50 protein-coding genes (1 of these 50 running past the window's edge) are annotated in these 57671 nt (G+C 62.3%); 35 read left to right on the plus strand and 15 right to left on the minus strand.

The window, feature by feature from the left end; all coding sequences use genetic code 11:
- The first annotated feature begins 185 nt into the window (after positions 1-185).
- The 6 genes from rpmH to dnaN all read left to right on the plus strand — a co-directional run bounded on the left by rpmH (position 186) and on the right by dnaN (position 5962).
- Complete coding sequence (gene rpmH, locus AC5E6W_RS15275) at positions 186-341, plus strand: 50S ribosomal protein L34 (RefSeq protein ID WP_491753176.1); 156 nt, start codon at positions 186-188, stop codon at positions 339-341.
- 99 nt (positions 342-440) lie between these two features.
- Positions 441-923 carry a ribonuclease P protein component gene (gene rnpA / locus AC5E6W_RS15280; protein WP_491753177.1) on the plus strand — a complete coding sequence of 161 codons (483 nt, stop codon included), beginning with the start codon at positions 441-443 and terminating at the stop codon, positions 921-923.
- A 106-nt stretch (positions 924-1029) separates the two neighbouring features.
- Positions 1030-1308 (plus strand): membrane protein insertion efficiency factor YidD, encoded by a 279-nt coding sequence (gene yidD / locus AC5E6W_RS15285; protein WP_491753178.1) that lies wholly within the window; start codon positions 1030-1032, stop codon positions 1306-1308.
- 84 nt (positions 1309-1392) lie between these two features.
- Entirely contained in the window at positions 1393-3162 is a 1770-nt protein-coding gene (gene yidC, locus AC5E6W_RS15290; protein ID WP_491753179.1) for a membrane protein insertase YidC, read from the plus strand.
- Between the two features lie 242 nt (positions 3163-3404).
- Complete coding sequence (locus AC5E6W_RS15295) at positions 3405-4019, plus strand: Jag family protein (protein WP_491753180.1); 615 nt, start codon at positions 3405-3407, stop codon at positions 4017-4019.
- Positions 4020-4798: 779 nt separating this feature from the next.
- Complete coding sequence (gene dnaN, locus AC5E6W_RS15300) at positions 4799-5962, plus strand: DNA polymerase III subunit beta (RefSeq protein ID WP_491753181.1); 1164 nt, start codon at positions 4799-4801, stop codon at positions 5960-5962.
- Between the two features lie 97 nt (positions 5963-6059).
- Here the strand turns inward: dnaN and AC5E6W_RS15305 are convergent, their stop codons facing one another.
- Both AC5E6W_RS15305 and AC5E6W_RS15310 read right to left on the minus strand, forming a co-directional pair.
- Positions 6060-6872 carry a TIGR03435 family protein gene (locus tag AC5E6W_RS15305; RefSeq protein WP_491753182.1) on the minus strand — a complete coding sequence of 271 codons (813 nt, stop codon included), beginning with the start codon at positions 6870-6872 and terminating at the stop codon, positions 6060-6062.
- A 166-nt stretch (positions 6873-7038) separates the two neighbouring features.
- The gene (locus tag AC5E6W_RS15310; RefSeq protein ID WP_491753183.1) at positions 7039-7785 is read right to left on the minus strand and encodes a hypothetical protein; all 747 of its coding nucleotides are present in this window, start codon (positions 7783-7785) and stop codon (positions 7039-7041) included.
- A gap of 249 nt (positions 7786-8034) precedes the next feature.
- Between AC5E6W_RS15310 and ruvX the strand changes: the two genes are divergently transcribed.
- On the plus strand, positions 8035-8505 hold the full coding sequence (gene ruvX / locus AC5E6W_RS15315) for a Holliday junction resolvase RuvX (RefSeq protein ID WP_491753184.1): 471 nt from the start codon (positions 8035-8037) through the stop codon (positions 8503-8505).
- Positions 8506-8573: 68 nt separating this feature from the next.
- Positions 8574-9056, plus strand: coding sequence for a GreA/GreB family elongation factor (locus AC5E6W_RS15320; protein ID WP_491753185.1), 483 nt, complete (start codon positions 8574-8576; stop codon positions 9054-9056).
- Between the two features lie 133 nt (positions 9057-9189).
- Here the strand turns inward: AC5E6W_RS15320 and AC5E6W_RS15325 are convergent, their stop codons facing one another.
- Positions 9190-10617 (minus strand): MFS transporter, encoded by a 1428-nt coding sequence (locus AC5E6W_RS15325; protein ID WP_491753186.1) that lies wholly within the window; start codon positions 10615-10617, stop codon positions 9190-9192.
- A gap of 58 nt (positions 10618-10675) precedes the next feature.
- On the opposite strand from AC5E6W_RS15325, the gene AC5E6W_RS15330 reads away from it, so the two are divergent.
- The 3 genes from AC5E6W_RS15330 to AC5E6W_RS15340 all read left to right on the plus strand — a co-directional run bounded on the left by AC5E6W_RS15330 (position 10676) and on the right by AC5E6W_RS15340 (position 12841).
- Positions 10676-11257 (plus strand): hypothetical protein, encoded by a 582-nt coding sequence (locus AC5E6W_RS15330; protein WP_491753187.1) that lies wholly within the window; start codon positions 10676-10678, stop codon positions 11255-11257.
- 26 nt (positions 11258-11283) lie between these two features.
- Positions 11284-11919, plus strand: coding sequence for a CDP-alcohol phosphatidyltransferase family protein (locus tag AC5E6W_RS15335; protein ID WP_491753188.1), 636 nt, complete (start codon positions 11284-11286; stop codon positions 11917-11919).
- A gap of 130 nt (positions 11920-12049) precedes the next feature.
- On the plus strand, positions 12050-12841 hold the full coding sequence (locus AC5E6W_RS15340; RefSeq protein ID WP_491753189.1) for an endonuclease III domain-containing protein: 792 nt from the start codon (positions 12050-12052) through the stop codon (positions 12839-12841).
- Here AC5E6W_RS15340 and AC5E6W_RS15345 read toward each other — a convergent pair.
- Entirely contained in the window at positions 12838-13569 is a 732-nt protein-coding gene (locus AC5E6W_RS15345; RefSeq protein ID WP_491753190.1) for an HAD family hydrolase, read from the minus strand. The two genes, AC5E6W_RS15340 and AC5E6W_RS15345, sit on opposite strands and share 4 nt — an antisense overlap.
- Before the next feature lie 60 nt (positions 13570-13629).
- On the opposite strand from AC5E6W_RS15345, the gene AC5E6W_RS15350 reads away from it, so the two are divergent.
- A complete protein-coding gene (locus AC5E6W_RS15350; RefSeq protein ID WP_491753191.1) occupies positions 13630-14559 on the plus strand; it encodes a D-hexose-6-phosphate mutarotase in 930 nt (309 codons plus the stop codon).
- Positions 14556-15119 (plus strand): Maf family protein, encoded by a 564-nt coding sequence (locus tag AC5E6W_RS15355; RefSeq protein WP_491753192.1) that lies wholly within the window; start codon positions 14556-14558, stop codon positions 15117-15119. Before AC5E6W_RS15350 ends, AC5E6W_RS15355 begins: the two co-directional genes overlap by 4 nt.
- Here the strand turns inward: AC5E6W_RS15355 and AC5E6W_RS15360 are convergent.
- A complete protein-coding gene (locus AC5E6W_RS15360) occupies positions 15116-16285 on the minus strand; it encodes a M20 family metallopeptidase (protein ID WP_491753193.1) in 1170 nt (389 codons plus the stop codon). The genes AC5E6W_RS15355 and AC5E6W_RS15360 overlap by 4 nt on opposite strands.
- A 189-nt stretch (positions 16286-16474) precedes the next feature.
- On the opposite strand from AC5E6W_RS15360, the gene lpxC reads away from it, so the two are divergent.
- Both lpxC and folK read left to right on the plus strand, forming a co-directional pair.
- Positions 16475-17407, plus strand: a complete 933-nt coding sequence (lpxC, locus tag AC5E6W_RS15365; protein WP_491753194.1) for a UDP-3-O-acyl-N-acetylglucosamine deacetylase — start codon at positions 16475-16477, stop codon at positions 17405-17407.
- Positions 17400-17888 (plus strand): 2-amino-4-hydroxy-6-hydroxymethyldihydropteridine diphosphokinase, encoded by a 489-nt coding sequence (folK, locus tag AC5E6W_RS15370; protein WP_491753195.1) that lies wholly within the window; start codon positions 17400-17402, stop codon positions 17886-17888. Before lpxC ends, folK begins: the two co-directional genes overlap by 8 nt.
- A gap of 59 nt (positions 17889-17947) precedes the next feature.
- Here the strand turns inward: folK and AC5E6W_RS15375 are convergent, their stop codons facing one another.
- From AC5E6W_RS15375 to clpB, 5 genes are all read right to left on the minus strand, one after another.
- Positions 17948-18337 carry a hypothetical protein gene (locus tag AC5E6W_RS15375; RefSeq protein ID WP_491753196.1) on the minus strand — a complete coding sequence of 130 codons (390 nt, stop codon included), beginning with the start codon at positions 18335-18337 and terminating at the stop codon, positions 17948-17950.
- A complete protein-coding gene (locus AC5E6W_RS15380) occupies positions 18337-20034 on the minus strand; it encodes an NAD(P)/FAD-dependent oxidoreductase (protein ID WP_491753197.1) in 1698 nt (565 codons plus the stop codon). The genes AC5E6W_RS15375 and AC5E6W_RS15380 overlap by 1 nt, the downstream gene beginning before the upstream one ends.
- A 149-nt stretch (positions 20035-20183) precedes the next feature.
- Positions 20184-21365: an acyltransferase family protein gene (locus AC5E6W_RS15385; protein WP_491753198.1), complete on the minus strand. Its 1182-nt coding sequence runs from the start codon at positions 21363-21365 to the stop codon at positions 20184-20186.
- A gap of 75 nt (positions 21366-21440) precedes the next feature.
- Positions 21441-22655, minus strand: a complete 1215-nt coding sequence (locus tag AC5E6W_RS15390) for an acyltransferase family protein (RefSeq protein WP_491753199.1) — start codon at positions 22653-22655, stop codon at positions 21441-21443.
- Positions 22656-22797: 142 nt separating this feature from the next.
- Positions 22798-25431: an ATP-dependent chaperone ClpB gene (gene clpB / locus AC5E6W_RS15395; RefSeq protein ID WP_491753200.1), complete on the minus strand. Its 2634-nt coding sequence runs from the start codon at positions 25429-25431 to the stop codon at positions 22798-22800.
- Positions 25432-25789: 358 nt separating this feature from the next.
- Between clpB and AC5E6W_RS15400 the strand changes: the two genes are divergently transcribed.
- Both AC5E6W_RS15400 and ggt read left to right on the plus strand, forming a co-directional pair.
- Entirely contained in the window at positions 25790-29500 is a 3711-nt protein-coding gene (locus AC5E6W_RS15400) for a TonB-dependent receptor (protein ID WP_491753201.1), read from the plus strand.
- A 205-nt stretch (positions 29501-29705) separates the two neighbouring features.
- The gene (ggt, locus tag AC5E6W_RS15405) at positions 29706-31445 is read left to right on the plus strand and encodes a gamma-glutamyltransferase (RefSeq protein ID WP_491753202.1); all 1740 of its coding nucleotides are present in this window, start codon (positions 29706-29708) and stop codon (positions 31443-31445) included.
- Positions 31446-31603: 158 nt separating this feature from the next.
- Here ggt and AC5E6W_RS15410 read toward each other — a convergent pair whose 3' ends face one another.
- The gene (locus AC5E6W_RS15410) at positions 31604-32353 is read right to left on the minus strand and encodes an SGNH/GDSL hydrolase family protein (protein WP_491753203.1); all 750 of its coding nucleotides are present in this window, start codon (positions 32351-32353) and stop codon (positions 31604-31606) included.
- A gap of 118 nt (positions 32354-32471) precedes the next feature.
- On the opposite strand from AC5E6W_RS15410, the gene AC5E6W_RS15415 reads away from it, so the two are divergent.
- Both AC5E6W_RS15415 and asnS read left to right on the plus strand, forming a co-directional pair.
- Entirely contained in the window at positions 32472-33359 is an 888-nt protein-coding gene (locus AC5E6W_RS15415; protein WP_491753204.1) for a sugar phosphate isomerase/epimerase family protein, read from the plus strand.
- 12 nt (positions 33360-33371) lie between these two features.
- Complete coding sequence (asnS, locus tag AC5E6W_RS15420; protein ID WP_491753205.1) at positions 33372-34754, plus strand: asparagine--tRNA ligase; 1383 nt, start codon at positions 33372-33374, stop codon at positions 34752-34754.
- A gap of 138 nt (positions 34755-34892) precedes the next feature.
- Here asnS and AC5E6W_RS15425 read toward each other — a convergent pair whose 3' ends face one another.
- Both AC5E6W_RS15425 and AC5E6W_RS15430 read right to left on the minus strand, forming a co-directional pair.
- On the minus strand, positions 34893-35423 hold the full coding sequence (locus AC5E6W_RS15425) for a DinB family protein (protein ID WP_491753206.1): 531 nt from the start codon (positions 35421-35423) through the stop codon (positions 34893-34895).
- A gap of 224 nt (positions 35424-35647) precedes the next feature.
- On the minus strand, positions 35648-36682 hold the full coding sequence (locus AC5E6W_RS15430; RefSeq protein WP_491753207.1) for an Atu2307/SP_0267 family LLM class monooxygenase: 1035 nt from the start codon (positions 36680-36682) through the stop codon (positions 35648-35650).
- Between the two features lie 99 nt (positions 36683-36781).
- On the opposite strand from AC5E6W_RS15430, the gene AC5E6W_RS15435 reads away from it, so the two are divergent.
- From AC5E6W_RS15435 to AC5E6W_RS15470, 8 genes are all read left to right on the plus strand, one after another.
- Positions 36782-37531: an MgtC/SapB family protein gene (locus AC5E6W_RS15435; RefSeq protein ID WP_491753208.1), complete on the plus strand. Its 750-nt coding sequence runs from the start codon at positions 36782-36784 to the stop codon at positions 37529-37531.
- Positions 37532-37630: 99 nt separating this feature from the next.
- Positions 37631-38731 (plus strand): redox-regulated ATPase YchF, encoded by a 1101-nt coding sequence (ychF, locus tag AC5E6W_RS15440; protein ID WP_491753209.1) that lies wholly within the window; start codon positions 37631-37633, stop codon positions 38729-38731.
- 266 nt (positions 38732-38997) lie between these two features.
- Positions 38998-40146 carry a D-alanine--D-alanine ligase family protein gene (locus AC5E6W_RS15445; protein WP_491753210.1) on the plus strand — a complete coding sequence of 383 codons (1149 nt, stop codon included), beginning with the start codon at positions 38998-39000 and terminating at the stop codon, positions 40144-40146.
- 101 nt (positions 40147-40247) lie between these two features.
- Positions 40248-41474 (plus strand): threonine ammonia-lyase, encoded by a 1227-nt coding sequence (gene ilvA, locus AC5E6W_RS15450; RefSeq protein WP_491753211.1) that lies wholly within the window; start codon positions 40248-40250, stop codon positions 41472-41474.
- A gap of 180 nt (positions 41475-41654) precedes the next feature.
- Entirely contained in the window at positions 41655-42644 is a 990-nt protein-coding gene (gene mltG, locus AC5E6W_RS15455; RefSeq protein ID WP_491753212.1) for an endolytic transglycosylase MltG, read from the plus strand.
- Positions 42645-43358: 714 nt separating this feature from the next.
- Entirely contained in the window at positions 43359-44003 is a 645-nt protein-coding gene (locus AC5E6W_RS15460; RefSeq protein ID WP_491753213.1) for a hypothetical protein, read from the plus strand.
- Positions 44004-44238: 235 nt separating this feature from the next.
- A complete protein-coding gene (locus AC5E6W_RS15465; protein ID WP_491753214.1) occupies positions 44239-44430 on the plus strand; it encodes a hypothetical protein in 192 nt (63 codons plus the stop codon).
- Positions 44431-44608: 178 nt separating this feature from the next.
- Positions 44609-45415: a hypothetical protein gene (locus AC5E6W_RS15470; RefSeq protein ID WP_491753215.1), complete on the plus strand. Its 807-nt coding sequence runs from the start codon at positions 44609-44611 to the stop codon at positions 45413-45415.
- Between the two features lie 164 nt (positions 45416-45579).
- Here AC5E6W_RS15470 and AC5E6W_RS15475 read toward each other — a convergent pair whose 3' ends face one another.
- Together AC5E6W_RS15475 and AC5E6W_RS15480 are read right to left on the minus strand one after the other, a co-directional pair.
- Complete coding sequence (locus AC5E6W_RS15475) at positions 45580-46620, minus strand: Gfo/Idh/MocA family protein (protein ID WP_491753216.1); 1041 nt, start codon at positions 46618-46620, stop codon at positions 45580-45582.
- Positions 46621-46622: 2 nt separating this feature from the next.
- Positions 46623-46847 (minus strand): hypothetical protein, encoded by a 225-nt coding sequence (locus AC5E6W_RS15480; RefSeq protein ID WP_491753217.1) that lies wholly within the window; start codon positions 46845-46847, stop codon positions 46623-46625.
- A gap of 229 nt (positions 46848-47076) precedes the next feature.
- Between AC5E6W_RS15480 and AC5E6W_RS15485 the strand changes: the two genes are divergently transcribed.
- From AC5E6W_RS15485 to AC5E6W_RS15520, 8 genes are all read left to right on the plus strand, one after another.
- The gene (locus AC5E6W_RS15485) at positions 47077-47265 is read left to right on the plus strand and encodes a hypothetical protein (RefSeq protein ID WP_491753218.1); all 189 of its coding nucleotides are present in this window, start codon (positions 47077-47079) and stop codon (positions 47263-47265) included.
- Between the two features lie 150 nt (positions 47266-47415).
- Positions 47416-51153 carry a hypothetical protein gene (locus AC5E6W_RS15490; protein ID WP_491753219.1) on the plus strand — a complete coding sequence of 1246 codons (3738 nt, stop codon included), beginning with the start codon at positions 47416-47418 and terminating at the stop codon, positions 51151-51153.
- Positions 51154-51496: 343 nt separating this feature from the next.
- On the plus strand, positions 51497-52783 hold the full coding sequence (locus AC5E6W_RS15495; protein WP_491753220.1) for a terminase large subunit: 1287 nt from the start codon (positions 51497-51499) through the stop codon (positions 52781-52783).
- An 88-nt stretch (positions 52784-52871) separates the two neighbouring features.
- Complete coding sequence (locus tag AC5E6W_RS15500; RefSeq protein WP_491753221.1) at positions 52872-53738, plus strand: HipA family kinase; 867 nt, start codon at positions 52872-52874, stop codon at positions 53736-53738.
- 22 nt (positions 53739-53760) lie between these two features.
- Positions 53761-54750, plus strand: coding sequence for a phytanoyl-CoA dioxygenase family protein (locus tag AC5E6W_RS15505; RefSeq protein WP_491753222.1), 990 nt, complete (start codon positions 53761-53763; stop codon positions 54748-54750).
- A 61-nt stretch (positions 54751-54811) separates the two neighbouring features.
- Positions 54812-55621: a DUF3037 domain-containing protein gene (locus AC5E6W_RS15510; RefSeq protein WP_491753223.1), complete on the plus strand. Its 810-nt coding sequence runs from the start codon at positions 54812-54814 to the stop codon at positions 55619-55621.
- 99 nt (positions 55622-55720) lie between these two features.
- A complete protein-coding gene (locus tag AC5E6W_RS15515) occupies positions 55721-57046 on the plus strand; it encodes a phage portal protein (RefSeq protein ID WP_491753224.1) in 1326 nt (441 codons plus the stop codon).
- Positions 57047-57140: 94 nt separating this feature from the next.
- On the plus strand, positions 57141-57671 hold the 5' portion of the coding sequence (locus AC5E6W_RS15520; protein WP_491753225.1) for a hypothetical protein. Its footprint extends 60 nt past the window's final position; only the first 531 of its 591 coding nucleotides appear in the window; it begins with the start codon at positions 57141-57143; the stop codon falls past the right edge of the window.

Below are 57671 nucleotides of genomic sequence, written 5' to 3' on the forward strand. Positions count from 1 at the left end.
GTTGCCTCGGGGCCATTTTTTGTGGCGTACGCTGGCGACCGGTGCAGGTAGAGCGCACCACTCATCTTTAGAATTTTAGATTTTCCGATCCGCTATCTGCTTCCGGGGGCTGCTCTCTCTTTTGCTGAGAGACAGTGCTGCACGGCGAGACACTGGCGGACGATGCACGCAAGAGGATTCCGACAATGCCGAAGCGCACCTTCCAACCCAACCGCCGCCGCCGTAGCAAGGTTCATGGCTTTCTGAGCCGCATGGCCACCAAGGGCGGAGCCAAGGTCCTGAGCCGCCGCCGCGCCAAGGGCCGTCACAAGATTGCCGTCTCGGCCGGTTTCCGCGACTAGTTCGCGGCTAACTCCTACTGGTTTTCCCAACGCGCGCTCATGGACTCCGGTCCTGAGCGCCGTTTCGTGTTGGCGTTACAACAAGGTGCGAGAGACGAGATGCGAGAGACGAACCTTCCGGGCAGCGAAGACGGGCGGCGGCGGCGGCAAGGTCTGCCGGTGATCGCACCTGGCAGCGCTGCAGCTCGTATCTCCCGCATGGATCATCGCCTTCGCCAGCACGCCGATTACCAGCGGGTCTACAAGACTGCGCGGAAGCAGTTCGGCAAGCAGATCGCGTACTTCCACGTGCTGCGCGGAGCTGCGTTGCCGGGCCGCGAAGTTCCTGGCGGCCCACGGGTGGGCCTGACGGTGCCAAAGGCGCTGGGCAAGGCCGTGGATCGCAACCGCATCAAGCGCAGGTTGCGCGAGTGTGTGCACGCGGCGCTACCGCTGCTCAAGGCGGATGTCGACGTGGTGCTGCATCCGCGGCGCAGTGTGCTGACGGCTGAGTTTGCGGGCCTGGAGCGCGAGGTGGCTACGATCTTCCGGTCGGTGCAGGCGGCTTGTGAGCGCATGGCGAAGCAAGCTACCGCGTCGTGAGAAGACGATCCCGCGCACCGACGAACGGCAAGAAAAGAGACAGGCCGGCTACGGATAAAGCAGGCGCTTCGGCTTCGTCTTTGCTCAGGGTCAGGAGGACAACTCCTTGAAGAGGGAATCGAATCCCGAAGCCTCTGCGGACGCCACGAAAGATACGAGCCTGCGCGCACGTTCTGCTCATATCTTCTTTTTTCTCTATAAGAAGCTGATCTCTCCGGCACTGCACGCAGGCGGGATCTCGCAATGCAAGTACCTGCCCACCTGCAGTGAATATGCCTATGCAGCGGTGGTGAAACACGGCTGGATTCGCGGCGGCTGGCTGGCGCTTCGCAGGGTAGCCCGTTGTCATCCTTGGGCCACCGGCGGGTTTGACCCCGTTCCGTAACATTCTGCGAACGGGCCGCTCTCATACAATGGGAGGAAGTGCGCCTGCGCCTTTGGGCGCGGCTGAAGCGAGACAGGAACCCCTTTGCCCGAGTACACGAATCCAAACCAGACCGGTGGTGGCCAGGACAGCCGCCTGTTCACGGTCATGATCCTGGTCATGTTCGCCGCCATCTTCGGCTATCAGTGGTGGCAGCTAAAGCACAACCCGCAGCCGGCGGAGAAGCCGCAAGCGACCCAGAGCGCACCGCCGCCAAGCAGCGCTGCAGCAGCCAGCCAGGCGATCACGGGCCCGACCACGACGCCCGAGGTGAAAGCCGCCGGCGAGAGCTCGACGACCGTCGAGAACGAGCTGTACAAGATCACCTTCAGCAATCGCGGCGCTCAGGTGACGTCGTGGATTCTGAAGAAGTACAAGGACGCGGAGGGACAGCCGCTGGACCTGGTGCATGACCAGGCGGCCAAGCTCTACGGCTACCCGATGTCGCTGTACACGTACGACACTGCGCTGACGCAGAGTTTGGCCCAGGCGCTGTATGTACCTTCGGCCACGGGTACGTTGGAAGCCCCGGCGACGTTGAGCTTCGCGTACTCGGCGGGCAACGTCACGGTGAAGAAGACCTTCTCTTTCGGGTCCGACTATGTGATCCATGCGGACACGGAATTGACGCGCAACGGTGCTCCGGTGCGTGCGCTGCTGGCTTGGCCCGCGGGCCTTGGCGATATGGAAGGCTCAGCCTCGTACGCGAGCTCCCAGATCGACACGGCCAATGGACGCAACGACGACCACGTGGCCTTCAAGAAGGTCATCGGCGGGGCGACAATCAACGGACCGTTCGATTACGCGGGCACCAGCGATCAGTACTTCGCGGCCATCTTTATGCCGGATCAGCCGGCAGACGCGACCATCGCGACCTTCCACGAGATGGTCGACGTCTCCAAGTTCGACAAGGGCTCGCGGCTGCGTAAATTCGTGACCAACGACAAGCCGATGGAGCTGCCCATGCTGGGCGCGGCTGTGGGCGATCTCTCCGGCCACAACCAGGTGCGGGTCTTCGTTGGGCCCAAGGCGATGACAGTGCTGGACAGCGTGAAGACGGCCGGAGGCACGACGCTGAAGTCGGTGCTGGACTTCGGGTTCTTCGGGCCGATCGGCAAGTACCTCTTTGTGGCGCTGCACTTCGTCCAGGAGCACGTGGTTTCGAATTGGGGATGGGCGATCATCCTGTTCACCCTGTTCATCAACATCGTGCTGCTGCCGCTGCGTGTTCAAAGCATGCGGTCGGCGCTGAAGATGCAGCGCATTCAGCCGGAGCTGGACAAGATCAAGGCGAAGTACAAGAACCCGGGGCCAACCGATCCGAAGGCTGCGGAGATGAACGCCGAGATCATGGATTACCAGAAGTCGCAGGGCGTGAGCATGTTCGGTGGATGCGTCCCTTCGCTGATCCAGCTGCCGCTGCTGTTCGCGTTCTTCACGATGATGACGCGCGTGGTGGAACTGCGGCAGGCGCATTGGTTCTGGCTGCATGATCTCTCGGCAGCGGATCCGTATCACATCCTTCCGATCTTCATGGTGCTGACGTCGTTCCTGGTGCAGTTCTATACGCCGTCGCCTGGCGTAGACCCCCAGCAGCAGAGGATGATGGCGTTCATGATGCCGGCGTTCTCGGGCTGGATGACGTGGAACTATGCGTCGGGCCTGGCGCTGTACTGGAACACGGGGAACCTCGTGATGATCCTGATGCAGGTGGGGATCAATTACTCCTCCATCGGCAAGGAGATGAAGAAGCTGGCGGCGGATCGAGCGGCACGGAAATCCGTGGGGCCGAAGACGATTCAAGGGAAGCGCTGAGGGGCGCATCCCGGTTTACTGGGGTGATTCCTCTCTGGATGGCACGATTGATATATGACGCCAGTCACCGCGTTGTATCGGAGGCTATGTGAGAACGTTGTCTGGTATGTTCCTGCAGTGTTTGACGCACTAGAAGAGACGCTTTTAAAGTAGAGACCGCGTCGGCCCTCGGTTCTCGACAATCGCTAATCCCATGAAAACGGGGCTGGCCCGCTGCGGTGGGCTGAACGGGAGTTGGAACGATGGAAGATCTCGCGCAGGCGGCAGAGCAGGTCGCCTCGTTTATGCGAACGCTGACGACGGTGGGTGGCCTGCGGTTGAAGTACCGCATCACCGCGGGCGCAGGCGCTGCCGACCCGGATGGAATCGAGCGGCGCGACCTGTACGTGGAGTGCAAGGGCCCCGACGCGGAGCTACTGCTGGAGAACGACGGCGAGCTGTTGCGGTCGCTCGAGCACGTCGCGGCAAAGATCCTGCGGCTGGAGCCTGAGGACCATGATCGTGTGTCCTTCGACACCAACGGTTACAAGGCCCGGCGGGCGAAGGGCCTGCGTGATGCGGCGGATCGCGCGATTGACTATGTGGACGACAACGACAAGCCATTCCGCTTCCCGGCGATGAACAGCCGCGAGCGGCGCATCCTGCACCTGTTCCTGAAAGAGAGCGGCCTGCAGACGGCGAGCGCGGGCGAAGGTCCGGACCGCGCGGTGGTGCTGTATCCCGAGGGCTACAAGATCCCCCAGGAGCGTCCGAGCTTCGGCGAACGGCGTGGAGGCGGCTTCAACCGCGGTGGAGGCCGTGGTGGCCCACAGCGGGGCGGCCGCGGTGGTAGTGGTGGCGGCCGGGGAAGATACTAGAGTTCAGGAAAGCGAAGACAAGGCCCACACCTCGCATGAGATGTGGGCCTTGAGCTTTTTGCGGGGATTTGAGCTAGCCGATGAGCCGCTCGAAATGACTCGGGACGGGTTTTCCAGCGGGGCAAGGGAAGGCTGTCGAAAACCCTGGGCGTGTGACGGCCCGCTAAATACGGCGCTGGGACACGATCCGCACACAAGGGTGCATGGGGTTGGGGGCCTTGTCCTCAGCGGGATGTGCAAGACCGGGAAAAGTTGGGGCGATTCCGTCGAGGTGTGTCCTGCTACCCGAGCTGTTCGTGTTTTCGCGGAGGAGTTTTCTAAAGCGGGGGCAAACGCGAGAGTGCGTAGTTCCTGTATGGGAGCGGCTTATCCACTCTTCCACGGCGAACGACTGTTACTACTCTTTCCTACTCTTCTTCTCATTAGGTTTTAGACGTACCTCTTCGCAGCAGCGCCGTGTCAGTCGACCCCTACAAGATCCTGCCGCGTATGGAGCTCGATGCGGCGGCGGGACGCCATACTCACAAGCCTTGAGAGCCTTCGGAATCGGTGTTCATGCGGTATCGGGCACGATGGTCAGAGATAAGCCCGAATATTCACAGGTGCTCCCCACTCGCGCTGCGCCTTTTCTTTGCCTAGAATCAACACAACTCTGGCCTGCGCGCGGATGCAATTCTGCAGAGCGCGAGCGGTGTGCCTGAGGGTTTGCCGCCGCAGACGAGAGGGGAGCCGCCGTGTCCGCTACCATTGCACCGCCCGAAGATGGGAGAATCGATTCCGTGTCCAGCTCACTCGTTCCTGAACCAGTCCCGACCGGCAATTTGGAGATCACGGTATCTCGCGCGGAGCTGTTGCGCGAGCTCACCGCCGCACAGTCGGTCGTGGAGCGTAAGACTACGATCCCGATCCTGTCGAACTTTCTGTTTGAAGCCGACGGCGAGACGTTGAAGATCACCGCGACGGACCTCGACCAATCGCTGCGCACCAGCTGCCCGGCGAAGGTCAAGAAGGCCGGAGCGTGCACGATCCCTGCGCGCAAGCTGTATGACTACATCAAGCTGCTGCCCGAGGGTGAGATCAGCATCAAGCTGATGGATAACCACTGGGTGCAGATCCGCGCGGGCCGCTCGAACACGAAGATGGTGGGCATGGCGCGCGCGAACTTCCCGCAGGTGCCGGAGATCCCAGCCGGCGGCCTGTTCAAGATCTCCGCGCCGGCGCTGCGCAATATGATCTCGAAGACAATCTTCGCGATCTCGAGCGAGGAGTCGCGCTACACGCTGAATGGCGCGCTGCTGGTGCTGAAGGCCGAGTCGATGGCGATGGTGGCCACCGATGGTCATCGACTGGCGCACATCGAGAAGCATGGAGAGACGCTCGAGGGCGTGAGCGGCGAGAAGCGCACGCTGATCCCGCGCAAGGCGCTGGCGGAGTTGCAGAGCCTGCTCTCGAACACCGATGCGGAGTTTATCGACTTTGCGGATGACGAACAGACTCTGTTCTTCCGCGTAGGGGGACGTGTGCTGACGAGCCGCAAGCTTACGGGGCAGTTCCCGAACTACGAGGCTGTTCTCCCGCGCGACAACACCAAGTTCGTCATCGTGCGCAGCGAAGATCTGATGGGTTCCATCCAGCGCGTGGCGCAGTTCGCGGACGAGCGCTCGGGTGCGATCAAGATGCGGCTGGAGCAAAACGAGCTGAAGCTGAGCGCGCAGTCGACCGACTCGGGCGAGTCCGAGGACATCATCGAGACGCCCTACAACTACGACCCGCTGGTGGTGGGCTTCAACTCGAGCTACCTGGTGGACTTCCTGAAGGCGACCGGAGTGACGGGCGAGGTGCGACTGGAGTTCAAGGATGCGCAATCGGCGGGCCAGATGCGGCCGGAAGATGGCAATGAGGATGTGAAGTACCGCTACATCCTGATGCCTATGCGGATCTGAGCATTGCATGCAGCAGCACGCGCTTCGCGCAAAGGCAAAGGATTAGAAGCAAAACGCCCGCTCGAGAGAGCGGGCGTTTTGCTTTGTGCGATGTTCTCTAGTTATCCGAAGCTTTTTCCACGTGGTCGACGACCATGTAAGTGACTGGCCCCTTCTGTGGGGTGAGCTTGAGTCCCAGCTGCTCGCGGAGCGCGGTGAAGAGAGTTGGACGCTCGAGGAAACCCGGTGGCAAGGAATCCTTGTCGACGCCGGGAGGAAGATCCGGAAGGAAGACGAGCTTGAAATCGTAGTTTCCGGTGAGCCCGGTCATGTTCACGACCGGACGCTCGTCGTTCTGCAGGAACTGGCCGAGCTGCCAGCAAAGATAGTTCATCGGAACGCGGGTGCCGGTGAAGCCGTCGATATTGCCCTGAAGGGGGATCTGAAAGTTCTCCGAGCTTAGGTTCGGCTTCATCTTGAGGCCAGAGCTATCGATGGTCAGCGCATAAATGTTGCCTTCCTTCTTCTCGGTGTGAAACTTGAGACCGAAGCGGTCGGCGAGAAGGTCCTGGAACATCGCGTGCAGGTCGTCGAGGGAGTAGGCCTTGTCGGCTTTGGCGTCGATGTCGAAGCGCTCGTCGCTGACCCACGCAGGAGCCCCTGTGATCTGACGCTCTGGGATCTTGTACATGAGCGCGATCATGGTCTTCAGGTTGATGCAGCGCGCCTGGTACCCGAAGCCACCGGGGGTGCCTTTGACGAAGCACGGTTGTCGAGGCTGGGGCGGTCCGGACGGACGGATGGACACGACGTCGAAGCTGAGGTGAGGGGAGCCGGGAGGAGCCATGGCGAGCTCCTGCGCGGGTAAGGAGGTTCCGGCAAGCGCAAGAAAAGCGACCTGCGTTGCGACGAGGGAGAGAAGGAGTCTCATGCGGGTCCTTGGAAGAGGAGTGGCCGTGCATGATTCTGGAACTTCCGCTGAGACGATTCGAACGTTGTTGGGTGAGCGCCGCCACGCCTAGTTTCCCTGCGGGCCGGTGGCGAGCCGCTGAGAGAGAGCGAGGCTAGCGGGTCTTGTCCTGGCGCGAGGGACGGGCTCAGAGCCGAGCCACGGCGTGAGCGAAGGCGATCCAAGGAGGAGTCATTCCGAGGGGAATGCGAACAAAGAGAGCCAAGGCCAGAACGAGGAGACCGAGGGCCGTGGTGCGATGCACGCGGCGGAGCGAGATGAGATCGTAGCCGACGAGCAGCAGGACAAAACTCAGCTCAACGACGGTGAGCAGCGGTGGATGGGCCTGGATGACGGCGACGGGCCAGCGGCTGACGGCCGCGCCCATCAGGCATATGGTGGCGAGCAGGATGAGGCGTTTATGTGCGGCGGGTTGACGGCGGCTCCGCCAGGAGGCATAGACGAAGCCGCCGAAGAGCAGCATGTCCGTAACGGGGATGATGAAGAACGTCTCGGGCGGCAGTCCGAGGGGGCCGATGTGACGGTGAAGCTGGCTCAACCCCGCCAGCCAACCGAGGACGACCATGAACGCGGCGAGAGCAAAGCCATAGGGACCCAGAATGCGATGCAGCCGCACGTTGCCCGCGGCGACGAGCACGGTCTGCGCGAGGAAGAAGATTATCCAAAGCGAAAAGACCGCGCCGTGGATATGGATGAGTCTGTTGGGTAGCGGTGCGGCGACCATCCCGGCCAGAAAGTAGGTGCGCGCGAAGCCCCACAGCACGGTGGCCAGCATGAGCGCGGTCATCAAGAGGAAGAAGGCGCGTTCGAGGGCGGGATTGGGCCGGTTCGGCTGACGGACAACTGGCACGGAGGAGACGACGGATGCGCTCATGGGATTCCTCGGGCGTGGAGATCGCGATAGGCGACACTCCTGCAGCAACGACAGGTGGGGCGAGCAGTTCTGCAGGGAAGCGAAATCAGTATGCCTCAGAACAGGGCGGATGGCGAGAGGGTTTTCGGAGGCACGATCCTCAGGACTGGAGCCCGCCGCACCTGACTCCACGGGCGATGCAGCGCGGCCTACACTGGGGAGATGGCAGAGCCAAACACCCTCGCACCGCGCAGTAGTGAGCCAAGAACGTTGGCGATCGATCCGGGGCAGCGGCGGATTGGGATTGCGATCAGCAGCGAGGTGGGCCTGGGAGCTCTGCCGCTGTTTACCCTGACGCGGACGAATGAGCGAGCGGACCTGAAGGCGATTCTGCGGTTTGTGCGGCAGCACAAGGTGGAGCAGGTGGTGGTGGGGCATCCGCTGAACATGGATGGGTCCGTCGGTCCACAGGCGGCGAAGGCGGAGCGCTTTGCGAAGGCGCTGCGGGAGGCTCTCGGGAATTCGGGGATTGCCGTGCATCTGCTGGATGAGCGGCTAACCACCCATGAGGCTCACGAGCGGCTGAACGAGTTCGAGCGCAGGGTGCAGGGGCGGAACTCGCGGGTGTCGCGGGACGAGTTCATCGACCAGGTGGCGGCGGCGGTCCTGCTGGAGAGCTTCCTATCGCGCGGGCAAGTGGTGCTGCTGCCCGGACCACCAGATCCACCCGAGTCCGTATAATGAATGTTCAATTGAAATAGCTCACGTTTGCCCACATCGCGCGCGAGCGGACCGGTGACCCATACCCTATGCCAGAAAATATCAAGAAGGCGCTTGAAGAGCAGATCAAGCAGCTCGAGTACGAACTGACGACGGAGCTGCCGGCGGAGATCAAGCGGGCCGTGGCGCTGGGTGACCTCAGCGAAAATGCGGAGTATCACTCGGCGAAGCAGCGCCAGGAGTTCGTGAACGCGCGCCTGGGTCAGCTGAAGAAGCGTATGGGCGAGCTGGCGATGGTGAACCTCGAGAACATTCCGCGGAACAAGGTGGGCTTCGGCTCAACCGTGGTGGTGTACGAGGAAGCCAAGGACGCCGAGACGACCTACAAGCTGGTGACCAGCGAAGAAGCCGACGTGACGAAGGGGCTGATCTCGACGAACTCGCCGATCGGCCGCGGGCTGCTGGGTAAGGAAGTCGGCGACGAGGCCACGGTGGTAACGCCGACCGGCAAACGGATGATGGAGATCAAGAAGCTCTGGACGGTGCATGATGTGGTGCCGGAGGGGATTTAGCGCGGGGCGTTCGTCCGGCTTCGCCGGGGTAGCGAGCTTCGCTTGGTAGCGGTCTCGCTGAGACCGGTAGGGGAAAGAGATTCAGAGCAGCGGGAGCCCTCGGGCTCCCGTTTTCCTTGCTCGTTAGGCGGGTCTAGACCGTCTCGGTGTCGAGTTCCAGGTTGAGGCGGTGGCCGCTGGCGGCGGCTCCGGCGTCGTGGGCGAGGAAAAGGCTATTGATCACGGGGCCAAGCGACAAGATGGCGGCGACGAGGATGGCCCAGTGGAAGTCGCGCAGGGCGGGCTGTGCGATGGAGTCTCCGTGGGCTCTGGCCACGAGGCGGACGCTGATGGCGCCGAGCGGTACGCCGAGACCCGTGGACAGCTGCTGGATGGTGCTGAGGAAGCTGTTGGCGCGATTCATGTGCGCGGACGGGATCTCGGAGTAGGCCAGCGTGTTGATGCAGGTGAACTCGAGCGAGCGGCAGCCGCCGTGGAGGAAGAGCATGCCCAGGAGCAAGGGCACGGGAGTGGTCGGTGTGAGCAGCGCGATGGTGGCGAGGGTTCCGGCGGCGAGCAGGCCGTTGACAATCATGGTGCTGCGGAAGCCCCAGCGCTCGAGCACGCGGACAACGAAGAACTTCATGCTGAGATCGCCGGCAAAAAGGGCAAGCAAGTAGCCTCCCGACCGGAAGGCGCTGAGCCCGAAGGCGAGCTGGAACATGAGTGGCAACAGGAACGGTAGCACGGAGACTGCACAGCGATAGGCACTGGCTCCATAGATACCCTGGGCGTAGCTGGGCCGCTTCATGGAGGCGAGGTCGATGAGCGAGACCTGCGGCCGGCGGTGGGCGATGAGCACGGCGGCGACGCCCGAGAGCAGGCTGAGCGCGAGGACTGTGTAGGCGAGCCGCGCGGAGTCGTTGCCGGCGCCGAGGGATTCCATGGCGTAGACGAGGCCGGTGGAAGCAGCTCCGCCGAGCAGGAAGGTGTACCAGTCGAAGGGACGGACCCCGTGCTCGCGGGTGTTGTCGATCCAGAGGAGCGCCAGGACGAGGGCGAGCAGGCCCAGCGGCAGGTTGAGGTAGAAAATCCAGCGCCAGTTGGTGAAGGTGGTGATGAAGCCGCCTACGGGAGGGCCGAGCACCAGAGCGATGAGGCCCGGCCACTGCATGTAGGTCATCGTCTTGGTGAGCTCTTCCTTGGGCGTGACGCGGAGGACGACCAGGCGGCCGACGGGGACCATCATGGCGCCGCCGATGCCCTGGAGAACGCGCATCATCACGAACATCGGCAGCGAATTCGAGAGGCCGCAGAGCAGCGACGCGATGGTGAAGATGCCGATGGCTGAGGCGAAGGTGGTGCGTGGTCCGAGGCGGTCTGAGAACCAGCCGCTGATGGGGATGAAGATGGCCAGGGTGAGCAGGTAGGCCGTGATGCCGATGTTCATGTGCACAGCGGTTACGTGGAAGCTGTGCGACATCTGCGGGAGTGCCGTGGCGATGACGGTGCCGTCGAGGAGCTCCATGAAGAACGTCCCGGCGACGAGAAACGTCAGCCGGGAGTGGAGCTTCTTCGCCATCAGCCTATTTTATCGGCCCCAGCTGGAACTTCGCGTCGCGTAGGACGTAGTCTTCGGCATGCGATATCTCGTTGTGCTGCTGATGTTGTCTTTGGCCGGGCCATGTGGCCGAAGCTCCCTAGCCCAGACGACGGCAGTGATTGAAAGGTCTCCTGTGCTGGAGCAAGCGCTCGCGGGCCGGTGGGTGGGAGTGCTGGAGTATCGGGATTACTCCGAGCCTGCAGGGTCGACGAAGCGGGTGCAGCTGCCAACGTGGCTGCAGATTCAGTCTGGAACGGAGGGGATGACGTTCGTCTACACCTACGACGACGGGCCGAACAAAGTGCTGGAAGAGCGCGATACTGTGGTCTTCGACCTGGGGACGAAGACGTACCACGCGATGGAGAACGGCCATCCGTGGGAGAGCTACGCAGTGGCCGGGCTGGAGGCGCTGAAGGATGGGCGCGGTGAGCTGGTACTTACAGGTCCCGGGCAGGAGAACAACAAGCCGGCGGAGATGCGAACGACCTGGACGATTCGCCGGAACCTGCTGACGATTCTGGAGGAGACGCGGCCGGCGGGATCGTCAGCCTCCTTCGCCTTTCGCCATCGGTATGTGTTTACAAGGGCCGAAGCTCCCCCTTTGACGGGCCAGCGGTAAAAGGCGCGCTACACTAATCAGGTCACATGACCTGGACCAGCGCATTCGGCAAGGGCAGCGGCTGGCTGCTGCAGAAGATCGTCAACGGGCTAGCCCTGTCGAGGATCTCGCCGAACACACTCACTTTCGTCGGTCTCATCATCAACGTCGTGGCCGCGTTCTTCTTCGGCTACGCGCGTGAGGAGAACTACGTCCGCATGTTCTTCTATGCGGGCCTGGTGATTATTGGGGCGGGTTTGTTCGACATGGTGGACGGCCGTGTGGCGCGGCAGACGAACCAGGTTTCGGTCTTCGGAGCGTTCTTCGATTCGGTGCTTGACCGGTACTCGGACGTGGCGCTGTTCTTTGGGCTGCTGGTGTTCTATGCGCGCGGGAACCGCTACTTCTACGTGTTCCTGGTGGCGTTCGTGATGACGGCGAGCCTGATGGTGAGCTACACGCGGGCGCGGGCCGAAGCGCTGATCGGGAGCTGCAAGGTCGGCTTCATGGAGCGGCCGGAGCGCATCGTGCTGATCATCCTGGGAGCCCTGGGCGAGCGCTGGGGAGTGATGGCGCCGGCGCTGTGGGTGCTGGCTGCGCTATCGACGCTGACGGTGATCCACCGCATGCGATACACCTACACGGAAACAGAGCGGCGTAAGGCTGAGCTGGCTGCGCTGTAGATAGCGACGCCGCCGTTGGCCGGGCTTCGCCCGGATAGCGCTTCGCGTTGGCGGCTTCGCCGTTAGGCTTTGGCGCTGCTGCCGCCAGATTCTGTGCGGATTCCAGCACGGCTGAAGCATCATAGAGAGCATGGCTGCGGCGGACAAAGCACTGTTTCCGGCCTCCGATCTGGAGGAGACGGGTCGCCGTGCGCTGACTCCGGAGCAGGCGGACAAGCTGCCGCATATTCATCGGCTGCTGCTGGGCTACTATGGCCAGCCCAAGCCGCGGGAGCCGTGGGATCCGGTGACGCAGCTGATCTACTCCATGATGGCGTCGCGCACGAAGACCGAGGCCTCTCTCGCGGCATTGCGAGAGTTGCAGCGTGCGCTGCACGCGGGGCCGGGCAACTGGGAGCCGGTGCGGGATGCCAGCGTGAGCGAGATCGAGCGCGCGATTGCTCTGGTGACCTTTCCAGAGCAGAAGGCGGAGCGGATCAAGCTGCTGCTGAACCAGATCAGCGCGCGTGTGGGCGAGCTGACGCTGGAGTTTCTGCACAAGTACCGTACGGACAAGATTCGCGGCTGGCTGGAGCAGTTTGAGGGCGTGGGACCGCAGGTCTCGGCGGCGGTGGTGAACTTCTCGACGCTGCGGCGCAGGGCGCTGGTGATTGATGCCAATCATCTGCGTGTAGTGCAGCGTTTGTGCGTGGTGCCGCGCGGAAATGCGGAGCTGACGGAAGAGCGGTTGATGCGGCTGGTTCCGGAGACGTGGGACGCGGAGATGCTCGACGAGGACCACATGCTGGTGAAGCTGCATGCGCAGACGCTGTGCACGTTCAACGACCCGAAATGCGAGCAGTGTCCGCTGCTGAAGATCTGCCCGAGTGGGCAGAGAAACATGGCGGAACTGCATCTGACAGCACCGCCTTCGACGGGCTAGTCACGCTTGCGCGCGGATAGCGCTTCGCATTTGCGGCTGTGCCGTTCGTTGTGCAATCGCAGGCCTTCGCTCACGAGTGCGCTCTCGTCAAAGTGATCGAGAAGGTCGCTGATGCTCTCATAGGCTTCTATGCATCCGGCGTCCATGAGCTCTTCCTTGCTCCAGCCGCCAGTGGTGACGCCGATGGTGCGGACGCCGGCCTTGCCCGCGGCTTCGGCGTCGTATGGCGTGTCTCCGAGTGCGATGCACTTAGCCGCGGGAAGCTTGAGGCGGCGAAGTGCGGTGGAGAAGATGTCCGCGTGCGGCTTGCTGCGGTTGACGTCATCGGACGAGATTTCGTCGTCGACGAGGTCTTCGATCTGGGCGATACGTTTGTAGTCCGCAAGCTCTTGTTTCTCGGCGGAGCTCGCGAGTGCGAACCGGATGCCTAAGCTGCGGACGCGCTCTGCGAAGTCGCGCACGCGGGGAAGAGGTTTCACGAGAGGGAGATAGTCGCGCTCGAAGAGGAACTTGCGATAGGCCTTCAGCGGCTGCTCGACGTGCTCGCGCTTCCACCAGGGGACGAAGACGGGAATGAGCTCGTCGCCGCCCTTTCCGATCTGCCGCCGGATGTCTTCGACCTCGAGCCCTAGGCCGATCTCGTCGAAGGCCTTCTGCCAGACCTCGGCGTGGAGCCAGTTGCTTTCGATCAGGGTCCCGTCGATATCGCAGAGCAGCGCTTTCACCATTGAGCAATTCCTCGTTTTCAGTCGGATGCGGTTGAAGCCGGAGACCGCTACACTTGAGGCGTGATCGATCAACTGAACGAACGGTTTGCGATTCCCGGGGCATTGTCGTTTGAAGTGACAGAGGCCGGGTTGGTGCTGGCGAAAGTGACGACGCCAGCTTGCACAGGAGAGTTGTACCTACAGGGAGCGCACCTGGCCCTTTGGCAGCCAGCGGGGACCGAGCCCGTGCTGTTCCTCAGCGAGCAGTCGAAGTTCGAGAAGGGCGTAGCGATCCGGGGAGGCATTCCGGTGATCTTTCCGTGGTTCGGCGCGCGGACGGCAACGCCGGAGTTGCCGCGGACGGATGGGCCTTCGCATGGCTTCGCGCGCATCACCGACTGGGAGGTGAGTTTCGCCGCGGCGATGGGCGAAGAGGTTCACCTCTCGCTGACGCTGGTGCCGGATCGCGTTTCGAATCATTTCGGCTATGAACATTTCCGCGTGGCCATGCAGTTCACGCTGGGCCGCACGCTGATGGTGAAGATGACGGTGGCCAATGAGTCCACCGCATCCACCGCGCCGCTCCACTTCGAGGAGGCGCTGCATACATATCTCCACGTTGGCGACGCGACGAAGGCTACGGTGCGAGGTCTGCAGGGCACGGAGTTTCTCGATAAGCCGGATGGGTTCAAGCGCAAGACGCAAGTCGAGGAGCCGCTGCACTTCGAGCGCGAGACGGACCGCGTGTATCTCAACACCGAGGCGACGGTGTGCGTCGACGACCCGGTGCTGAAGCGGATGCTGGTGGTGGAGAAGTCGGGCTCGCACACGACGGTGGTGTGGAACCCGTGGTCGGAGTTGAGCCATAAGCTCGCCGACATGAGCGATGAAGGCTGGCGCGAGATGGTGTGTGTGGAGACGGCCAATGTGTCGGAGAATGCGGTGGTGCTCGAACCACGATCGCTGCAGACCATGGAGATGCGCATCCGCGTGGAGCCGCTGGCTTCGTGAACGAGCGGCTGATTCTGGCTTCGGGGTCGCCGCGGCGGCGGGAGCTTCTGGCGCAGGCGGGATACGTATTCACGGTGCAGGCCGCGGACATCGATGAGTCGATTCGCGAGGGCGAAGCTCCGCAGGAGTACGTGCGGCGGCTGGCGCTGGAGAAGGCTTCCGCTGTGGCTACGCACGAGCCGGGCGCGGTGGTGATTGGCTCTGACACGACGGTGGTGCTGGACGGCGAGATCCTGGGCAAGCCTGCGGATGTGGCCGAGGCTCGGGCGATGCTGCGGCGGCTGTCGGGCCGTGTGCACCAGGTGCATACGGGCATCGCGGCGGTGTGTGGCGAGCGCTTGGAGTCGCGCGTGGAGACCACGGATGTGACGTTTTCCGCGATTTGCGCGGAAGATCTGGAACGGTATCTCGCGACGGGCGATTCGCTGGATAAGGCGGGAGCGTATGGCATCCAGGGGTACGCGGCGCGTTGGATTCCGCGGATCGATGGGTGCTACTTCAACGTGATGGGGCTGCCAGTGGCGGCTACAGTGGCGTTGTTGGAGCAGCTACGCCGTTAGTCTCGCTGGCGCGTGGATAGCGGCTGGGTAGCGATCATTGCGGCCAGTAGCTTTGTGCGCTCCTCCAGGTGCGAGAGCACAATGTGCTCGTGGTTGGCGTGGGCTCCGGCGCCGATGGCTCCCATGCCGTCGAGGGTCGGCACGCCGAGTGCGGCGGTGAAGTTGCCATCGGAGCCGCCTCCGGTGGCAGCTTCATCCAGCGTGAAGCCGAGCTCGGCGGCGAGTTGGCGGGCTCGTCTGTAGAGGGCGATGGTGCCGGCCTTGCGCTCCATGGGCGGGCGATTGATACCGCCGGTGATCGTGAGCTTGCAGAGCTTATCGGCGGGCTTGAGGGCGCGGATGAGGCGATCGATGCGGACCGCGTCGCGCATCGTGACGACCCGGACGTCGACCTCGGTGGTGCACTCGGCGGCGACGACGTTGCTCTTGGTGCCGCCGCGAATGACGCCGACGTTGACGGTGAGGCCGCGGGCGGGGTCGCTGAGAGCGGTGATCTTCGCGATCAGGCGAGCCATCTCGTGGATGGCGGAGTGGCCTTTCTCTGGCTCGACACCGGCGTGGGCGCTCACGCCTTCGATGCGGAGATCATAGTGGCCCACTCCCTTGCGGGCGGTCTTGTAGGCGAGGCCCTGGGCGGGTTCGAGGACGAAGACGGCGGAGCTGGCGAGCGCGAGCTCCTCTGTGATGGGCCGCGAGATGGGGCTGCCAATCTCCTCTTCGGAGACTAGGAGAAGCGTGACCGGGCGGAGCTGGCCGGAGCGGGTGAGTGCGGCGATGGCCTCAAAGGCCATGGAGACGCCGGCCTTCATGTCGACGGTTCCGGGGCCATACAGCTTGCCGTCCGCTTCGCGCAAGGGCATCTTCGCGAGCGTGCCGTGGGGCCAGACGGTGTCGAGATGGCCGAGGAGCATCACGGGCTTCACACCGCGGCGGTGGCCGAAGCGGAGTTCCAGTACGTTACCGTAGCGTTTCTGGCGATGGACCTTGATCGCTCCACCGAGCTCCGAGGCCATATCTGCGGCGAGAATCATGCAGCGATCAACGGCAGCCTTGTCGTCGGAGGGGGATTCGATCTCGACCAGACGCCGCAGGCGGGAGTGGAGACTGGGGAGATCGATCGAAAGAATCGAAAGATTGGCAGCACGACTGTTAGTGATCCTGGTCACCCAAAGAGTTTACGTGAGGGGCAGAAAGCGGGAACCCTCGTGGGGGATAAGTCAGCAGACATCAGCAGCTTGCGCGCTGCCTCCTGGGATATCAGAATGTCGCTAGAGTAGGAGCCGATCTACGCGATGTGGTAAATCTGCCACACTCTTCCCCACGAATGTGGGTATACGCTGAATCTGTTTTTCTGGATGGTACGACTGGCGACGGAACTCCAATACGAGCAGACGATCGAGGCGCCGGTGGAGTTCGCGGGCGTGGGGTTGCATTCCGGCGCTCAGGTGGGGATGAAGCTGATCCCCGCGCCGGCTGGCTCGGGCGTGGTGTTTCGGCGATCCGATCTGGATGGGTTTGAGATTCCGGCGAATGGCCGTAATGTCGCGAAGGTGAGCTATGCGACGTCGCTGATGCGGCAGGGCGTGCTGATCTCGACGACCGAACACCTACTATCGGCGCTGATTGGCCTCGGTGTCGACAACCTGATCATCGAGATCGACAACCTCGAGGTGCCTATCCTGGATGGCAGTGCGCGGCCCTATGTGGAAGGCATCCTGCGGGTTGGCCTGAAGCGCCAACGGCGCAAGCGGGAGTACATCCGCATCCTCAAAGAGGTCGAAGTGCGCGACGGCTCAAAGTTTATCGGGGTGTATCCCGGGGACGGCTACTCGATTGATTACTCGATCGATTTTCCGGCGCCGATCGGACGGGACAACCTGCGCTGCGATCTTGAGGCTGGCGATTATGCGCATTGGATCGCGCCGGCGCGGACGTTTGGCTTCAAGGAAGACGAGCCGATGCTGCGCAACATGGGGCTGATCCGCGGCGTGTCGGAGGAGAGCGCGATCATCCTGACGCGCGAGGCGGTGGTGAATGGGCCGCTGCGTTTTCCGGACGAGTTTGTGCGGCACAAGGTGCTGGACCTGATTGGCGACCTGGCGCTGGCCGGGCGGCAGATCTGGGGCCGCGTGGTAGCGGAGCGCGCCGGGCACGCGATGCATACGGCTCTGGTACAGAGGCTGTTGCGGGATCGCTCAGCATGGGAGCTGGCGCATCGCCCGATGCCCGAGAAGAGTGTGGAGCTCGAGGCCTCGGCCTCGCCGGCACTGACGTTGTCCCATGCCTGAGCAACGAGTGATTGCGGCTATCGCGTTGGGCTCGAACCTTCCCTCCAGCTACGGAAATCCTGAAGACAATGTGTTTGAGGCTGTGCGCCGGCTCGGTGAGCTGGGTACGGTGGTTCGCGTGTCGGGGCTGCGCGTGACGGAGCCGGTGGGGTATCTCGATCAGCCGCAGTTTGTGAACGCAGCGGCGCTGCTGGACTCCTCGTTGGAGCCGCTGGAGCTTCTGCGGGCGTTGATGCGGATCGAGCACGAGATGGGGCGTGACCGTGCCGGGACGCCGCCGAAGGGGCCGCGGGTGATCGACCTGGACCTGGTGCTGTACGGTTCCGTGGTGATGAATGAGCCTGAGCTGACGCTGCCGCATCCTGCGATGCAGGAGCGTAGATTCGTCCTGGAGCCGCTCGCGGAGATCGCGCCGGAGATGGTGCATCCTTTGCTGCTGCGGACGGTCGCCAAGATGCTGGAGTCCTTGTCAGAGCGGTAGAGGTGCGAGGTCTTCAGGGATCGAAGTGCGAGGAGACGAGCGATGCGGCGTGATCCGGCTCAGTAGAGCGTGATCACCGTGTCCGACGCGGCATCTTTCTTGGCGCTGTGGTAGCGGACGAACTGGCGGCTCATCTCGTCGACGGTGATGTTCCAGCCGCCGGAGAGCGAGGCCTGATCGGCGTCGGTAAGGCAGGCTACGAGGTGCAGGCAATGGAGCTCACTCGGGAGGCCGATGTTATTGCCGTGCTGGATGAGCAGGACGTACATCGGTGCGTGGTCGTTCTCGATGAGCACGTCGTTCGCGTAGTTGATGTAGACCTGGGCGCCGTCTTCCTTGACGCCGTTGTGGGTGACGCTGGCGAGCGGGTCGCGCATGAAGAGGCGCATCCGGGCAAAGAGAGCGAAGGCCACGAATCCGACGATGAGGCAGAGGATCAGCTTCTTCATCACTTCTTCTCCTCGTGGTACTCCTGCTCGGTGTTGATGGACCAGAGTGAGGCTTTATCGACGTGACCGGCGGCTAGGCCGTCGACGACGGCCATGGCGGTAAGCATCGAGTGGTCCTGGTTGTTGTACTTATGCATGCCGTTGCGGCCAACCAGGAAGAGATTGTCAAAGCTATCGGTGAAACTGCGGAGTTCGTCGAAGCGCTCGTAGGTGCCGAAGTATGCGGGGTAGGTCTTGGGCACGCGGACGACGTGGGCGTCGAGGACCTCCGATGTGCGCAGGATACCGATTTTCTGGAGCTCCGCGGCGGCAAACTTTTTCAGCTCGTCGTCGGGCATGGACCAGAGCGGATCGCTCTCGTAGCAGAAGTATTCGAGGCCGATCCAGACCTTGGTGGGATCGGAGACCATGTAGGGGCTCCAGTTGTTGAAGATCTGGAGGCGGCCGATTTGTACGTCGGGCTCTTGGATGTAGATCCAGGTGTCCTTGATGAGGGAACCATCGGACTCCTTGACGTCGAGCTTGTTCGCGAGCACACCGACGGTGATGAAGTCGCGATACTGCAGGCCTTCCGAGACCTCGCGGACGTTCTCCGGTACGGGCGTTCGCATGGCTCGGACGAGGTCGCGCATGGGCATGGTGGAGAGGAAGTAGTCGGCTGAGAAACGGCGGCGCTCGCCGGTGTCGCTTAGGCCTTCGACGGCGATGATGCGCTGACCTTCGACCTCGATGGCATCGACGGTCCAGCCCATGTGGATCTGGCCACCCTTGGCGACGATCTGATCGGCGACGTGCTCCCAGAGCTGGCCGGGGCCGAACTTGGGATAGAGAAAGCGCTCGATGAGGGAGGTGTCGGTGCCCTTCTGGGCGAGGTCCCCCGTCGCGCTGCCCGTCGACTTGGGCTTGGCGCTGAAGGCCTTTTTGACGAAGTGCTTGAGTGCTGTGGTGAGGGAGAGTCCCTTGATGCGCTGCGCTCCCCACTCGGCGGAGATTTGATCGCAGGGCACGCCCCAGACCTTCTCGGTGTAGCTCTTGAAGAAGGTGAGGTAGAGCTCCTTGCCGAAGCGGTTGATGAGGAAGTCTTCGAGGGACTTTTCGTTCTTGATGGGGAAGAGACGCGACGAGATGTAGCTGACGCCGATGCGCGTCATGCGCGTGGGCCCGAGGTTTTCGATGGTGTTCTTCGACAGGTTGATGGGGTAGTCGAAGAAGCGGCGCAGGTAGTAGATACGGCTCTTGCGCGGACGAACGAGCATGACGAGGTCGTCGGAAGGCTGCGCCGTGTCGAGCGGAGCGACGACCGGGACGACGTGGGCCATGGGCTCAGCTTCTTCGTCCTGTCGCGTGGTGTGTGGCCGCAGCGGGCCCATGCCACGCAGAGGCGGTTCGTTGGGTACGTCCGCGGGAACCGGAACGACGCGCTGTTTGCCCTGGTAGCTGATGGCGACCTGCTCGGAGTCGGTGTGCTCGGGTGGCATCAGCTCCATCCACCACTGCATGACGCGGTCGGACTTGGAGAAGAAGCGATGGCCCCCAATGTCCATGCGGTTGCCTTTGTAGCGGATGGTGCGGGAGATGCCGCCGATCTCGTGCGAGGCTTCGAGGATGATGGGCTGAATGTCTGTGCGGCGGAGGAGCTCAAGTGCGGCAGTGAGGCCGGCAGGTCCGGCTCCGATGATGAGGGCAGTTCCAGGCATGTTCTTCCGAATCTTCGACGAGTCTTCCGCGTGCATGTTTCACCGGAAGACGATGGCGCGTGGGCCGGCGGCGAGTCCTCCACAGGGTACCGCACGGCAAGCGTACCTCGCCGAGGGCGTGCAGCGGCCGGGAGTCGAAGAGATACGAGCTATACCGGAGCGGAGGGCGATGGGAAGTATCGCTTCAGCGAGAGGATGGGCCGCTCGAAGAAGCGGAAGCTGAGAGCTGCGAAGCCCATGGTGAGCAAGATGGCCGCGAGGATCCCGAGGAAGCAGACGAGTGGATTGGGATACAGGCCGAAGATGGGCACCACGGTATGAGTGATGAAGGTGGCAAAGAACGTGTAGATGACGAGGTGGTACACATACATGCCGTAGCTATACGTTCCCGCGGTCGTGAGGGGAGGCAGGGTGAGAATGCGATGCAGCCAGGGCGGGCGGTGCTGCGCAGCGGCGATGAGGCCGGCGGACATGAGCGCGAAGCCGGAGACGCCCGAGGTCCAGATGTGAAGGGCTGAGCCAGCCAGTTCGTCTGGATGGAGCACGACGACGTAGCCATAGAGCAGGGCTCCGGCGGCGAAGAGTCCTGCGGCCCAGGCCAAGGGCACTCGCCTGCCGGAGATGTGCTGATAGAGCGCGATGGCTGCCCCCAGGAAGAGACCATCCAGCCGCGAGAAGGGCCACTGCAGCACGCCAATGACGATGCCATGGCGCTGGATGAGGAAATAGCGTTCGACCCAGCCGAGCAGGAAGCCTGCGATGCAGAGGCCAAGAAGAAGGCGTGCTCTGAAAAAACGGATGATGGTGGGCCAGACCATGTAGAACTGCTCTTCTACGGCGAGGCTCCAGTAGACCCCCATGATGCCGGTCATGCCGGTCCAGTCGAGCCAGAAGATGGGCCAGTTCTGCAGGTAGAAGAAGTAGGAGGCGATCTCCAGCGGGCGATGAGGAAGAACGCGCCCCAGCTTATGGAAGACCAGTCCGAGGCAGAGTTGAAAGACGAGGAAGGCGTAGTAGATGGGAAAGATGCGCAGGGCGCGGCGGGCGTAGAAGGAGCGGAAGTAGGTAGGGCGCTCTCGCGAGCGGAGAAGGATGCCGGTGATGAGGAAGCCTGAGAGGGTGAAGAAGAGATCGACGCCTCCCCACAAGGGGAGAAGGGCGCGCATGGTCAAAAGACCCCATGTGGTGTCCAGCGAGACGAGACGAAGGAAGTTGACGCCGTGCGAGATGAGAACGCCATAGATGGCGATTCCGCGAACACCGTCGAGCTCGGGCAGGTGGCGGCTTTCGCCGGGGATCTGTGCGGATTCGGGTGGGGCGGAAACAGTCATCGTCGAGTTGCTCCAGAGATGCGGTTGGATGCGGCTTGCGCGTCCGATGTTACTGTTCCGTGGTGTGCACGCCCGTCAGGACTTGGATGACGCCAGGGAGGGCGGCCGGGTGATCTTGCCTCGCACGGTCCAGCGTTCCTTGAGTTCGAGGAAGGGGCTCTCGTAGAAGCGGAAGCTGAGCCAGGCCACGAGGATAGTCAAGCCCAAGCCAAGGGCGGTGATGTTGAAGGAGCGGTGGACGGGCGGAAGCGTTTCGAGCCACGCGGATAGCTCATAGTGCCAGATGTCATGGAAGACATAGGCTCCGTAACTGATCCTGCCAAGCCAGCGCAAGGGTCGAAGCCGAAGCACACGGAAGACAGGGGTCGTGTGATCGAGGGCCGCGAGCAGCAGCATCCCGGCGAGGAGATCGACAGCTGTGAGGCCCCAGGTAAAACGCCAAGGTGGGTCGGCATAACGGGGGAGGAAGATGCGCGCCGCAGGAATAAATGCCGCACAGAGAGCACCGGCCAGCACGCATGTAAGCAGGGCGCGGCGAGCGAAGAGCAACAGCAGCTCGCGGTGACTGCCACGAATGAGCATTGCGAGCAAACCGCCGAGAAGCAGCGAGTCCACGCGGAACAGGGGGAAACAGTAGAGAAGATAGTCATTCAGCATCCACGCAGGGGCAAGATGCGAGGCTGCCAGGCGCATGGCCAGGCAGAGAGGAAGGGATGCGGCGCATAGCACCGCGATCCTGCGGCGGCTCTTGAGCGCAAAGACCATCCACGGCCAGAGAAGATAGAACTGTTCCTCGACGCAGAGAGACCAGAAATGGCCGAGGTAGAGACGGACGGTATGACCATGCCAGGAGCCGGTGGGCTGGAAGTCTACGAGCCACTCCCAGGGCGTGCCGCTTACTTGAGGGTGCAGGTAGCGGAGGAAATTGCCGACATAGAGGGGCCACGAGATCCATCCCCAGGTGAGCTGCCAGTGAAACACAGGGATGGAAAGGAGAATCGCGAACATGACACCGTAGTACAGCGGGAAGATACGCAGCGTTCGGCGCACGTAGAAGTTCCGGATACGGTGAGCATCGTGGCGGGAGTCGTATAGGATGCCGGTGATGAGAAAGCCCGACAGAACAAAAAAGAGGTCTACTCCGGTCCAGCCCCAAGGAATCCCGCGATAGTGTTCCAGCACGACGAGCACAAGAGCGATGGCGCGGAGGCCGTCGAGGGCAGGGTAGAAGGCTCGATTCTCGGGTCGGGTGTGCTCGGTGTTCCCTGTGACAGGTAAAGTGGCTTCCAAGCTTCGTCTCCGTGCACATAGTCTAGCTGGCGTGGATGGGCATGCATGTCTTCTTCGTTCGTTCTGGCAGCGTGCAAGACAGAAAGGCCGGAGCATGCGCTCCGGCCTTTGACGTGATGCCCTTGTATCCCTTCGTGTCGACTTAGCGGTTTACTGGGGCAAACGTGAGCTTCCCATCCTGGGCATCGATCTTCACCGTGTCGCCGTGCTGGACCGAGCCATCAAGGATTCGCATGGCCAGGGGATCCTGGACAAGGCGCTGGATCGCTCGCTTCAGAGGCCGTGCGCCATAGGCTCGATCGTAGCCAGCTTTGAAGATGGCTTTGCGGGCGGCCTCGGTGAGTTCCAGCGTGATGTGCCGAGGCTCGAGCAGCTTGCGGAGGTCATCGAGGCGCAGGTCGACGATGTGCTCGAGTTGCGACTCCCCGAGAGGGTGGAAGACGACCACGTCGTCGACGCGGTTGAGGAACTCGGGACGGAAGTGCTTGCGCAGCTCGTCCATCACGCGCTCCTTGGCGTCGTTGAAACCTTGCTCTCCCTGGGCCCATGCGGTGGACAGGTTCGACGCACCGATGTTGCTGGTCATGATGAGCACGGTGTTCTTGAAGTCGACCGTGCGGCCCTTGGAGTCGGTGAGGCGGCCGTCGTCGAGCACCTGGAGCAGAACGTTGAAGACATCCGGATGGGCCTTCTCGATCTCGTCGAAGAGGACCACGGCATAGGGCCGGCGACGGATGGCCTCGGTGAGCTGGCCGCCTTCGTCGAAGCCGACGTATCCCGGAGGCGCTCCGATGAGGCGAGCAACGGCGTGCTTCTCCATGTACTCGGACATGTCGATGCGAACCATGGCCTGCTCGTCGTCGAAGAGGAACTCCGCGAGCGCACGGGCGGTTTCGGTCTTGCCAACGCCGGTGGGTCCGAGGAAGATGAAGCTGCCGATGGGGCGTTTGGGGTCGCTGAGGCCCGCGCGGCTGCGGCGGATCGCATTGGCGACGACGGTGAGCGCTTCCTCCTGGCCGACGACCCGCTCGCGTAGGCGGTCTTCCATCTGCGTCAGCTTCTGGACTTCGCCTTCGAGCATCTTGGCGACGGGTACACCGGTCCACTTGGAGACGATCCTGGCGATGTCTTCCTCGTCGACCTCTTCTTTGAGGAGGCGATTGCCGGTGTCCTTGTTCAGAGACTTCTCGGCGGCGACGAGACCGTCCTGGGTAGACGTCAAGCCCTGGAGCTGGCGCTCGAGGTTGGGGATCTCTCCGTACTGGAGTTCCGCGGCCCGCTGGAGGTCTCCCTTGCGGGTGGCTTGCTCGGCTTCGAAGCGCAAGGCTTCAAGCTTTTCCTTCAGTGAGGCGATCTCTCCGATCGCTCCTTTCTCCTTTTGCCAGCGGGCGCGAAGGCCTGCGGCACGCTCGCGCACTTCGGCGAGCTCGCGGTCGACCTCGGTGAGGCGGGCCTGGGAGTTTGGGTCATTCTCGCGCGTGAGTGCGTTCTTCTCGATTTCGAGCGAGGTGGCACGGCGTTCGAGGTCGTCGATCTCGACGGGAACCGAGCCGATCTGGATCGCCAGGGCGGCAGCGGCCTCGTCGACGAGGTCGATGGCCTTGTCGGGCAGGAATCGGTCGGAGATGTAGCGATGCGAGAGTTCGGCTGCGGCGACGATCGCGGAGTCCTTGATGCGGACCTTGTGGTGCGTCTCGTAGCGCTCGCGGAGGCCACGGAGGATCGCGATGGTGTCCTCGACGTTGGGCTCGCCGACGTAGACGATCTGGAAGCGGCGTTCGAGCGCGGCATCCTTCTCGATGTACTTGCGGTACTCGTTGAGGGTTGTTGCGCCGATGGCGCGGAGCTCCCCGCGCGCGAGGGCGGGCTTGAGCATATTGCTGGCGTCGATGGCTCCTTCGGCCGCACCTGCGCCGACGAGGGTGTGGAGCTCATCGATGAAGAGGATGACCTGTCCGTTGGACTCCTCGATCTCCTTCAGTACCGCCTTGAGACGGTCTTCGAACTCGCCGCGGAACTTGGCGCCGGCCAGCATGCTGCCGAGGTCGAGCGAGATGACGCGCTTGTCGCGCAGGATCTCCGGGACGTCGCCTTGAAAGATGCGGCGTGCGAGGCCTTCGACGATGGCGGTCTTGCCCACGCCCGGTTCGCCGATGAGGACGGGGTTGTTCTTGGTGCGGCGCGATAGGACCTGGATCACGCGGCGGATCTCCTCGTCGCGGCCGATGACGGGGTCGAGCTTGCCGCGGCGGGCGAGTTCGGTGAGGTCTTTGGCGTACTTGGCCAGAGCCTGGAACTTGCCCTCGGGGTTCTGATCGGTGACGCGCTGGGAGCCGCGGACGGCCTGCAGGGCCTTGAGGATAGCAGCGTGGTCCGCCCCCTGGGTGGCCAGAGCGTCGCGAACTAAATCGCCCTTCTGCTGAGCCAGAGCAAGAAGCAGATGTTCGGTGGAGACGTAGTCGTCCTTGAAGTTGTCGGCTTCTTTGAAGGCCTGATCGAGGACTTTGGTAAGTGCGGTGCCGAGGCCGGGCTGCTGGGCAGCGCCCTGGACCTTGGGCAGGCGGTCGAGCGCCTGATGAATCTGCGTGGTGAGCTGCTGGACGGGGACGCCCACCTTCTCAAGGACGGGGAGGACGACCCCCTCATTGTCCCCGAGCAGAGCAGACATCAGGTGCAGCGGCAGAACCTCAGGGTTGCCATTCCCAGCGGCCAGCCCCTGGGCGGCCTGGAGGGCCTCCTGAGACTTAACGGTGAGCTTATCCCATTTGATTGCCATAGTTTGACCTTCCTCTTGCTTGCCGACACATAGGTTCGAAAGCGGAGCATTACGTCCTATTGGACGAAGCTCTCGGCCCAGCGGATGCAAATAGTGAGTAGAAGACGCTCATATTTTATTAGCTTCAAAACTGCCAATGCCACATTTGGCACGGGCGTTTTCGTGGCACGAACTTCTTTTGCAGCGGAGCGTTTTTCGGCTGGCCGATACCGTTTATAGTGACCAGATCACAACAGAAATTTACTGCGGGCTCACCTGTCCCTAACAGAAGGATCTCGCATTTTCCAACTGCTGCCTGACCTTTAGGAGGTTCGATGCGGTTGTTTGGCGCAAGTATGTTTTGGCTGGTGTAGGGCTAGTGGCGGCTGGTGCGGCACTGGCGCAGAATGCAACCACTTCGTTGCGGGGAGTCGTAACGGACTCCTCCGGAGCCGCAATTCCGGGGGCGACGATCAAACTGGTGGACCCGGCAATCGGGTACTCCACAGTCATCAAGGCGGATGGCCGGGGCGAGTACTCGTTCCAGCAGCTGACGCCGGGCAATTACACGGTCACGTTTGATGCGCAGGGCTTTTCCGAATACGCGGTGAAGACGACGCTGCAGGTCTCGTTACCTGCGACGGTGAACGCGAAGATGCAGGTTGGAGCGGCAGGCGTGGTGGTGGAAGTACAAGCCACAGCCGCCGGTGTCAACGTGACCGACGCGACGATGGGCAACGTGATCAACAACGAAGAGGTGATGCAGCTTCCATCGGAAGCACGCAGCCCCGAATCGCTGATGGCTCTCCAGCCGGGCGTGCTGTACATCGGCAACACTACTTCGGGTGAAAGCCGCAACGGTGTGGTGAGTGGAGCTCGCGCGGACCAGACGAACATCACTCTGGATGGCGTGGATAACAATGACCAGGTCTATCCGGCGGCGTTTACGGGCGTGCTGCGCACTCCGCTGGACTCAGTGGAAGAGTTTCGTGTGACCACATCGAACGCGAATGCGGATCAGGGGCGGAGTTCAGGCGGACAGGTGAACCTAGAGACGCGCTCCGGCACGAACACGTTGCATGGATCGGTATATGACTACAACCGCACCAGCATTGGCGAGGCCAACGACTGGTTCGCGAAGTCCGCGCAGATCACCGAAGGCGAAGCAAACCGGCCTGCGAACCTGATCTACAACGTGTACGGCGCCCGACTCGGGGGCGCGCTCATCAAGGACAAGCTGTTTCTGTTTGGCAACTATGAGGGATTCCGGCAGAAGAGCCCCACGACGGTAACGAGAACCGTGCCTACGGCGAGCTTCCGCGCCGGCTACGTGACCTATGTCGACGACTCGGGCGGCGTTACGGTGCTGGCTCCCAGCGACGTGGCCGCGATGGACCCGAACTGCTCGGCCAACGGCACTTGCCCCCAGGGCCCTGGTGACGATCCGTCGGTGCTATCGCTGTTCAACAACAGCTACCCCCTGCCGAACGGATTTCTAACGGGGGACGGCTACAATTCGGGATCCTATACCTTCTCGACGTCGACGCCGACGGTCGACAACGTGTATGTTTCACGCATCGATTTCAACCCCTCCGACAAGCATCGCTTTTACGTTCGTGCCAGCATGCAGAACGACAGCGAATTCCTCGCGCCCTACTATCTTGGACAACCCCCCAATAGCCACAACACCGATGACTCGAAGGGGATCCTGGCGAGCTACACGTGGTCGATTTCGCAGAACAAGGTAAACAATCTTCGGTATGGCTTCGTGCGGCAAAGCTATGCCTCGCTTGGCGTTTCGACGCAGTCGTTTACGGACCTCCGCGGCCTCGATCTGCCCCAAGGGTCGACCCGCAACAGCAGCACGGTCGTGCCGCTGACCAATGTCATTGACGACTTCACGTGGACGAAGGGACGCCACACCATCCAGGTGGGCGGCAACTTCCGGCACTACACCTTCGAGAACAACACGACGTCGTTTTCCTATAACTCGGCGGAGGCGAATGTGTTCTGGATGCTGGACAGTGGTTTCGCCGGCACTGGAGGCACCTTCGATCCTGCGGCCTTCGGTTATCCGAACGTCAGCTCGGACTTCACGACGAACTATGACTTTGCGATCTCGCAGATCGCGGGTCTGACAAACGACGAGACAGACCATTACAACTACCATCTCTCGGCGGACGGCAAAACGGGAACGTTGCTCGCACAGGGCGCCCCGGTCGCCCTGAGCTTCCGTTCCAACGAGGCCGAATGGTACGTCCAGGATGCCTTCAAGCCAATTCCGAACATGACGATCACACTGGGTGTGCGACACACCATCCAGCAGACGCCGTATGAGATCTATGGGCAGCAGGTGCAACCGACGATCGACATGCATCAGTGGTTCGTGACACGTGGCCAGCAGGCGGCGATCGGCAACAGCGTGCAGCCGGAAATCTCGTTTGCCCCGTCGGGGCAAGCTCGGGGTGGCAAGCCGTTATACCCGATGGCTTGGAATAACTTCGCGCCTCGCTTCGCGATTGCATACTCTCCCGGCGGCAGCGATAACTCCCTGATGCATGCGATCTTTGGCGGCGCGGGCAAGAGCTCGATCCGTGCTGGCTTCGGCATGTACTACGACCACTTCGGCCAGGGTCTGATTGCAAACTATACCCGCAGCGGCGGTGCCTTTGGCCTGCTGAGCTCGCTGAGCAATCCCGCCAGCGTTCTCACGGCCGACACAACGCCACGATTCACGGGGCTGCACAACCTACCCGGTCTGATTCCGGCATCAAGCAGCACCGTTTCTTACCCGCTGCTTCCATCGGATGATCCGAATACGACCGGGTTCGCGATTACAAATGGCATCGACGACCATATTAAGTCGCCGTATTCGTACGCGATGAACTTGTCGATCCAGCGTGAGCTGCCAGGTGGCTTCCAGTTTGAAGCGGCTTACGTGGGACGCCTTGGACGGCACATTCTGCAAGCGATGGATCTGGCGCAGCCTCTGAACTTGGTGGATCCGAAGAGTCACATGGATTACTACACGGCCGGGACGATTCTCTCGAAGCAGGTGGACGCTGGTGCGACGACAGTCGCGGCGATTCCATACTTTGAGGATCTGTTCCCAGACGCCGCGGGGCTGGATACCGCTGGTGACGGAGCGGTCGGGAACTCTGCGACGCAGAATATTTACAACGACCTGTGGCAGTACGTGCGCGGGAATGAGACTGCGGCGTTGGACGACATGGACATCTTCTGCTATCCGGGCTGCGGTGGTCAGGTCGGTCGCTACTGGCCGCTACAGTACTCGTCGCTGTACGCCACGACGTCTAATGGTACCAGTAGCTATAACGCGGGACAGTTCATCCTGAAGCACCCAATGAAACATGGGGTGCAGTTCGATGTGAGCTATACGCTGTCGAAGTCTCTCGACCTCGGTTCGGATTCCGAGTCGAATGCGATCAACACCAACTACACGTTCGGGTTCCTGCTGGATGCCTGGCATCCACGCAAGAATTACGCGATATCGGATTTCGATACGCGTCATCTCGTGACAGCCGACTGGGTGCTGGGGTTGCCCTATGGGCATGGCCGCGCCTTCGGAGGAAGTTCGGGCAAGCTGATGAATGCAGTTCTGGGAGGCTGGAACCTGAACGGAATATTCCGCGCGTCGAGTGGCCTGCCGTTTTCCATCTATGACGGTGACGGATGGGCGACGAACTGGGAGTGGGAGAGCTTTGAGGTGCAGACCGGGCCAATCAAGATGCGGAAGCACGTGGACTCAAACGGCAGCCCCCAGATCTTCGACGATCCTATTGCGGCACGCGCGGCTATGCGGGATCCGTACCCGGGAGAGGCTGGCGAGCGGAACAGGTTCCTTGGCGATGGCTATATGAACCTGGATTCCGGCTTGCACAAGGTGGTCAATGTGACTGACCGCTACAACCTGGAGCTGGCGTGGGAGGTCTTCAATGTGACCAACGGCGTCCGCTTCGATTCTCACTCGCTCGACACGGGCTCGGCGGATGGAAACCAGCTGGGCGTCTATAGCAAGACGCTTACCTCCGCCCGGCGTATGCAACTCTCAGCACGGTTCTCGTTCTAAACGTTCGCGAATCTGAAGGCAATGGGCGTGGTCGCTGAGGCCACGCCCGTTTTCTTTGTGACAGAGGAAGCCGCAGTAGCTGGCGTTGTAGGCTAAGGACACCGATCAGCAGGGGGATTACCACATGGCTTTTGGGCGCTGGCAGCTGGGCGTTTCGATGTTGGCTTTGGTCTCGTTCGCGGGGGATTCGTGCTGGAGCCAGGCCGTGCCTTTGCAGTCTGAGGAGCCGGTGCTGGCGAAGCATGCGATGGTGACTACGGTTCACCATGACGCGACCGACGCGGGCCTCGAGGTCCTGCATGAGGGGGGCAATGCCGTGGACGCGGCCGTGGCGGTGGGGTTTGCGCTGGCGGTGGTGTTTCCCGAGGCGGGCAACATTGGTGGTGGAGGGTTCATGTTGATCCGGCCGGGATCGACCAAACTGGGTGGAGGAAAGCCGACGTTCCTGGACTATCGCGAGAAGGCGCCGGCGGCGGCGACGGCGGACATGTATTTGGACGCGCAGGGGAATGTGATCAAGGGGCTGTCGACGACAGGGCCGAAGGCGGCGGGTGTTCCGGGGTCGGTCGCCGGTCTGACCTATGCGGAGAAGAAGTATGGGCGGCTGGGGCTGAAGAAGGTGATGGCTCCGGCGATTCGTCTGGCTCGCGAAGGGTATGTGCTGAGCGAGCCGGAGACGGCATACATGAAGAGCTCGCGGAACGTGCCGCAGTTTGCGGAGTCCAAGAGGATCTTCCAGCGGAACGGTGATTTCTACAAAGCAGGCGAGCGGTTTATACAGCCGGAGCTGGCAAAGACGCTGGAGCGCATCGCGGAGAACCCGGAGGATTTCTACAAGGGAGCGATGGCGGCGCAGATTGCGGCCTTTGAGACGAAGACGGGCGGGCTGATTACAGCCAAAGACCTGGCGAGCTATGAGGTGAAGGAGCGCGCGCCGCTCGTAGGGCAGTACCACGGGCTGGAAGTGCTAACTTCGCCTCCGCCGAGCTCGGGTGGCATTGTGCTGCTGGAGACGCTGAACATTCTGGGTGGATACGATCTTCCACGTCTTGGGCCGAATGGTGCGGCGACGGGGGACCGATCGCCTGATCAGGTGCACTTCATCACGGAGGCGTTCCGGCGGTCGTACATGGACCGTGCGGACTTCCTGGGCGACCCGGACTACAACCCGGCTATGCCGCTGAAGGAGATGGCGAACCCGGCCTATGCGGCGGCGTGGCGGAAGACGATCGATCCAACGAAGGCGACGCCGAGCGCGGACTTGAAGCGTCCAGCGGGGTTCATGCCGGAGCCTCCTCCGATGACCGAGGTGCATGAGGGCAACGAGACCACGCACTTCAGCGTGGTGGACGCGGAGGGCAACGCGGTGGCGAGCACGTACACGCTGAACTTCTTCTTCGGCAACGGCATGACGGTCGAGGGGCTGGGATTTGTGCTCAACGACGAGATGGATGACTTCGCGAGCAAGGTCGGCATGCCGAACGGCTTCGGGTTGATCCAGGGGCCTGCGAATGCGATTGCTCCGGGCAAGCGGCCGTTGAGCTCGATGACGCCGACGATGGTGAGCGAGTTGCCGAAGGGTGGCAAGCCGGGCAAGCTGCGGCTGGTGCTGGGGTCACCGGGTGGGTCGACGATTATTACGACGGTGGCGAACGACATCATCAGCGTGGTGGACAACGGTATGAACGTGCAGGCTGCGGCAGATGCGCCGCGGTTTCATCACCAGTGGATGCCGGATCAGCTGCAGGTGGAGAAGCTGTTTCCGCTGGATGTGGTGAAGGCGATGGAAGAGCGCGGCTATTCGGTGAAGCAGGCGGGGGCAGCAGATGCGCACACTGCGGGTGTCTGGGGTGATAGCGAGCTGATCTCGGTGGACCCGAAGACGGGTATGCTCGCGGGAGCGAATGACTACCGGTATGCGTTTGGGAAGGCTGCGGGGTACTGAGAGGGACAAGAGCAATTTCTGTCGAGCTATGAGCGAAACAGGTATGCGGTTCGAGGAAAAGCATGTCCCTCGTTCGTCCCCGGCATCTTGCTCAGGAGGACAACTGGACACGACGAAGCCCCGGTTCATAGCCGGGGCTTTTCGTTTCGTGCGCGAGGTTAGGGTTTCTGCTTTTCTGCTTTGGCGATTGCGGCTTCGGCGAGCGGAGCCATGATGGCGTAGCCCTGATCGGTGGGATGGACGCCGTCTGAGCTGGTTCCCGGTTTCATGCCGCCTTGACCATCGTTGAGAGCGGTGTAGTAGTCAAGGTACGTGCAGTGATTGGTGGCGCAGTACTGTTGCATCCAGTCGTTAAGCGCGCGGATCTTGGGGACAGGATTGCGGCCGGGACGCCAGCGGTAGTCGGCTGCGGGGAGTACGGACGAGAAGATGACGCGGATGTGGTTAGCGTGGGCGAGTTCGGCCATGGAGATGAGGTTGTCGGCGATCTGCTGCTGGGTGACATCTCCGGTATTGCCGGCGATATCGTTGGTGCCCGCGAGGATGACGACGGCGTCGGGGTGCAGGTCGATGACGTCCTGGCGGAAGCGGATGAGCATCTGGGCGGTCGTTTGTCCGCTGATGCCACGGCCGATATAGGGCTTGCGGGGGAAGAAGGTATGGTGGCCTCCGGCCCAGGCGTCGGTGATGGAATCGCCGTAAAAGACGATGCGGCCCTTTTCCGTGGGAGGGAGAGCGGAATTGGCGGCGGCGTAGCGGTCGAGTTGCGCAAAGTTGGTGGCGAGTTGGTTCATGTGGGCCAGCTCGGCGGGTGTTGGGGACTGCGCGTAGAGGCTTAATGCGAGGCCGCAGGCAGCGATCGGGGCGGCGATCGTGAGGGCACGGAGGAGAGTGTGGCGATTCGACATGCGCGGCGACTCCGAGTTGAGGTGCGTGGCCATTCTACTTGCGAGCACCTTTTGTTCAGATCCCAAAGATCTGGTCGTGGAGAACCTGTGCGGGCTGGCTGGGTACACTTGAGAAGTGATGCGACACGGAATCTCGACCCATGTTTTCTTTCCGCAGCGGCTGACCTCAGCCCTACTGGACACGCTGCGTTCCGCGGGCGCGGCGGTGATCGAGGTATTTGCGGCCCGGCACCACTTCGATTACACGGATCGCAATGCGGTGCGGGATCTGGCCAGCTGGTTCCGGTCGAACAACGTGACCCCGACGATGCACATGCCGATCTTTTCTTCGGACGATGGCGCGAACTGGACGCGGCACACTGCTCCGACGATCAATCTGATCTCAACGCAGAAGTCCGTGCGGATCGACTCGATGGATGAGGTGAAGCGTGCGTTGGAGGCTGCCGAGCAGGTTCCGTTCCAGAGCTGCGTGCTGCACCTGGGGCTGAAAGACGATGTGTGGGAGACGCGCGCGATCGACGACGCGATGACAGCGATAGAACACCTGAAGGCGTTCGCGGGTCCCCTGGGGATCAAGTTGTTGCTCGAAAACCTCACCAACGATGTGGCGACTCCGGCACACCTGGCAGAGATCGTGCGGGTCGGGCATTTCTCGACGATGGGATTCTGCCTGGACCTGGGACATGCGCAGATGACGGAGCTGGGTGACGAGGCCCGGGCCGAGGGCGCGCAGAGCATGATCGAGGAGGCATTTGAGGCCTTTGGCGACAAGCTTGTCGAACTGCATCTGCACGACAACCACGGCCAGTTCTCCGGTAAGGGGGATGAGCACCTGTGGCCGGGAGCGGGAGAGATCGACTGGGGTCTCGTGGCGCGGAAGATCGCGGCGGTGAAGACGGCTCCAGTGGGGATGCTGGAGATTGCCTATGACATGGGAGAGGCGTCGGTGGTGACGGCGGATCGCGCGAAGGATGCGTGGACGCTGGCTGGTGGCCCCGGCGAGTAGACTTAATGCTGTATGTCGAGCGAAATTACACCTCCCGTTCTTGAAGCTGCGAGCGCCCACGAAGCGCCAATTACAACCATTGCCACGATTGGTCAGCACGAAGGGCAGCGTGTGACGCTGCTGGGCTGGCTGTACAACCTGCGCAGCTCGGGCAAGCTGCTGTTTCCAACATTCCGGGATGGGTCGGGGACGATCCAGGGCATTGTGCCGAAGGCAGCGGTGCCTGAGGCAGTGTTCGAGACACTGAAGGGGCTGACGCTCGAGTCGAGCGTGGTGGTGATTGGCAAGGTGCGTGCGGACTCGCGGGCTCCGTCGGGTTATGAGCTGGACGTTGAAGACGTGACGGTGACGCAGCGTATTGCGGATGACACGCCGTATCCGATCCAGTTGAAGGAAGCGGGGGTCGAGTTCCTGATGGAGCATCGGCACCTGTGGGTGCGGACGCCGCGGCAGTCGGCGATTCTGCGGGTGCGGGCGACGATCATGCGCGCGGCGGCGGAGTACTTCGACACGAACGGGTACACGCGGACCGATCCGCCGATCCTGACGCCGAATGCTTGTGAGGGAACGAGCGAGCTGTTCGAGATGGATTACTTCGACGACGAGAAGGCCTACCTGACACAGAGCGGGCAGTTGTACATCGAGGCGACGGCGCTGGCGCTGGGCAAGGTGTACTCGTTTGGGCCGACGTTCCGGGCGGAGAAGTCGAAGACGCGGCGGCATCTGACGGAGTTCTGGATGATCGAGCCGGAGGTCGCGTACATGGACCTCGAAGGGCTGATGGAAATGGCCGAGGGATTCCTGCGGCACATTGTCACGAGGGTGCTGGAGACACATCGTGGCGCGGACCTGAAGCTGATCGGCAAGGATGAGGCGAAGCTGGAGGCGATCGTGAGCGAGGGGGCGTTCCCGAAGCTGACGTACGACGAGGCGCACGCGATGCTGAAGGAAGCCTATGCGGCGGGAAAGATCGAGAAGCCGCATGAGTATGGCGACGACTTTGGGTCGCCGGATGAGACGTATATCTCAAGCCAGTACGACAAACCGGTGATGGTGCATCGGTATCCTGCGGCGGTGAAGGCGTTCTACATGCAGCCCGATCCGAAGGATCCGACGAAGGCGCTGTGTGTGGATGTGCTGGCGCCGGAGGGTTATGGCGAGATCATTGGCGGGTCGCAGCGCGTGGACTCGTATGACCTATTGAAGGAGCGGATTGAGGCGCATGGGCTGCCGCTGGCAGCGTTCCAGTGGTATCTCGACCTGCGCAAGTATGGCAGCGTGCCGCACTCGGGATTTGGGATGGGCATTGAGCGCTGCGTGGCATGGCTGTGCGGGCTGGAGCATGTGCGCGAGACGATTCCGTTTGCTCGGACACTGAATAGGATTTATCCGTAGGGAATTGCGTGCGTGAGGAATGAAGTAGGGGCGAGCTTCGGCTCGCCCCTTCTTCATTACGTGGCCGTGGTGGTGAAGCAGAAGCGTTCCGAGGCTGAGAACGAGAAGGGCAAGGACAACGATCAGATCAGGCTTAGGCTACTTCTCGGAGGCGCTGGGGGGTGTGATGCCCTTGAGGCGCATGTAGGTGGCTAGCTGGGCGTACTGCTCGTTGTCGTGGGAGACGTTGCCCCAGAGGAGGCTGACGCGGGTGCGCTTGACGGGGCCGGCGGATAGGAGGTCGAGGGCGTTGGCGTCCGTGATGGAGGCGTAGGCCTTGTCGCAGGCGTCGAAGGAGGCCTTGAGAGCGGCGACGATCTCGGGCTTGGGTGCGGTCTCGGCGGGGGTCTTCGGCATGTCGGCGGCGGGTGTGCCGTTGACGATGCCGCAGCTGCGGACCTGGGCTTCGATGACGTGGGTGAGGATGCGCGCGAAGGCACGGATGTCGGGGGTGGGCTTGTAGCCGTAGAGGTCGGCGGGCATCTTGTCGGCGGACTTGAGGATGTTGTCCTTGAGGCCGTTGTAGCTGCGATTCACTTCAGGGCCGATTCCGGGGGTTGGAGGCGCGGTCTGGGCATTCGCGGCCAGGGTGGCGGCGAGCAGGGCTGCGGAGAGAACGATCATGCGCATGGTGGAGTTCCTCGGGAACAGGGTATCCGGGGAGAGGGGAAACTGGAGAGAAAACTCGATTGAGTTTCGAGCTTTGAGCTGCCAATCGTGAGGTTGCTAGATGCAAATGACGCTATTGGGCATTGAAGGGAAGCAGATTTCCTTCGGAAATGAGAACAAGAAAGGCAAGAACCGATCTGGGCGCTCGCGAGGCTCAGGGCCAGGATGACGATTCGGAGCCAGGGCTAAAGCAGAGGTTTGAGCTGGGTGCCCATCAGCTCGATGGAGCGGAGAACCTTGTCGTGGGAGAGCGTGCCTCCGGAGATCATGAAGGTGACACGGGAGATGCCGCCGAGGTCCGTGGAGACGCGTTTGATTTTGGCCGCGACGGTAGCAGGTGAGCCAACGAGAAAGGCTCCGGTGGGGCCGCGCTGGGCGTCGAAGGCGGCACGGGAGGTAGGACCCCAGCCGCGTTCGCGGCCGATCCGGGAGAAGGTGTGTTGATAGGCGGGCCAGAGCTGGTCTGCGGCCTGGTCGTCGGTGTCGGCGAGGTAGCCGATGCAGTGGAGGGCTACGTCGAGGGTGGAACCGGCTTGTCCCCGGGGAGCATGGCCGGCTCGCTCTGCGGCCTGGTAGTAGAGGTCGATGAGCGGGCGGAAGCGGTGGGGTTCTCCGCCGATGATGGCGACGGTAAGTGGGAGACCGAGAGCTCCGGCTCGGGCGAAGGATGCGGGCGTTCCACCGACGCCGAGGCGGATGGGTAGCGGGTTCTGTACGGGGCGGGGCCAGGCTCCCTGGCCGGTGAGCGAGGCGCGATGGTGGCCTTCCCAGTGGACGTGGACGTCGTCGCGGAGAGCCAGCAGGAGGTCGAGCTTCTCGGCGAAGAGCTCGTCGTAGAACTTGGTGTCGTAGCCGAAGAGTGGATAGGACTCGATGAAGGAGCCGCGGCCGACGATGATTTCGGCCCGGCCGTTGGAGATGAGGTCGACGGTGGCGAACTGCTGGAAGACGCGCACCGGGTCATCGGACGAGAGGACGGTGACGGCGCTGGCGACGCGGATGTTCTTCGTGCGGGCAGCGATGGCGGCGAGCAGGATGGCCGGGGCACTGGCGACGTACTCTTCGCGATGGTGCTCGCCGATGGCGTAGATGTCGAGGCCGACGCGGTCGGCGAGCTCAGCCTCTTCGAGGAGCTGGGCGACGCGTTCTGCGGAGTTGCGGGCGAGGGGGTCGTCGGGGGTGACGACGCGCTCCACGAAGGTATCGATTCCGATTTGCATGGCTTAAGCAAGATGCTAGCGGGTGCCAGGTCGATTCGGCGCACGGCGGCGGACTTCGTGTACATGATGGCGTGATGGGCGCGGGATATGCTTCCAGGGATGATGGTTGCGATGATCCTGCCTCCGGCGCGTGAGTTGGTCGAGCACTCAGTCCTGTACCTGCGACAGACGACGGTGGTGCGCCTGGTAATTGCGATGGTGCTGGGGGTTTGCATCGGTGCGGAGCGGCAGTGGCGGCAACGGGCTGCGGGGCTTCGCACGAACACACTGGTGTGCCTGGGGGCGGCGACCTTTGTGGACCTGGGGCTTTCGGTGGCTCCGAACACAACACAGGTGATTGCGTACGTGGTGTCGGGCGTCGGGTTCCTGGGTGCGGGCGCGATCATGAAGGACGGGGCGAACGTGCGTGGGCTGAACACGGCAGCGACGCTATGGTGCTCAGCGGCAGTAGGCGCCTGCGTGGGCGCGGGCGAGCTGCTGGACGCGGTCTTTGTGACAGTGCTGCTGATAGGGATCAACTCGGGGCTGCGGCCGTTGTCGCGTTTCATCGACCAGAGGTCCCTGGCTGCGCTGAACCCACACGCGTTTTATCGGCTAAGGATGTTGTGCGAGCAAGGACATCAGCAGGAAGCGGAGGAGGCGCTGACAAAAGGCGCGGACTATCATTCGCTCGTCCTGAAGACCTTGCGTACCGAGAGCAACAAAGAGACACAAACGCTGCTGCTGCAGGCTGTGCTGGAGTCTCATGCGCGGGACAATGCGGCTCTGCAGGAGCTGGCGAGCGAGCTGCGACGGCTGCCCTGGGTGGAGTCGGTGGATGTCGAGGGGACGGATCCCGAGGCGGAGTAGGGTTGGGGAATTGGGGACCAGATGCCAGACGGCAGTTGGCGAGATGCCATTGGAACGTGGCTGCATGTTCCAATAGAGATGAAGGAATACTGACGAACTATGCCATTGAATTGTGGAATCGTTGGGCTGCCGAATGTGGGCAAGTCCACCATCTTTAACGCGCTGACGTCCGCCGAGGCGCAGGCCGCGAATTATCCGTTCTGCACGATCGATCCCAACGTTGGCATTGTGCCTGTTCCCGATGCGCGCATGGACCGCATTGTGACGATGGTGAAGCCGAACTCGATTGTCCCGACGACGATGGAGTTTGTGGACATCGCGGGCATTGTGGAGGGCGCGAGCAAGGGCGAGGGTCTGGGGAACCAGTTTCTGTCGCACATCCGGCAGACGGACGCGATCCTGCATGTGGTGCGGTGCTTTGCGGACGATGAAGTGATCCACGTGGCGGGCAAGGTGGATCCGCTGAGCGACATTGACGTGATCAACACCGAGCTGATGCTGGCGGACCTCGATACGGTAGAGAAGCGCGCGACGAAGGCGGAGAAGGCTGCAAAGAGCGCGAGTGCGACGCCGGCGCAGAAGAGCGAGTGGTCGGCGATTACGAAGCTTCGCGAGACGCTGGGTGAAGGCAAGCCCGCCCGCGTCGCGGAGCTGACCGATGATGAGAAACTCGTCGCACGCGACCTGTTCCTGATCACGATGAAGCCGATGCTGTATGTGGCGAACGTGGATGATGCCTCGCTAGTAAACGGCAATGCGTACACGGAGAAGGTGAAGACTCGCGCTGCGGAAGAGGGCAGCGAGGTGGTGCTGATCTGCGGCGCGATGGAGGCCGAGATCTCGCAGCTGGAGCCGGAGGAGCGCAAGGAATTTCTGGCCGAGCTGGGGATGGAGGAGCCGGGGCTGAACCGGCTGATCCATGCGGCGTATCGGCTGCTGGGGTTGATCACGTACTTCACTTCGGGCGTGCAGGAGGTGCGGGCGTGGACGATCAAGCGCGGCACGAAGGCTCCGGGAGCAGCGGGTGTGATTCACACGGACTTCGAGCGCGGGTTCATCAAGGCGGAGTGCTATAGCTGCGAGGATCTGTTCCGACTGGGCAGCGAGCAGGCGGTGAAGGAAGCCGGGTTGCTGCGTCAGGAAGGCAAGGAGTACGTGGTGAAGGATGGGGACATTTTATTTTTCAAGTTCAATGTGTAGGAGCAGTGAGTAGAGGGCAGTGAGTAGAGAGTAGAGGGCTTCGTCCGTGAGGGCGAGGCCCTTAGCGTTTTGGGTGACGATGCCGTTCGCTGCACTGGCGCACTTGTTCGTGGGTTCGAGAAGCAGATTCTCTTCGGGAAGGACAACCAGAAAGGCAAAGGCAAGAACGAAGGCGGAGGCAGAGGCAAAGATTGGGTGATTGAGTTTCGGGTTACGGGCTTTGAGTTTTCAGTTGATGTGGGAGTGCGGCGGCGTAGGCTGTGGGAATGGCGAAGAAGAAGCTGCGGGTGGGTGTGTTATTCGGAGGCCGGAGTGGCGAGCATGAGGTGTCGCTCAAGTCAGCGCGGTCGATTTTGAAAGCAATCGATCGGAAGAAGTATGACGTGGTCGAGCTGGGGATCGCGAAGGATGGACGTTGGCTGCAGGGGACGGCGGCGCAGGGGTTGCTCGGCGCGCCAGCGGCCGAAAAGCAGGTCTTTCGCGTTGCTCAGGATGACAAACACGATGGTGGCCTGACGATTGCGGCGGCTGCGGCGGAGCCGGGTGCGACGACGGGGCTGGACATCGTGTTTCCAGTGCTGCACGGCACGTTTGGCGAAGATGGGACGATCCAGGGCTTGTTTGAGCTGGCGGACGTGGCGTATGTGGGCTCGGGTGTGTTGGGGTCGGCCGCGGGCATGGACAAGGATGTGATGAAGCGGCTGTTCCTGGCCGCCGGCCTGCCGGTGACGCCGCATGTGACAGTGCTGCGTGCCGAGTGGAAGGCCGATGCGAAGAAGGTTCGCAAGCAGATTGAGAAGTCGCTCGAGTATCCGGTGTTTGTGAAGCCGGCGAACCTGGGCAGCTCGGTGGGGATCAGCAAGGTGCACGACCGCAGTGAGCTGGATGCGGCGATGAACCTCGCGGCGCAGTTCGACCGGAAGATCGTGGTGGAGCAGGGCGTGGGAGGGCCGGGGGTGAAGCCTCGCGAGCTCGAGGTGGCGGTGCTGGGCAATGATGTAGTCGAGGCTAGCGTGGTTGGCGAGATCGTTCCGGCGAAGGAGTTCTATGACTATGAGGCCAAGTACGAGCTGAGCGGCCCGGACGAGAGTGTGTCGATCATTCCGGCAGAGCTGACGAAAGCTGAGGAGAAGACGATTCGCGCGATGGCAATCGAGGCGTTCAAGGCTTGCGACTGCGCGGGACTGGCGCGGGTGGACTTCCTCATGGCACCTGCACGGGGCAAGGGCAAGAAGGGTAAGGCTGCCGAGATCGTGCTAAACGAGGTCAACACGATGCCGGGGTTCACCTCGATCAGCATGTACCCGAAGCTGTGGAGCGCTAGTGGGGTGAAGTATTCCAAGCTCATCGACCGGCTGATTGAGCTGGGGCTGGAGCGCCACGCGGAGAAGATGGCGACGAGCTTTAGCAAGTAGCAGAGGGCAGCGGCTGCGCCGTTAGCGGGCTTCGCCCGGTAGCGCTTCGCGTTAGCCACTGCCGTGGCGCTTTGTTGTTTTGTCGGAGCTACGATAGAAGGATGAGCAGCGGAAAGTCATTGAGTCTGGCGGATGTGCTTACGGCGCGTGAGCGGCTGGCCGGATCGATCTATTACTCGCCATGTGCGAACTCGCGAACGCTATCGCGGATGACAGGGCAGGACGTTTACCTGAAGCTTGAGAACCTGCAGATGACAGGGAGTTTCAAGGAGCGCGGCGCGCTGAACAAAATCGCGACGCTAACTGGGGAGCAGGCAGCGCGCGGCGTGGTGGCTGCCTCCGCAGGCAATCATGCGCAGGGTGTGGCGTATCACGCTACGCAGCGGGGAATTCGGTCGGTGATTGTGATGCCGCTGACGACTCCGCTGGTGAAGGTGCAGGCGACGCGCGGGTTTGGCGCGGAGGTCGTGCTGCATGGCGCCAACTACGATGCGGCCTGCGACGAAGCGACACGGCTGTGCAAAGAGCAGGGCATGGTGTTCATCCATCCGTTCGATGACCCGCTGGTGATGGCAGGGCAGGGGACGATCGGGCTCGAACTGCTGGAACAGGTGCCAGGACTCGAGGCAGTGGTGGTGCCGATCGGCGGCGGTGGCCTGATTGGCGGCATTGCGTGCGCATTGAAGGAGAGCAACCCGAAGATTCGCGTGGTAGGTGTGCAGACGGCGAAGCTTCCTTCGATGCAAGAGGCCGTCCGCGAACATCATCCGGTGACGTTGGAACCGGCGATGACGATTGCGGATGGCATCGCGGTACGGCGCGCGGGCGATGTGACGTATCCGGTGGTGGCGAAGTATGTCGACGAGATCGTCACCGTCGAAGAGGATGAGATTGCGAGCGCGATTCTAACGCTGCTGGAGCGGGAGAAGACGCTGGCCGAGGGTGCCGGTGCGACGGCGCTGGCGGCGTTGCTGCAGCAACGAACGTCGCTGCCGAAGGGCACGAAGACGGCGGTGCTGGTGTGCGGCGGCAATATTGACGTGACGCTGCTAAGCCGGATTATCGAGCGAGGCCTGGTGCAGGATGGCCGCATGATTCGGCTGCGGATTCACCTGCTGGACAAGCCGGGAGCTCTCCTGGAGCTGACGGAGATCATCGCGAAGCATCGCGTGAACATTGTGGATACGCTGTATAACCGGGCTTATTACGGTGTGAACCTTGGCGACACGACGATTGATATCACGATGGAGACACGCGGACGCGAGCAGGTGGATGAGCTGCTAGTGGCGTTGACGACGGCTGGATATCGGCATAGCAGGGTGTTGTAGGGCAGGGGCTGCGCGGTTGGCCATGCTGGGGCGCTGTCAACGAAAGTGCCGATCGTATTTAGGGCTTTGAGCTTGGAGTCTCGAGTCACTGGCTGTGAGGTGGGGAAGCTGGGTCGTCACTGGGTCGGATTGGATGCGGATCGAATCGGGATGCGGTGGCATTCTTAGAACGAGGGTGCGATGAGGCTGCTGACGATTCTGCTGTTGACGGTCCTGCTGGTGGCTGGAGTGGGCGGGTTTGAGCTGCTGATGCCGTATGGACCCAAGGCAGAGCAGTTTGTCGAGGTTGCAACGGGGACCTCGACTGCGGGGATTGCGCAGCAGATGCAGCAGGCGGGGGTCATTCGCAGTGCTTGGGTGTTTGAGGCGCTCAAGCTGCTTGAGACGGAGCGGCATGGCCGACAGACTCTGAAGGCTGGGGAGTACCGCTTCGATCATCCGGATAGTCTGTGGCATGTGTACTCGCGTATCGAGCATGGGGACGTGTTCACGCTGACGGTTGTGATTCCTGAGGGGTACAACATCTTCGACGTGGCGGCTGCGGTGCAGGCAGCAGGGTTGGGGAAGGCGGATGAGTTCCTGGCGGCGGAGCGGAAGCATACGGAGCTGGTGAAACCATGGAATCCGCAGGCGGGGTCGGTTGAGGGGTACTTGTTTCCGGCGACGTACAAGTTTGGGCGGCACGCTACGCCGCTGCTGATGTTGTCGACGATGGTGGCGAAGTTTGCGGTGGAGGCTCGGCGGCTGGGGCTGAAGGGGAACGTGAACCGGACAGTGACGATGGCGTCTCTGGCCGAGAAGGAGGTTCACCTGGCGAGTGAGCGACCCGAGGTTGTCGGAGTCTTCGAGAATCGGTTGGCGCAGGGAATGCCGTTGCAAACGGACCCGACGGTGACCTATGCATCGTTGCTGAACGGGACTTGGACGGGCGTGATCCATCAGAGCGAGTTGAAGGCGGACTCGCCGTACAACACCTATGTGCATCCGGGGCTGCCTCCGGGGCCGATCTGTAGCCCAGGACTGGCGGCGCTGGCGGCTGCGGTGCATCCGGCGAGCACGGAGAACCTGTACTTTGTGGCGGACGCGAACGGTGCGACCAGGTTTGCGAAGAGCCTGAAGGAACATGCCGGCAATGTCGAGGCCTACCGAGCGGCCGCAGGGCAGAAGTAAATACAGCGAGAACGAGCGGGCTTCGCCCGGTAGCACTTCGTGTCAGCAGCTTCGCGGGCACGGCTGCGGCGTTGCGGCGTCTGGAGTGTTCACGGGGGGAAGGCCGTCCCGGAACGGGAATGATTGTGTTGTGGAAGCCTGAAGCGCAAGGAATTGTGGCTAACTCGGTTCCGAATTGAACTTGGGGAGCGAAGCCTCCTAAGCACGGCGAACATTAGGCGAAATAGCTCACGTATAAGCTCAATGTTTTCAGTCAAGTGTTTGATTTTTTAGAAGATCGGGACGCTCGCCGGTGCGCGGAAGTTTGGCGTTGACAGCGTGGGGGACCGGGCCTATAACCGCAGAACTTTCCCCGGGCGAGTGGGGCGAGTTATCCGAAATGGGATAGCCGGTTCTATTTCAGGACAGATAGGGAGAGATCCAGATCGCAAAGGTCCGGCAGTATTTTTCCTGGAAGGACCTTTGTCGAGCGACGCAAACCGGCCTTGGTGTGCCGTGGATTGGGCAAGACAGCCTGACTGCGAGCGGACCGAGGCTGCTCAACCTCTGAGCGAGCCCCTTCGACCGATGCAAAATCACGAGGCTCGCCGGGGAAGGCTGTGCGTGGAGAAGGAATATGAATCGTTTTCGCGTGGAATTGAAGGTGTGTGAAGCCTGCGGGGCGCTGTGGACGCGGACCGCGACGGATGGTGTGTACTGCCGAGGATGCGCGTTGTGGCTTTCGGAATTTCCAGCGGCAAGGATGCAACGGAAGCCTGGGAAAAAGCGGAAGCTGGCGGTCGTCGCGGGAGGTGCGCAATGAGCAAGATACTGGCATGGAAGACGAAGGCAGCACAGCCGGAGAGCTGCACTAAGGTTGAGAACCGAGACCTCGCAGAGGTGAGGGAAGGAACGACGGGCGGGGTGGTATCAACGCTGCCGAAGGTGTGGGCGGTGGCGGCGACGCCAGCGATCCGGCGAGAGGCCCCGCAGCCGGAACTGGCGTTCTATAGGAAGTACACCGAGGCGATGTTGCGCCGCTACCTGCGGCTGTCGATGGAGGCCGGGAGGGTGCCGTCCCTGCTGGGGAGAGCGCTGTTTCGAGGCAATGTGACGAGCTACCGGGTGAGGAGCTTCGAGGACGTGGTGATCTTCTGCTACGACGTGGAGCGGTGCCTGGCGGAACTCGATGCTGGGGAGAAAGACCTGATCAAGCGGATCGCGCTGCAGGAGTACACGCAAGGTGAGGCAGCGTCGATGCTTGGAATGAGTGTGCGGACCTGCATCCGGCGGTATGGAGCAGCACTGGACCATTTGACGGCGGTCTTTCTGCGGCTGCGTTTACTCGAGCCTCTGGCGGCATGTCAAGGGGGACAATAGCGGCGGAGCCGCGTAACGCGTTGCAATGATGGATGTTATTTGCGGAACTTTGCTGGCATAGTGGGTTGCCGGAGGCTGCTATTCTGGATATGTAACTGAGGGCGGTGGACCTGAGGGTCTGCCGCCCTCTTTGTTTGCCGGGGTGGTGATGAGGGCGAAGAGGCGTACGGGGGAAGTTGGGGAGCCGCCTAGGGAGAAGGCCGGTAAGATGCGGGCCTCTGGGTGCCGGAAGTTGATGCGGGAGACGCTGGCGGCAGAGTACGGGGAGATTCTTGGGGCTTTTGTAAGGGTGGCGAAGAAGGGCAGCGCGGCGCACATGAAGCTGGCGACGGAGCTGTTACAGAAGAAAACCGCGGTGGCGAGGCGGCGGGGCGGAAGTGCGGCACGGCTGTTGCGGGAGCTGAAGGGACGCGACCGGTTGGCGTGATGCCGGGCTGGCTTCGCGGGTGATCGATGGATTTCGAGGACGTATCAGTGCATCCCATGAGGTGCATGGTGAGTCGATATACTGAAGGTCTGGCTGAATGAGGAATTTCAAGGCATTACCGGTTGTGGTTGTGGGGGTTTGCCTGGGGTTGACCGGGTGTTTCCACACGACTCGAACGGTGCAGAAGGTACAGGCGCCCGAGACGTTCAAGACGGCGAGCGTGCAGGAGCTGGAGAAACAGGTTTCTGACCGTGCGGCGGCGATGAAGACGCTGAGCGCGTCGGTGATGATCACGGCGAGCACGGGTGGCGGCAAAGAGGGTTCGGTGACGACGTACACGTCGTTTCGCGGATACATCTTTGTGCGCCAGCCGGCGGACCTACGGGTGATTCTGCAGCTGCCGGTGATTGGATCGCGGGCCTTGGACATGGTGAGCGACGGCAAGACATTTACGCTGATCATTCCGCCGCGGAACAAGGCGATCATCGGGACGAACGAAGTGACGTCACCGTCGAAGAACGGGTTGGAGAATCTGCGGCCATCGGTGTTTCTGGATTCGCTGCTCATTCGCGGGATCGGGCCGGATGAATTTGTGTCGCTGACGGAATCGACGAGGACGCTGCCGCAACAGCCGAGACAGAAGTTCGTGGTGGAAGAGCCGGATTACGATCTCACGGTAATGAGGCGGAAAGATGGGAACATCCTGATGCCATTGCGGGTGATCCACATCAGCCGGGTGACGATGCTGCCGTACCGGCAGGATATCTTCGACGCCCAGGGCCGGGTGGAGACGCAGGCGGAGTACGAGAACTACCAGGAGTACAACGGGCAGCAGTTTGCGTCGAAGATCACGATCCGGCGGCCGTTGGATGAGTATTCTCTGCAGATCGATGTGACGAAGCTGACTCTGAACGATGTGCTGGAGGATGACCAGTTCATTCCACCGAAGATTCAGCCCGGGATGACGGTGCAGAAGATGCAGTAAAGGCATGGGAGCTTCGGCTCCCATTTTGCTTGGGGGAACGGGAACGGACGAGCATTCGATCGAGTTGTGAGTTGCCAGAGAGCTGATGCGCCTCTGGCTTCTTTCTTTGCCCAGCAGATCCCTTTCGGGATGACCCCCGCCAGAGATGGCCAGCGATGGGCTGGCTAGATCAGGCCGGCGCGGTGGGCGTGGGCAGCGATCTGCTGGTTGATCTCGAGGGCGAGGGCGAGGGCAGCGCGACCGGCATCGCCAGAAACGCGGGGAGTGGTGCGGTCGCGCACGGCCTGGAGGAAGTCTTCGATCTCGAGGCGCAGGGGTTCGGCTTTCTCGAGGTCGAGCTTTTCCAGGGAGAGACCGGGTGAAGGGTGCTGGCCTGAAGATGCAAGATGCGAGCTGCGAGATGCGGCGACGAGCTGAGCCAGCTGTTCGGGGGTGACGCCGGCGACGTCGATGGCGAGGAGTTCCTGTCGGGCGAAGTCGAGCGACAGGTACTGGCGGGGTTGGAAGAGTCGAAGCTTGCGGACCTGCTCGGTGGAGATGCGGCTGGCGGTGAAGTTGGCGACGCAGCCGGAGTCGAACTCGACGCGGACGTTGGCGATGTCTACCTTGTGCGAGAGCACGGGCAGGCCGACGGCGCGGACCTCCTTCACCGGGGACTGCGTGAGGGAGAGGACGATATCGAGGTCGTGGATCATGAGGTCCAGGACGACATCGACGTCGAGCGAACGAGCTGTGAAGATGCTGAGGCGGTGAGCCTCGAAGAACATGGGCCGGTTGAGGCGCTGGATGGTGGCGGTGACGGCGGGGTTGAAGCGCTCTAGATGTCCCACCGCGACTACGCGGGCGCGCTCGCGCGCGCAGGAGAGGATGCGATCGGCATCGGCGAGTGTGGCGGCGAAGGGTTTCTCGATGAGGACGTCGAGGCCGGCGGTGATGAGTTGTTCGGCAACGGCTGCGTGGTGGATGGTGGGGACGCAGACGCTGGCTGCATCGAGGCGAAGGTTCGCTGCGAGTAGCGTGTCAACGGAGGCGTAGCCGGGGACGACGAAGCGTTCGCTGGCCAGGGCGAGGTTCTGCTCGCTGAGGTCAACGACGGCCACGAGCTCGACGAAATCGGGATGCGCGGCCTGGAGCTCGCGATAGACGCGGAGATGATTGCGACCGAAAGAGCCAGCGCCGATGACGGCTACGCGGATGGGCGGCACGGCTACTTCTTCGTGGAGGACGTGGGGGACTCGACGGCTTCGCGGCAGCGTGCGTAGAGCTCGAAGATCTGGGTGACGGCGTCTTCAGGTTTGGTGGAAGACGGGATGCCGAAGCCGGTGGCGGGTGTGGTGCTGCGGCTGAGGTTGGCGTGGCCTGCGACGAACTTGAGCAGGTCGAGCGCGATGTCTTCAGAGCGCCGGGACGAAGAGTTAGAGCTGGAATCCATGGACTGCCTTTCGGGGGAGCGATGATGCCACGCCCTAAGGGCGATGGTATCGGGAGCGTGGATGAGGGTGCAAGGGAGCAGCGCTTCGCGTTCGTCGGGCGTGGCCCGAAGCGCTTCGCGTTGGCGGCTTCGCCGTTCGCGGCCGTGGCGCCGGGGTTAAGAGAAGAAATGTTGGCCGGATTTTGAGTTTTGGGCTGGGAGTTTCGGGTTAAGGAGATGGAGGAGAGCGATGACAAAAGAAGAGCTGCAGACGGTGCTGGGTTACGTGAACATTGGCTTGGCGGTGGCGCACAACATTGGGGTGTCGGTGGGGCACTTTGGGGATACGGATTTTGTGCAGCTGGCGCAGGCAGTGAACTCGTTGCTGCTCAGTGCGGTGGCTCCGAAGCCGGCGGTCGTGACGACGGCGGCGAGTTAGGGCCTCTCTATCCGAGAAGCAGATGCTTTTCGGGGATGACAGAAGGACCAGGAAAACGAATGGATGCGGGGATGGGCTTCGGTCCATCCCCATTTGTTTTGCAACGGGCAGTTGGGTATGGGCCGACAGCGGCTTGAGCCTGGAGGGGTGATGAGGGCAGTAGCGCGAGGTTTGACGCTCGTGGGGCTTGTGCTGGTATGGGCGGCGGGATTGATGGCCGCCGTGGCGCAGGCTCCTTCGACGATGGTGCAGGACACGGTGTACCGAGCGGACGGGACGGCTGCGGGCGGTACGGTGGTAATCAGCTGGGGGACGTTCACGACGACAGGTGGCACGGTGGTGGCGGCTGGGTCGACAACGGTGAACCTGGGAACGGGCGGATTGCTGAGTGTTGCCCTGGTGCCGAATGCCAATTCGACGCCGATGGGGAACTATTACACGGCGGTGTTCCACCTGAACGACGGGACGACGAGCCGACAGTATTGGGTGGTCCCGTACGCGGTGGCAGGCAGCGGTCCGGCGAAGCTGGCGGGTATTACGAACAGTGTGCTGCCCACGACGGTTGCGATGCAGACAGTGTCGAAAGCGTATGTGGACAATGCGGTTTCAGCGGCGCTGACAGGGACTCCAGCGGACTCATCGCCCTATGTGCTGAAGGCGGGCGATACGATGACGGGCCCGCTGGTATTACCGGCAGATCCCGTAAGTGCGAATCAGGCGGCAGACAAGAACTACGTAGACGAGAATGTTGCTGCAGTTTCCGCGGGACTGGGGCAGAAAGTGAGCCTGTTTCCGTCGAGCACGCAGGTGGTCTCGCAGCCGGCCGGGACGCAGCTTGAGGTGAACAGTCTGAACGGCGAGCTATATGCGAGCCAGTATGTCAGCGGCGGCGGGAGCAATGGGATCCAGAACGCGTTGAGCTCTACGGCTTGTACGGGTGGATGCACGGTGGATGTGGAGCCGACGTATGCGAGTGGTGAGCTGCCGAATGTGAGCACGATGGCGTCTCAGACGCAGGTGATCGATCGGAGGATGGGAGCGACGTCCCAGACGTCGGTGAATCCGTTGCTGCTGCAATCGAACGAGACGGCGGCGGCCAGCTTGAACCAGTTAGAGACGATCTCCGCGCCGGCATTTCAGGTGCTTCGTCCGGGTGCGAGCGGCGTGGACGGACGCGACATGGTGTTGTCGAACCAGGCGGCGACAGGCGGATCGAACCAATATCCTGAGTCGATTGAGACGGTGCCGTACTTCAAGAGCACGTATGGCGTGCTGGAGATGACGGGCATCTATAACACGCAGGGCCAGCATATACAGGCCATCAACGATATCAACTGCTATAGCGTGGGCGACTGCCTAGCGGGCAGCATGTTCCTGGTATCGTCAGGCGGATATCGTGACGAGGCAGATGAGGGAGCACACCCGTTCGACCTGCAGGTGAAGGAGGATTCGAACGTCTTCGCCGGCACATGTGCTTCGGGATGCACAACGGGATCGACGACTGTGACCGTGGCGGCCAGTTCAGCCGGCGGCACAGAGGGCGATGGGCGATTCCTGATCGATAAGAACCCTGCGAAGACGATCACGACGGGGCAGATCGTGTCGGGGAGCAAGACAATCCTGGGCATCGCGACGTTCAGCGGGACGAGCTTCCCGGTGAGCACGTTCCTGCAGACGTCGCAGGCGGCGACATCGCAGGCCGCGAACCTATCGCCGGGGACGGTGACGTTGAGTATTGCAACGACGGGCGTCCCGAGCGGGTTCGCGACGAATACGGCGGCGGTGGCGGCGAGCGGTGTGGCGTGCGTGACCGATGTGGTCAACAACGGCCAGGAGTTCCCCAACTTCGAGATGGCGAATTACAGCGTCGTCGACGGAACTCATGTGCAGCTAACACTGACGAAGGTCCATAACACGGGCGCTGTGCTGGCCGTGGGTGGTCTGTGTGGCTATGGGCTGGAGCAGACTGTGGATACCGTGATGGGCCTGCGTCAGTTGTTTCCGGTGGCGGGATCGATCAGCGCGACGAGCTTGTACTACGCGGACGGGAACACGCCGATCATAGGCGGCTCGACGTCACAGATGGCGGCCACGACGAGCGGATTTCTGAACTACACCGGTGCTCTCACCTCGCTGGTGCGCAGCGGCAATGTAGTGACGGCGACGACGGCGGCGAACCTTCCGGTCGACCTGAACGGGTTGACGCTGACGATTGGTGGAGCGGCGGATTCGAGTTACAACGGAAGTTACTTCGTGATAACGACGGGGCCGAATACATTCACGTATGCGAATACCGGGGCGAACAGCACGACAACCGGGGGAACGGCGAGTGTGCTGAATGGCGGGTTCGTGCTGTATCCGATGGCCGAGGTAGTGAGCGTGCTGGACACGGCAACGAACTCGATAGACGGAACGCTGACGCTGGGACCGAATACGGCGGCATGGGCGACGGGCGATGCTGTGGAGCAGCCGCATTACTACCAGCAACTGGTGGATGCCGACACGGAGCTGATCTCGCAGTTCGTGCCGAAGCCGATCCAATACTCGAGCGCGGGCAAGTTTTATGGGGGAACGGTAGGACCAGGCACGCGCGGCTGGGAGATTGCGAACGGAGCTGGTGCCGGCGCCTATCTGGGAGCCGGCGGCACGCATCGTCCTCCGGACGATGCTTACAAGGCGACGGGCGTGTGGAACAACGACCTCGAGGTCGATGCGGGCGCGAGCTCTGTACTGCGGATCAACTGCAATCTGCATGGGTGCGGTCGATGGGACTCGACGTATGCGGTGCTGGATATGGTATCGCGGGTGGGTGAGGACTTCCTGTTCTACGCACCGCAGTCGAACACGATGACATGGAGCCTGGGGGGGCAGATGTACTCGATGAGCCCCACGAGCCTGACGGCTCCGACGGTGAATTCGACGACGATCAATGCGACCACGGTGAATGCAACGACACTGACGGGGAGTGTGGGAGCTGGGTCGATCACGAGTGGAACCATCGCTGCAGCGCGGCTTCCGGTGTTTGGCCCGAGTGGGCCGAGCCATGCTGTGGGTGCGGTGCCGGATCCGGGCGCGACGGCGGGTGCGACCCGCTACCTACGAGAGGACGGGACATGGACGGCCCCTTCGAGCGGCGGCAGCATGACGTGGCCGAGTGCTCCGGGGGTCGCAGTGTATGCGGGAAGCAACGCGTGGGGGACGTCGCTGATAGCACCAGCGAGTGCGTTGGTGGGCGTGAGCGACACACAGACGCTGACGAACAAGAGCCTGGCAGCGAGCGAGATCAACTCGGGAACCCTCAGCACTTCGGTGATCCCCACGACGCTTCCGTTTGCGTCGCTTCAGTCGAGCAACGGCAGCCAGTACGGTACTGTCGCGCAGGGCAGCTCGACGGCGTCGATAACGGCGTCGCGCAATGTGGGAGCAGGGGATGCGGTCGCTGCGATGGCGGTCCAGCTGACAGCTGGAACAGGTGACGTGCTCGATCTGATGGTGGGCTCCAATAAGAGCGCGTTTTTCGACGGGACGAACGCCAGCCTGCATGTGGCGGGTCTCTATCACCCGACGAACTCAAACAACGCCAATGTCGTGTTCGGAACCAATGGCGTCACAGCCACTCACAACATCAATGATGCGAACCCTGCGCTGACTGCCTATAACCAGGGCGCGACTGCTACGGGAGACATCTTCGACGTCAAGAACTCTACGGGGGTGGTCGCAAAGTTCACACAGCAGGGTGCTCTGCAGGAGACACCGTCTGGAACGCAGCCCACCTGCAGCTCCACAACCGAGGGCATCTTCTGGTACACGAAGGGGTCGGGAAGCACGAATGGAAGTCTGCAGGTGTGCCAGGACCAATCGGGAACGTTCAGCTGGGTGACGCACTAAGAAGCGTCGACGGGTCTCCGGCGTGAGCGCGTGGGGATAGTTTGTGGCGGATGGAGCGGAGACCCGCATCCCGTGTGGAGGCGAGGATGCGGGTCTCTCCGTTCTCCGGGAAGATGCAGTCGGGCGGGGTTGGGGTGAGTGTGTGGGGAGGGAAAGTGAGATCGCGGCTCTGGTTGAGCTCGGCCGCCGGCTTGAAAGGCCGGGAGAGCTCATCCGAGTGGCGGGGCATTGGCTTGTTGTTCGCGGGCGATCAGGGGCCCTGGCCCGGTTACGGGCAAACGAAGCGCAGCGAAGGTTCGAAGAGCGGTGCGGACGCAGGAACATTGTTCTGAAGGCCCGGCAGATGGGCATGACGACATGGGTGTCGGGAAGATTCTTTCTGAGGACGATTACGCATCCTGGCACGATGTCGATGCTGGTAGCGCAGAGTCGAAGTGCGGCGGAGGGAATGTTCCGCACAGTACACCGCATGTGGGAAGGTCTGCCGGAAGACCTGCGTGAGGGAGTGTTGCGCAGGAGCCGGGCCAGTGTGGGCAGGATGGTGTTTCCGGAGCTCGACAGCGAGATGTGCGTAGGCAGCGCAAGCGATGCGAGTGTGGGCCGCGGCGTGAGCCTGCAGAACCTTCATTGCAGCGAGGTGAGCCGGTGGCCAGGGGATGGTGCGGAGACGCTGGCAGGGTTGAAAGCGGCGCTGGTTCCGGACGGCGAGATGGTACTGGAGAGCACACCGAATGGAGCTTACGGGGCGTTCTACGACGAGTGGAGAGCGGGGACCGATGAGGCTGGAGAACCAGAGGCGCTAGTGCGGCACTTCTTTCCGTGGTGGCTGGAGGAGCGATACGTCGGGCCTGAGGTTTCGCAGGCCTCGATGGGAGAGACGGAGATCGAGCTCGTCAAGCGCTCTGGGCTGAGCGAGGCTCAGATCGGGTTCCGGCGGGGGCTGCAGAAGAGCTTCGGAGCGTTGCGATCGCAGGAGTTTGCGGAGGATGCGGTGAGCTGCTTCCGGGCGAGCGGAGCGTGCTGCTTCGACGCGGAAGCTTTGGAGCGGCGGCTGGAGGAGCTGGGCGAGCCGGCGGAACGAAGGCGGAACGGGGCGCTGTGGGTATGGCTGGCTGCACGTGCCGCGAAAGAGTACATCGTGGCGGTGGATAGCGCGGGCGGCGGAGCGGATGGAGATTTCGCCGCGGTGCAGGTGATCGAGGTTCGGACGGGGCTGCAGTGTGCGGAGCTTCGGGAGAGGCTGGGACCGGCAGAGACGGCAAGCGTGTCAGCTGAGCTGGCACGAGAGTATGGCGGGGCGATGGTGGCGGTGGAGCGCAACAACCACGGCAGCGCGGTGCTGGCGTATCTCGAGACGAGGGAGCGATACGCGCGCTTGTACGAAAGCGGTGGCGAGCGGGGATGGTTGACGAGCTCGGCGACGCGGCCGGAGATGATTGCCCGGCTGCGGGTGCTGCTGGAGCAGGCTCCGGGGCGATTCCTGAGCCGGAGGCTGCTGGAAGAGTGCAGGACGTTTGTCGCGGGGCGCGATGGCCGGATGAGTGCCACAGCGGGATCGCACGATGACCTGGTGATGGCGATGGGGATCGCGCAAGCGGTGCGAGAGGAAGTTCTGAGTGCTTCGCGTTAGCCATCGTGCCGGTAGCGAGGCGATCGAATCGCGGGGATGGGGTAGAGTAATCGCCAGTAGGCCCATGTAGAGAAGATGAGGGTGAAGCTTGGCGGTCACTGCGGTGCAAGCGGTGCAGCGGATGCGGGGCGGAGCGCAGAGTCAGCTGATGCTGTGCGACGACGGTCTGCTGTGGGTGGTGAAGTTCCGGAACAATCCGCAGCATGTGCGGGTGCTGGCGAATGAGTTACTGGCGACTCGGATCGCGGAGGCGGTGGGTCTGACGGTGCCGAAGACCGAGGTGGTCGAGGTGAGTCCGTGGCTGGTGGAGAAGAGTCCGCAGTTGATGGTGCAGGGGGCCCGGGGCGCGTGGGAGCCTTGTGTGGCGGGGCTGCAATTCGGAAGTCGGTTTGTTGGCGGGTTGATGCCGGGGCAGGTTGTGGACTACCTGCCGGAGTCGCAGATGGCCGAGGTGCGGAACCTGGGCGAGTTTGCGGGCATGCTGTTGGTGGACAAGTGGACGGGCAACTGCAATGGACGGCAGGCGGTGTTCGAGCGCAGGCCTCGGGAGCGGCGGTACCGCGCAGTGTTTATCGACCAGGGATACTGCTTCAACGCGGGAGAGTGGAGCTTTCCGAACTCGCCGTTGCGCGGGGTGTATGGGCGGAACCTGGTGTATGAAAGGGTGCGTGGCTGGGAGAGCTTTGAACCCTGGTTGAGTGCGATTGAGGAGTTTCCAGGGGAGCGGCTTTGGGAGATTGCCGAGGTCGTTCCACCGGAGTGGTACGGCGGAGACGTGCATGAGGTCGAGCGCCTGGTGGAGATGCTGTTGAAACGGCGTTCGTGGGTGCGGGAGCTGGTGGAGGCGTTCCGGGTGTCAGATCGGGAGCCGTTTCCCAATTGGGGCATCGCGTCAGCCCAGATTGGACTCTCGCGATCTTCGAATCCCGGGACGAAGGGATTCGTGGTGATGTAGCTTGGCAGACGGCGGAGGGTTGGTGGCTACGATCACGAGCAACACGCTGCTGGGAATTGACTACCTGCAGGAGTACCTGCGGCGAAAACTCGAGGCGTCTGAAAGACGCGAGCGAAGCGATGACCTGGACTTCGCGCTGCTCAGCGGGCTGCATCTTCCGCTCCGCGAGACATTGCAGTTTCTCTGTCGGGAGCGTCCTTCCTTAGAAGCGTTCGAGACGTGGATTATGGCGCAGAACGACGGCACGATGGACGAAGGCGAGCTGGATCGGCTGCGGCGTGCGCTTGCCGGGGAAGAGGTCGGATCTGCGGTCGGCAGCCTGGAGGGTGTTGAGGGCCTCACTGAAGCTGAGCTGCAGCACTGGGATGAGCAAGGGTATGTGATCCTGCGCAACGCGGTCTCGCCGGAACAGGCGAAGCATGCGGAGCGAGCGGTGTATGAGTACCTGGGCGCGAGTCCGGAGAATCCGGAGAGTTGGTACCGCAACAATCAGGGCCACAGCATATGGGTTTCGCTGTACCAGCATCCTGCGATGTGGGCCAATCGCCGCTCGCGGCGGATTACCAAGGCGTTTGCGCAGCTATGGGGGCGTGAGGATCTCTGGGTGACGGTCGACCAGGCGGGACTGAATCCCCCGGAGCGTCCGGGATGGCCATTTCCTGGGCCACACATGCATTGGGATACCACGCTGGCTCCTCCGCACTACTTCGGGGTGCAGGGCATCCTGTATCTTGCCGACACGGCAGAGGAGCAGGGCGCCTTCACGTGCCATCCCGGGTTTCATCGAAGGCTGGAAGACTGGCTGGCGTCGTTGCCCGAGGGTGCAGATCCTCGGACGGCTATCCTCCGTGAACCCGGAGCGAAAGCGATTGCGGCGAATGCAGGAGATCTGGTGATCTGGCATCACTCCTTGCCGCACGGAAGCAGCCCCAATCGAGCGTCGCGTCCGAGGGTCGCGCAGTATCTCATGATGCAACCGACGCGGTGGCAATATCACACGAAGTGGTTGTAGTTGCGATGGTTTGGCGGAGCGATTGCATAAGGAAATGGTGTGAGCGGCAAGGGAGGCGATTGTGGCGGAGCGACTGCGGTGTGAGTTTGCCCTGATTCGGTATGTGCCGGATGTGGCGAAGGGCGAGTTCACCAATATCGGCGTTGTGCTTCGGGCCGAAGGCGCGGAGGCGGACGTGCGGTTCACGCGCGATTGGAGCCGCGTCCGCTGCATGGATGCACACGCGGATATCGATCTGCTGGAGTCGTTGGAGTCGGAGATAGCGGAGCGGCTGCATGGGGGCGATGTGGGGGCGGTGAAGCCAGTGCTGACGGTGCTCGAGGATTCGCTTTCGAACAGTGTGCAGATGAGCGAGATGCGTGGGGCGCTGGCTGAGAATCTGTCGGCGGAGATGGACGCGCTGATGCGGCTGTACGTGGAGCCGCTGAAGGTCGTGGAACGGGCAAGGAGGACGTCGGGGCGAGTGGCCATCGTGGGGCAGATGCGGGAGCAGTTCGAGCGCGCAGGGGTTTGGCGGTTGATGCGGAAGAGGATTCGGGCGGCGGAGTATACGCAGGCTGGGGACCCATTGAAGCTGGACTGTGGCTATCGCAACGGCGTGGTGAAGATGTTCCAGGCGGTGTCTCTGGACGCGGACGTAGAGGCGGCGAAGAGCCTGGCGTATTCGGCGAGTACGCTGCGCGAGGGTGTACGGCGGGTGGATGCGGCGGAACTGGAGCTGACTGCGATCGTGGAACCGATTACGAGTGCAGGCGATGAAGAGCAGTACCGGTTTGGGGTTCGGGCGATGGAGCGGGAGGCGATTCGGGTGATGACCGTGGGGGACCTGAGCAGGATCGCAGAGACAGCGCGGCGGGAGATGAGGGTCTAGAGGAAGCGCTTCGCGTCAGCCTGCTGCGCAAGATAGCGCTTTGCGTTAGCGGCTGCGCCGTTAGGGGCTGGGTTGGGGCCGCAAGGATCGTGTCGGGGCTTGAGTGATAGACAGAACGGTGAAGGACGAAGCAAGGGCGCGAGCTATCGCGCCCTTTTCTTTGGCCGCGACGGTTCGCAGGAGTTTGGAGGGGTGATGGGGTTGGGGATGGTGGTGAAGCAGGCGTGGGACTGGGTGGCGGGCGTGGAGGCTGCGGCGGGGGAGCGCAAGACGACGTCGACGCCGCTGGGGCTGAACTCGATCTTTGCGCCGTTCCGGGGGAATGGAGTGCAGAACATGCCTCCGCGACCGACGGCGGTCAACCTGCGGAGGTTTGCGGAGACGCCGGTGGCGCGGCGGGCGATCAATGCGATCAAGGACCGTATTGCCTGCATGGACTGGCGTGTTGAGGCGAAGCCGGGTGTGGGCGGGGACGAGACGGGCGATCGTGCGGAACGCATTGCTTCGCTGGTGCGCTCGCTGGAGGCGCCGAACGAGGGAGACAGTTTTCGCACACTCATCGAGCAGGTGATCGAAGATACGCTGGTGGGCGGGTTTGGCGCGGCGGAGTTGGAGCTCACGGGCGATCCTCGAAGACCGGTGCTGCTGTATCCGGTGGATGGGGCGTCGGTGCAGGTGAATGCGAAGTGGACGGGAGCAGCAGACGAGCCCAGGTATGCGCAGGTGACGGGCAAGGTGGGCGCGGACTCAACGATGCCCTTGCTGGACAGCGAGCTGATGTACGTGCGGCTCAATCCTCGGTCCCACACGGTGTTTGGCCTGGGGAAGCTGGAGGTCGCGTTCGAGACGATCTCGCAGTTCCTGAGCGCGAACCGGTATGCGAGCCGACTGGCTTCGAACTCGGTGATGCAGTTTGCAATCTGGGTGAATGAGCGGACGCCGGAGCAGCAGGAACGGCTGATCGGCTGGTGGCAGGACGAGGTAGAAGGCAGTGGCAGGGTGCCGTTCCTGAGCTCAGAGCAGAAGCCGGAGGTGCTGCGGTTCAACGGCGGCACAGAGGCGGAGCTGCACATTGGATGGCAGCAGTTCCTGGTGGGGATGATTGCCAACGCGTTTGACCTCCCGGCCATGATGCTGGGAGCGGAGCAGGGGGTGAATCGCGCGACGGCACAGGAGCTGGCGAACGAGGCATTCCAGAATGCGGTGGTGCCAGTGGCGCGGCTGATCGCCGAGCACCTGACCCGGGATGTGATCGCGAAGAGGCTTGGGTGGGAGGACCTGCGGTTCTGCTGGAACGACCTGGATGGAAAAGATCCTCTCACGGAGCTGCAGGTACAGATGGAGCTGCTGAAGAACGGCGTGCTCGATGTGGATGAGGTCCGGGCGATGCGTGGGCTGTCAGCGATGGGGAACTCTGCCAGCTAAGCGGGCTTGGCATGGATCAGCCAGATACGAGTTTAAGGAGGTGGGTGTGGAAGATGTGAGCCGGTTGCGGCGATGTGTGCGGGAGGGGCGTAGTGTGCGAGCGCTCTCGATGCAGGCGATGGCGGTGGATTTTCCAGAGGTAGCGGGCCATCCGAATCGGCTGCCATTCGAGGGCTGCCTGACGCTGGTGGACGAGGCGAGCGACCGGGCACCGAATGGAGCTCGCGGACATCGCGTGATCCTGTCGCGCGGTGCAGCGCAGGAGGCGTTGCCGAGTCTGCTGGGGATGGCGGTGGACTACAAGGCGGGTTGGGATGGGCACAACGCACGGCAGAAGTGCGGGATCATCACGGCGGCGCACCTGGAATCCCGCGGGGAAGGCAAAAAGCTTCTGGTGAGCGGATATCTGTTTGCGAGGGACTTTCCGGAGTTTAGCGGGGGGGCGCGATGCCGGGACAAAGCGCGTGTGGAGGCCGGGGGACTGCCGACGGATGCGGCGATGGGGATGAGTTATGAGCTGGCGGATGCTCACGTAGAAGATATGCGGGCTCCGGTGTGGAAGCTCACGCAGGCCACGTTTACGGGAGCGGCGATCCTGTTGCGTGAGAAGGCCGCGTATCGGGGA

The organism is Bryocella sp., assembly GCF_058498515.1.

What these genes read in the sequence shown, in the direction of transcription:
- AC5E6W_RS15425 (WP_491753206.1), bottom strand. Translation starts at nt 35,423, where the DNA reads ATGCGCATGATCGTTCTCTCCGCAGCCCTGCTCGCCGCCACCCTGGCC.
- rnpA (WP_491753177.1), top strand. Translation starts at nt 441, where the DNA reads ATGCGAGAGACGAACCTTCCGGGCAGCGAAGACGGGCGGCGGCGGCGG.
- AC5E6W_RS15465 (WP_491753214.1), top strand. Translation starts at nt 44,239, where the DNA reads ATGCGGGAGACGCTGGCGGCAGAGTACGGGGAGATTCTTGGGGCTTTT.
- AC5E6W_RS15485 (WP_491753218.1), top strand. Translation starts at nt 47,077, where the DNA reads ATGACAAAAGAAGAGCTGCAGACGGTGCTGGGTTACGTGAACATTGGC.
- AC5E6W_RS15435 (WP_491753208.1), top strand. Translation starts at nt 36,782, where the DNA reads ATGATGGTTGCGATGATCCTGCCTCCGGCGCGTGAGTTGGTCGAGCAC.
- AC5E6W_RS15480 (WP_491753217.1), bottom strand. Translation starts at nt 46,847, where the DNA reads ATGGATTCCAGCTCTAACTCTTCGTCCCGGCGCTCTGAAGACATCGCG.
- AC5E6W_RS15415 (WP_491753204.1), top strand. Translation starts at nt 32,472, where the DNA reads ATGCGACACGGAATCTCGACCCATGTTTTCTTTCCGCAGCGGCTGACC.
- AC5E6W_RS15410 (WP_491753203.1), bottom strand. Translation starts at nt 32,353, where the DNA reads ATGTCGAATCGCCACACTCTCCTCCGTGCCCTCACGATCGCCGCCCCG.
- AC5E6W_RS15345 (WP_491753190.1), bottom strand. Translation starts at nt 13,569, where the DNA reads ATGGTGAAAGCGCTGCTCTGCGATATCGACGGGACCCTGATCGAAAGC.
- folK (WP_491753195.1), top strand. Translation starts at nt 17,400, where the DNA reads ATGCCTGAGCAACGAGTGATTGCGGCTATCGCGTTGGGCTCGAACCTT.
- AC5E6W_RS15325 (WP_491753186.1), bottom strand. Translation starts at nt 10,617, where the DNA reads ATGGCGAAGAAGCTCCACTCCCGGCTGACGTTTCTCGTCGCCGGGACG.
- AC5E6W_RS15445 (WP_491753210.1), top strand. Translation starts at nt 38,998, where the DNA reads ATGGCGAAGAAGAAGCTGCGGGTGGGTGTGTTATTCGGAGGCCGGAGT.
- lpxC (WP_491753194.1), top strand. Translation starts at nt 16,475, where the DNA reads ATGGTACGACTGGCGACGGAACTCCAATACGAGCAGACGATCGAGGCG.
- asnS (WP_491753205.1), top strand. Translation starts at nt 33,372, where the DNA reads ATGTCGAGCGAAATTACACCTCCCGTTCTTGAAGCTGCGAGCGCCCAC.
- rpmH (WP_491753176.1), top strand. Translation starts at nt 186, where the DNA reads ATGCCGAAGCGCACCTTCCAACCCAACCGCCGCCGCCGTAGCAAGGTT.
- clpB (WP_491753200.1), bottom strand. Translation starts at nt 25,431, where the DNA reads ATGGCAATCAAATGGGATAAGCTCACCGTTAAGTCTCAGGAGGCCCTC.
- AC5E6W_RS15310 (WP_491753183.1), bottom strand. Translation starts at nt 7,785, where the DNA reads ATGAGCGCATCCGTCGTCTCCTCCGTGCCAGTTGTCCGTCAGCCGAAC.
- AC5E6W_RS15380 (WP_491753197.1), bottom strand. Translation starts at nt 20,034, where the DNA reads ATGCCTGGAACTGCCCTCATCATCGGAGCCGGACCTGCCGGCCTCACT.
- AC5E6W_RS15305 (WP_491753182.1), bottom strand. Translation starts at nt 6,872, where the DNA reads ATGAGACTCCTTCTCTCCCTCGTCGCAACGCAGGTCGCTTTTCTTGCG.
- AC5E6W_RS15330 (WP_491753187.1), top strand. Translation starts at nt 10,676, where the DNA reads ATGCGATATCTCGTTGTGCTGCTGATGTTGTCTTTGGCCGGGCCATGT.
- AC5E6W_RS15295 (WP_491753180.1), top strand. Translation starts at nt 3,405, where the DNA reads ATGGAAGATCTCGCGCAGGCGGCAGAGCAGGTCGCCTCGTTTATGCGA.
- AC5E6W_RS15385 (WP_491753198.1), bottom strand. Translation starts at nt 21,365, where the DNA reads ATGACTGTTTCCGCCCCACCCGAATCCGCACAGATCCCCGGCGAAAGC.
- AC5E6W_RS15340 (WP_491753189.1), top strand. Translation starts at nt 12,050, where the DNA reads ATGGCTGCGGCGGACAAAGCACTGTTTCCGGCCTCCGATCTGGAGGAG.
- AC5E6W_RS15495 (WP_491753220.1), top strand. Translation starts at nt 51,497, where the DNA reads ATGGGCATGACGACATGGGTGTCGGGAAGATTCTTTCTGAGGACGATT.
- AC5E6W_RS15335 (WP_491753188.1), top strand. Translation starts at nt 11,284, where the DNA reads ATGACCTGGACCAGCGCATTCGGCAAGGGCAGCGGCTGGCTGCTGCAG.
- AC5E6W_RS15320 (WP_491753185.1), top strand. Translation starts at nt 8,574, where the DNA reads ATGCCAGAAAATATCAAGAAGGCGCTTGAAGAGCAGATCAAGCAGCTC.
- AC5E6W_RS15430 (WP_491753207.1), bottom strand. Translation starts at nt 36,682, where the DNA reads ATGCAAATCGGAATCGATACCTTCGTGGAGCGCGTCGTCACCCCCGAC.
- ychF (WP_491753209.1), top strand. Translation starts at nt 37,631, where the DNA reads ATGCCATTGAATTGTGGAATCGTTGGGCTGCCGAATGTGGGCAAGTCC.
- AC5E6W_RS15375 (WP_491753196.1), bottom strand. Translation starts at nt 18,337, where the DNA reads ATGAAGAAGCTGATCCTCTGCCTCATCGTCGGATTCGTGGCCTTCGCT.
- AC5E6W_RS15490 (WP_491753219.1), top strand. Translation starts at nt 47,416, where the DNA reads ATGAGGGCAGTAGCGCGAGGTTTGACGCTCGTGGGGCTTGTGCTGGTA.
- mltG (WP_491753212.1), top strand. Translation starts at nt 41,655, where the DNA reads ATGAGGCTGCTGACGATTCTGCTGTTGACGGTCCTGCTGGTGGCTGGA.
- ilvA (WP_491753211.1), top strand. Translation starts at nt 40,248, where the DNA reads ATGAGCAGCGGAAAGTCATTGAGTCTGGCGGATGTGCTTACGGCGCGT.